Below are 57,671 nucleotides of genomic sequence, written 5' to 3' on the forward strand. Positions count from 1 at the left end.
AAGTGGTGTTTAATTATATTAAATATTTAAAGAATCAAGATAAATACAGTCGTTGGGCTAATATTGACCCGAATATGAAAAAGGACTATCGGGGCATTGATGCGCAAGTGGGGTTTGTATCTGCATGGCACAGTGAACACCCAGACGTAGGAACTGGGGAACAAGAAATTGTTGGTATAACACCGATGCAACGGATTGACTATGAACTCCGGTTTTTAGCGCCATTTGAAGCAACAGAACCCGCGTACATGCTTACTAAACGTATTGGTGAAACCACTGAGGTTAAGTGGGGGTTTCAAGGGCATATGAATTACCCAATGAATTTGACGTTTTTGTTTATCGATTTTGAAAAGCAGATAGGTGATGATTTGCAAGCAGGGCTTGACCAGTTAAAAATGATCCTTGAACAGTGAGTAACTCTAATACGAAGTGACGGGTATAAGACGTCTATAAAATCTGACTATTATCAAAATTAGCCATACGGCGTAGGTGTTTTTTAGTTCAAGGGCAGCAGTGGGAAAGCTTTTGGCTCTCCCATATATCGTTGTTATAGAGTTTGCTTGTTAAATGTAGAGTTCGTTTTACAATCACCTATTTCGCTAAATCGATGTTGATGGCCCTGTGTTTCCGGCGTGATGTCATAAATAGGACCAGACTCAACGCGGTAATTGTTTCCTTTGAAGCTAAACGTATCTCCCTGAGTGTAAATGGTCGGGTATCCTTGCCATGATGAGTTGCACGCATCACATTTTGGCAGTACTTGAGCTATGGCATTTAATAGTTGATGCTCTGAATCTCTGCTGTCTTGATGTAACTCCCAAATAAATACACCAGGGTAGTTATTGTCTTTTACATATTGCGATTTCTTTTGAATGAGTTTTGGGGTTTCCCAGTACCAATGAATATTATCGTCAATAGCATGACCTGAATTAAAATCAAGACCTAAATTTCTGACTAAATTTTCGACAATGTAATCTGTGGTAACGATGTTTACTTGATCACTTTGTCCATTCACAAAACCTTTGTGGTAAAAGGGGAGACCGAGTAGAGTTTTCTCTCTCGAGTATTTTTGCGCCATGCTATTGATGCCTGGAATATTCGACTCCAAACCCATTTTCGTATATAGCCACGCACTGTGGTGATCAATAAACGACCCTGGCCATTGTCCCGTAAAGTTGTATGCCATAAAGCGAATGTAGTCAGCATAAATATCTAAGTCAGTGTGATAATTTGGTCCACTCCAAAACCCTGCCTCCACATCGGTGCCTAAGCCGATTTCGCTGGGTAATAGTTCATGCAACCGTTTTAACAGATAGAGATGATTACTGCTTTCAATTGGGTTTGGCTGTTCATAGGTAGAGAAATGTTCCCAATCGATATCTATGCCGTCTAACTGATGCCGTATTGCATAGTGTGTGATATTTTCCGCCAGTGTATCTAGATCCGATTTAGTCAGGTTTAAAAAGTTTACGCCCGCGCCCCCAATAGATAAGATAACACCAACATTGTTACTGCGACCAAAATGCAAAGCATCATTAATGTGGGAGTCTACTAAGCTGGTATCCAGCCCACCGCCTTCAGTTGGGAAAGCAAATGCTAATATAATATGCGTTAAGGCATCGCTATTGAGCTCTTCTATTGCCAACGCACCACCGAGTGGGTATTGCCAAGTAGCATAGTAGCCTTCTACTCGCGGACATTGAGCTGCGTGACTGTTAAATACTGCGCCTAGGCAAAATGCCAACAAAGTTCTTTGTATCATTGTATATTTCCTTTACATGTATATGTTATTCCGCTGTTAGCGTGGCTGTTTTTTGAGCTAGTTGCAATAGGATTGAATACCGACGTTGGTCTAAGGTTTATAGTTAAATTACCTCGTATTACGAAATGGCTTTGAGTGTATATTGCGAGTTAAACTTTTGTTTAGATAGGAGTCAGTTGTTGGCCGATGAGCGACTAAGTACTTGGATGTGCAAGGTCTGTTCTTTTATGCTCATTTTTTAAATTAATAATGCCAAATTTTCAACATTATTCGCAGTACATCTCTATGTTAATCGCTTATATTTTATTTAAAACAACTTATTTCCATTTAAAATCAATGCACTGAAAGTTGTTGTGAAATTTTATTATGATATTTTTTATTTCATGTATCATAAGTGAGGTTTTAAAAAGATGTTTATTTATTATGAACTTATATTAAATTATTTCAGTGTGGACGCTATTAATTTACTCTGATGTATTTTTACTCTTTGTAAGAGATAAATGTTAAGTTAAACACTTAAAATACAATAAATTAACAATTATGGAGTGATAGGCTTTAGTTTAAAAGAGTCTGTGGTATTACACCAATGAAAAAACTAAAGGAATGAAAATGAGTAAGCATATTAAGCTCTTTGGAATAGGGTTATTATTTTCTGGTCATAGTGTGTTGGTAACAGCTCATGAGCTACCGCAGATTGATGTAAATGCAGATGTTGAATGGCATAATATTGTAACTTTGACAAAAGATTTAGTGGATAAAAAAGAAAAGCACAATCAGGCGCACAGTGGCGTGTATATAAACTCATATGGACTCTCTCGATTTTGTACGGATAGTAGCCTAAAACACACCCTTTCTGATGCGTCAGGGTTTATTACGGCAAGCCCTAGTTGGGCAATTAAAAATTCATTGGATTTAAACACACAGGTTAGAAAAAGTGATTGGACAAGTCGCTCGCATTACTCAAGTGCAAACTCTCCGAGTGGTTATGATGGGCTTGAGTCGGCGTATTATGCCTTTATGTCCAATCATTCAGGTACTTATAATAATAATTGGCTGGCACCACTTAGTGTTGAAGAAAATGGTTCTTGTCATATTTTTTCTAGTCAAATGTCACCAGGTACTGTTAATTTAAGGCATTTATTTATAAGTGGGTGCTGTAGTGTAATTAAAGGTGAATGCTCTTCAAATAAGAAGAAAGCGAACATACTAAATAATAAGTTTACTTCTGCGGTTGAACAGTCGAGTCCAGTATCCTCATCTGTGTTACAAACACCAGATAAAACATGGGCTAGCAGAGCTAAGGGGGTGAATTGTATTTATGGCGTTAATGGTTACCAAAATGATTGGGGGCATTACGGTAGTTCATTCTGGAATAAGTGGAATCGTGTCGGAGTTCAAAACAAAGATGCGTGGTTTGATGCAATTGATGCCGGAGATAAAAGTGCATTGGGTGGCATGATATGTTTTGGTCCAGATGCACGTGAAAAGCTCTATAGTACAGAACTTTCATTAATAAAAAGCACCGGCTCACACTGGTCATACATTGTTCAAGAATTCTCTAAGCGTGCTGCACCGATTAAGAAGTCAAATCAGTACTATACACTCTATCCCTACATATCTTTAGAAAATAAGTTTGACGTAACGGGTTTGTTGACGTCTAGTATTGTGCCAGCCCAAGCAAAAATTTTCTCGATGCCTCAGGAGAGAGCGGTAAGCCTTGCAATATCTCTCATAGATAAGCAGCTCACATCTAAAAAAGGAATAGGTTGGCAAGTATACCAAATTAAAGATGAGCGTTATTCTGAGGCATTTGGTGCCAATGATAGGTTGGTTGCAAAGCGGATTGCATTTAGTAAAAAAGTGGGCGATGCATGGATAGTAACACCTGATGTTATGCCTGCTGTAAAGTTAAATGCGAACGATATGGCAGTGTCACATGCTGGGTTGGCATTCGATATAAATATTCCTGAAAATACTAGTTGGGAGATTTCAAGTAAGTATAAGCAAAGCCTGTTAGCTCAGGCAGAAACTAAAATGGTAGAAAAAATTAAAACGGAAAACACGACAAAAAATTGGCAAAATTATGAAATCGAAGTGGTATCTAGTGAGTTTGGGTATGACATAAGGTTACAAGATAGCAAAGGTCGGATCCCACTTCGGATATTTGGACGCGTGTTGTTGAAAGAAAAGTCATCAATGGTTACTCCAAAGCTTCAATTAATATCTGTTGGCTTAAAATAGCTGAAACTATGAATTATGACAGATATCGCCTTCTACAGAGCCAAAGGAGGTAAGTAATCATTTTGATTGTTAAAGCTTCACCCTCGCAATTTAGGGTGGAGCTTTGCTGTTTAAAGAACTAAATCGTCACCCTCTGATTGGGTTCTTTGAAAACCCCACATGTGATATATAATTGTTAAACTTACTTATTAAAATTTGAAGTCGTAATTTATGATACTCACCATGCTATGTATAGAGTGTACTTTCACTCGAAAAGTACCCCATAATACCGAAGATTTATTTATAGGTGTTTTGGGTGTTCTATGAAAGAATCGATGCAGTCGGTGGGAGCTTTAGCTTGTAAAATTGGTGAATCATTTAAGACGATTGGTTGATTACAAGAAGTATAATTAAGCGAATGGCAATGATTTGGCTAAATGGCGGTGTTCATGCGTTTAATGGATCATCAGTCATATGGAGAGTTACTCATATTGACTGTAATGCTTGTAGTTGTAAGTCCAATAAAGAGCGGGAAAGGGGCAACAAAAAACCGCTATTAAGCGGTCTTTTTGAGATAATAGAGGGTTGTTTAAAAGTTAAACAACGCCACGCGGTAAACGACAATCATGGTCTTTACGAGCAAGTTCTACAATCCAAAGCTCTTCAGCGGTGTAACCTTCTTCATTCTCTTTTATCACGATGAAAGGGGCTTTCTTAGTTGTCGCTGGAGCAACGGCTTTCTTTGTTTTAGCTTTTTTAGCAGGCGCAGCTTTGCTAGGGGTCGCTGAACCTGAAGATAGTTCTTCAGTGAGTGCTGCAACGTCAGCAAGGCGCATGTTTTTGCCACCATCAATGCTATACCAGCCTGGCTTGGTTTCTATTTCTGGCTTTTTACCATGGGCAGCTTCATAAGCTACTTCAAAAGCGCTTAATACTTCAGTTTTATCTAGTTTACTCATCGTAGATCCTAGTCGTTTTATACGCGGATATGCGGGATTAAGATTTAAAGAGTAGTTATACCCATATTTGGGCAATTTTTCAATTTTTTACGATTTTTGCTTCCAATTAGCTCGATTTGACGCCAAAATTTGCGATTATTTTCTACAAAATAGTGGGTACGTCATGAAGCGTTCAGAATTCACACAAATCTTAACTGAGTTACTTAAACCGAGTGCAATTAAAGATTTTGCACCAAATGGATTACAAGTAGAAGGCTCAAACGTAGTTAATAAGGTAGTGACAGGGGTAACCGCCAGTCAAGCGCTGATTGATGAGGCAATTTCACTCGGTGCGGATACGATTTTGGTTCATCATGGCTATTTTTGGAAAGGAGAACAGCAAACAATTACAGGTATGAAAAAACGTCGTATTGCCAGTTTGTTAGCGCATGACATTAATTTATTTGGTTATCATTTACCGCTCGATATTCATCCTGAACTTGGCAATAATGCGCAACTTGCAAACTTGTTGGATATGGAGGCGGAAGGTGGCTTAGAAAGTGGGCCAAATAGTGTTGCTGTTAGAGGACGGTTACAAACGCCTATAATGGCTGATGAGTTTGCGCAGAAAATAGCAAAGCTGCTAAAGCGGGAGCCGCTAGTTTGTGCGCCTAGAGCAAAGAAAATAGAAACCATAGCTTGGTGCACAGGTGGTGGTCAAGGTTATATTGATTTGGCTGCTGAACAAGGAATAGACGCGTATTTAACCGGTGAAGCATCAGAGCAAACGATACACAGTGCTAGAGAACAAAATATAGATTTCTTTGCTGCGGGCCATCATGCAACAGAGCGTTATGGCATTAAAGCACTTGGTGAGTATTTAGGTAGGCAGTATGGCTTGGATGTGACGTTTGTTGATATAGATAACCCCGTTTGATGGGGTTATATCAACAAAAAGGGGCTATAGAGCTTCAGGGTCGAGCGCTCTAATGAGTGAAATCCAAAGCTTACCTAACCATTCATGACAATGTGTGGTGACTGCATGTAACACGCTAGCTTGGGCGATAAATTGTCTTGATGAAGTGTGCTTAGAAAATGAGTAGAATTGTGTTGGGGCTGTTATAACTGAAACACCTTGCGCTTGGAATAAATCAATGGCTCTGGCCATATGGCTTGCCGAAGTCACTAATGCGACTTGCCTATCAACTAAATGGGGAGCTAAGAGTCTGGCCTCATCTTTGGTATCTAAAGCTTTTGGGCTCTGCTTAATACGGTTCGCTTTAACCCCCAAAGAAATAGCAGCTTTTGACATTAATGTGGTGTTTGAATGTACCCCAGAAACAATTAACTCTGCCCGCGGATAGTGCTTTGCGAGTCTGAGTCCTTCAACTAACCTTGCGAGTGCGCATCCGTTAAGTTGTGTATTACTTGGCAATTGAGAATTTGGGTAAGCCCCACAGCCCAAAACCACAATTTTATCTAAATGCGCATATTGAGATAGCTTAAATGGTTTTAGCGCTTTTTCCTGGGGCGTAATGATTAAAGCTGCGATATGAGGTGTGCTGATAGACCATAGGGACAATATCAGAACCCAACAGGTTAAATATGATTTAATGTGAGTTTTATTTATAAAGAATAAGCAAAAAGCAATGAGTAGGAGTGTAAATGGCAGAGGCATTAACAAGCTGCCAATAATATTTTTTAATTCGAACATATGAGAACCCAACCTTGGATGTTGGGTTATAGTGTATTAGAGTGGCGTTGATATGAACAGGTTAGCGAACATTGTTAAGCTTGCAGGTGTTTAAAAAATGACGATAAACAGGGTTATCTTTCATATTTTTCTTCATTGCTAAGAACATCGGCCTATTTAAGCCCAACGCACCTAATGGGATTGATTTAATTAACCCCTGACTTTCATAAGGTGTTACTAACCAATCAGGTAATGCCGCCACGCCCATCCCGGCACTAACTAGTTGGAATATTAATAAGCCTTGATCGACTGTTTTTAAAGTTCCATCAAACCGTGCATTTTGTATAAAGTGCTTGAAAATATCTTGGCGTTCTTTTGGAATGGGGTATGAGATGATAGTTTCATCTTTTAAGTCAAGCGCAGTAACATAGGCTTTTTTCGCCAGCTCATGATCCGGTGCAACTATTAATTTCAACTTGAAGTCAAACAGGTGTGCATACTCTAGTTTATCTGGCTCGCGAATGTCAGATGTCAGTACTAGGTCCAATTCGTCATCCATAAGGTCTGGAATGGCATCGTAACTAAAGCCTCGTTCGTAATCGACTTTAATATCAGGCCAAAAATTGTTGAACTCTTTAATAGTAGGTAATAGCCAATGAAAACAAGCATGACATTCAACACTAAGTCGTAGCTGAGAAATAGGTTGGTTCAAGCTTTCTTTTAGCCGACATTTGGTGGCCTCGACTCTTGGCAGAATTTCGCCAGCTAATTCTAAAAGCAGCATGCCCTGAGGCGTAAATCGCACGGGTTGTGTTTTCCGTTCGAATAATTGGCAATCAAGCTTGTTTTCGAGATCTTTAATTTGATGTGACAAAGCAGATTGCGTTAAAAATAATTCACGCGCAGTGTTAACTAATGAGCCTGTTTCTTTCAGAGTAGATATGGTTTTTAGGTGTTTTATGTCTATCATCTTCAATAAATCTCATTTATATAGTGAGTGAAACTCAAATTATGACCAAGCAGCATGGTTAACATCGCCATAATAGAGGTTGGCCGTCTATAAAACCAGCGTGCAGTGATTAATTTATAACAAAATCACTATAGCACCAATTTTGACAGCGTTGTCATTTTTATTTTAACTTTTTTGCAAAAAATTCAAATTAATTTTGTTCATGTTGTATTTGGTGGGGCATGAGTTGCAATCAATTCAATCACCACATGCTGGTTTTGATCATTAATAGATAAAAAGAGGTGAATTGTATGGTATCGGTTTAAAAATACGATGGGAGTAGGAAGCGTGATAGGTAGCACGCAGAGCCGAGTTTGGTTAATAACATGATTAATGAAGAGCTAGCCTCTATAGTTACAGAGGCTTTTTGACTAAGAAAGCGATGCGCCGCTCTCATAGGATAACGTATATATTTTTTATATAGACAGCGCTACTTCCGTATGTTTTATCAATAGTGCCATTGCTTTTTGTGCTGGTAAAGGTTTTGAAACGAGATACCCCTGTCCTAATTGACAGCCTTTTCGTTTTAATAACGCCCATTGTTTTGGGTTTTCTATTCCCTCCGCGACAACATTTAACTTAAGCGATTCAGCGAGAGACAAAATAGCATCAACCAGAGGGTTTTCTTTGTTCGTCAGTTTATCTATGAAGCTTTTGTCAATTTTTAACGTATGGATAGGTAATTGGTGTAAGTACCCTAATGCAGAATAACCAGTGCCAAAGTCATCAAGATATAACTTAACGCCTAAAGGCGCTAACCCGTGAATTATTCGTGTCGCAAGTGTCAGGTTTTCGATCAGGCCCGACTCTGTGATCTCAAGACATAGAGTACCGTTAGGTAGTTGATACTTAATGTACAATGAACGCATAAAATCGACAAAATCTAAACTCGCAAAGTGGCGAGATGAGACGTTAACGGTGATTCTAATCGTAGGGTTTCCGGCACGTCGCCATTGTTGTAATTGTGCAGCAGCAACGTGCAGCAAGTGCAAATCTAAGTCGATGATTTGACCTGTATGTTCCGCTATGGGAATAAAATCGTCAGGGGAAACTAATCCGGCTTTTGGGTGGTGCCAACGAACCAGTGCTTCAAAACTAACGATATGAGGCTGATTGAGCGTAAATATAGGCTGAAAATAGAGTTCAAATTCATCATTTTTAATCCCATGCTGCAAGTCATTTTCGATATCAGCTTGACGTTTTAGCTTTTTACGCATTGCATTATTAAAATAACGAACGCGACCTCTACCAGAAGATTTAGCTTCATACATGGCGGCATCAGCTTGTTGTAGTAACCCAATGGCGCTGTCGGTTGCTTCATTGGTAAATGCAACTCCAATACTGCCAGATGCCTGTAAAATGTGACCATCAATGTGCAACGGTTTTGCAATGGCGCTGTTTATTCGCTCTAATGCAGTCTCAACTTGTTGCTTATCTTGTACATTTTCCATAAAGATGGCGAACTCATCTCCCCCTAAACGTGCAAACGTGTCTGTACGCCTAATGCTTGATTGGATAGCGTTAACGATAGCAATTAAAAAATGATCGCCAACGTCGTGACCTAATGCATCATTAATACTTTTAAATCGATCTAGGTCTAAATACAGTAGGCAGTGCAAATTTGGCTCAGAAGCTCTTTCATGAGATAAAATGGCATGTTTGATCCTTTCTAGCAGGAGATAGCGGTTTGCTAGCCCTGTGAGCTCATCATGCAAGGCTCTATGCTCTAAAGCTTGTCGAGATAATTGCCTATCAATAGCCATACTAACTTGACGGCTTATATAGGTTAGAATCGATAAGTGGTGACGATTAAAGGCTTTATTGTTTCGGTAGCTTTGTATTACTATGACACCTTGATACTGGGTATTAACCGTAAATGGCACGCCTAACCATGAACGTGGAGAGCGTCCCACCATTTTAAAGTCCCCAGAAGCAATATGCTGCTCAAACTCTTGATGGTTACACAATAATGGGCGGGCGCTATTTATAATGAAATAGGAGGCTGTATCCTTTAATTGAGCTTTTGATACTTTCTGAGATGCATTGCATTTAACTTCACTTTCAATTAAATAGCTAATTTCCAATACATCAATTTGCTTATCGTATAAAGCAATAAAAAAGTTCTCGGCCGGTAACTGGCTATTAATTATTAAATACAAATCATCATAAAATGCATCTAAATCCTCAGATTGATACGCAATATTCGCTATTTTAAGTAGTGATTTTTCTAGTTGCTGTGCCTGATTTAGCTGCTCTACAGTTTGTGTTAAATGATTAAGTGTTCTAACTTGATTTATTTTTGCACTGAGTAAGTGAGCGACAGTAGATAGGATTTGTAAATGTCCGTCAGTGAAATAGTTTTGTTCAGGGTGCTCACAGTCGATCACGCCAAGCAGTTGCTCTTCATAAATCAATGGCACACATAGCTCAGATAAAGCAGGCCTTGAGTCTGCGATATATTTGGGTTCATTAGATACATCAGCAGAAACAAATGCTTTTCTTGTTCTTGCAACGTAACCCGTGATCCCTTGTGCTATTGGAATACGTGTTTGGGTTATTTGATAGTTAGTATTTTGATGCGACAGTCCCATACTGGCAACTTCTTCTAAATATTCACTATGTTCGTCTGATAGATAAATAACGCAGTCGACAAACCCCAGTCGGCTAACTACTTGAGAAGTTACATAATCAAATAGCTCATCTAACTGTGTGATCTGCAGTAATGAAGATGAGAATTGATTTATGATGCTGAGCTGTTCGGTTTTTGATTCTAGTTTTTTGTGTGAAAGCATGCTCATAACTCATATTTGAGAGTGCGCATAATTTATCGTACTTAAGAGTGAAACAACATGTTTTTAAGTGAAAAAGTTATTTAGCCTGTAAAACTATGCAAACAGTCATCCTTCTTTAAATATAAAGCGGATGTGAAATACTTTACTAACGGCCCTTAACTGCCTATGATCGGGCAAATTCAGCAGTGGAAAAGAGCAATGACTAGCACAGTAACTACCCTCACTATTACTCGCCCAGATGATTGGCATGTACATTTACGCGATGGCGTACAGTTAAAAGATACGGTACGAGATATTAGTCGCTATATGGGGCGCGCTATTATAATGCCAAATTTGGTGCCTCCAGCAACATGCACAGAAACCGCACTCTCTTATCGAGATCGTATTTTAGCTGCTGAACCTCAAGGTGATTTTCAGCCTTTAATGGTGCTATACCTTACAGATAAAACAACACCGCAAGAGATAAAAAAAGCAAAAGCAAGTGGCCATATTGTGGCGGCTAAATTATACCCTGCAGGTGCAACGACTAATTCGGATTCAGGTGTTACAGACATTGAGAATATCTACCCAGTGCTGGAAGCAATGGAAGAAGTTGGTATGCTTTTATTAGTACATGGTGAAGTAACAGACTCATCAATTGATATTTTTGACCGTGAAAAGATCTTTATTGAAACTAAATTGTCTAAAATCGTCGATACGTTTCCAAATTTAAAAGTGGTGTTAGAGCATATTACAACTCAAGATGCTGTAGAGTTTGTTAAAGGAGCTTCGGATAATGTCGCAGCCACAATAACGGCGCACCACTTATTATATAATCGCAATCATATGCTTGCTGGTGGGATCAGACCGCATTATTATTGTTTACCAATATTAAAGCGTAACACGCACCAACAAGCGTTAATTGAAGCAGCAACAAGTGGTAGTCAAAAATTCTTTTTAGGTACAGACTCGGCACCGCATGCGAAAGATAAAAAAGAAGCGGCGTGTGGGTGTGCTGGTGCTTATACGGCTCATGCTGCTTTAGAGCTTTATGCTGAAGCGTTTGAAGCTGTTGATGCACTTGATAAATTGGAAGGCTTCGCAAGTCATTTTGGCCCGGACTTTTATGACTTACCGAGAAACACCGACACTATTACTTTAACAAGATCGCCTTGGAAAGTACCAGAAAGTTACCCGTTAGGCGGAGCTGATGTGGTTCCTATCAAAGCTGGTGATATGATTGATTGGTTAATTACTGAATAGTCATTAGTTTTTAATAGCATCGTACCCAAAAAGTGCGCTTTTTTTTTATCCTAAGTCGTTTTATTTTAGAATAAATGGGACTTGGTTTGTACAGAAAGCCAGTTTATATGTTAGGCTAGCTATGCTTTGAGTTTTTGCAATTCAATGGATGTAAAAGTTGCGGTAAAGAATAATGTACTTGTAGTTACCGGTTAGGTACTTACACTTGGTAACATTAGTATGATCTGCTGTATTTATTATTCCGATGTGTTGATAAGCAAACTCAGGGAGGAAGCCATATTGGCAAGTGTTAATTTTGATTTGATCTACAGGAATAATAGGTATGTCTACTTCTAAAACAGGTAAAGTAAAGTTTTTCAATGAATCTAAAGGTTTTGGTTTTATTGAACAAGAGAATGGTCCTGACGTGTTTGTACACTTCAGCGCTATTTCTGGTGACGGTTTCCGTACTCTGACTGATGGCCAAGCGGTATCTTTTGATGTTAAGCAAGGTAAAAAAGGTCCAGAAGCTGAAAATGTAGTTGCTGTATAAGCCTGCTTTAAATTGGAGTAACAGCCTTGTTACTCCTTTATCATTTTATTCTTTCCTAACTACTCTTATTATTATATCAAATCACTTATAATTATTTGCTTTATTATTTTTATATGTAAAAATAATAAAGAGATCAGTTAATTTTATTTCTGATTAATATATTACCGTTTGTAGGTAAATTTATATCCTTATCAATACAAGAGAACTGCCAATGCGTGAAATTAAATCTTTTATTAAGTCTGCGAGTTTTAACGAGCTAGAGAAAGCTGCTGAATTAATCAACGAAGCAATAGATAGCCAGCGTGAACAACAGCAAGTAAAAGACGAAGTATTAGCACTTATCAAGGAAAAAGGGTTAACCCTTGAAGATTTAGTCGGTGGCGTTCAATCGGACAAGCGCGCAAAAGTAAAAGCTAAATATCGTATAGAAAAAGATGGTCAAGTTTTTGAATGGACAGGCCGAGGGAAAACACCAAAAGCTTTTGCTGACGTTAACTTAGACGACTATACGATCTAATTTAGCTTAGTTATATTATTTTCTACGCTCGCTTAGCATAAGCGAGCGTTTATTTTTGTGGCATCTAAGCTGCTAGGAGGTACCATTTACACGCTTAGGCCTTACCAACAAGACGCTGTTAATAATACTATATCCCACTTTAAGAAATGTAATGATGCTGCAGTAATTGTTTTGCCTACGGGTGCGGGTAAGAGTTTAGTGATTGCGGAACTTGCACGATTAGCAAAACATAAAATTCTCGTTTTAGCCCATGTTAAAGAGCTGGTACAACAAAATGCTGAGAAATATATGAGCTTTGATCTGCAAGCGAGTATATTCTCTGCTGGACTAAAAAAGAAGTCACTTGAAAAGCAAGTTACATTTGCGAGTATTCAGTCGATTGCAAAAAACTTAGACTTATTACAAGATTTTTATTCATTGATAATTATTGATGAATGTCATCGCGTAAGTGAAAGTGATGACAGCCAATATCAACAGGTGATCCAGCAAATTAAACGCTTTAATACGGATTTAAAAGTGCTGGGGTTAACAGCAACACCATATCGCTTAGGTATAGGTTGGATATACTATCAGCATTATCACGGATTTATACGTGGTGCAAAGGACTCACCTTTTAAACGGTGTATATATGAACTACCGTTACGCTACATGATTCAAAATGGGTATTTAACACCGCCTAATGAAATTGATCCAGCATCAACAAACTATGATTTTTCAGCTTTAAATACAAATGCATTTGGTGGTTATGCTGAGTCAGATATGAATAAATTACTATCAGCTCAAACGCGTGCCACAAAAAGTATAATCGGTCATATAATTGAAAGTAGTCAAAACCGCCAAGGGGTGATGATATTCGCTGCAACGGTTATGCATGCGAAAGAAATTACAGGTTATTTACCAGAAAATAATACGAAGTTAATTATTGGTGATACAAAGAACACAGCCCGTGATGAGATAATAAAAGAATTTAAAAATAAGAAAATTAAATATCTAATCAATGTTTCTGTATTAACTACGGGTTTTGATGCGCCACATGTCGACTTAATTGCTATTTTAAGGCCAACGGAATCCGTTAGTTTATACCAGCAGATAATAGGGCGAGGGCTTAGGCTTGCAGATAATAAGCAAGATTGTATTGTATTGGATTATGCTGGAAATGATTTTAACCTTTATCACCCAGAAGTCGGCTCAAAGAGACCAAATCCAGACAGTGAGCCTGTTCAAGTTCTGTGTCCTAGTTGTGGCTTTGCGAATGTTTTTTGGGGAAAAGTGGATGACGGTGGCAAGCTGATTGAGCATTATGGGCGTCGCTGTCAGGGGCTATTGGATGATGGACAGTCACAGCAACAATGTGATTTCCGCTTTAGGTTTAAGGAGTGTGATAGCTGTGGCGCGGAGAATGATATAGCTGCGCGTCAATGTAACCAGTGTGATGCTGTAATGGCTGATCCTGATGATAAATTACGCGCTGCACTCAATTTAAAAAACGCGATGGTGCTGCGTTGTTCTGGTTTATCTGTTATTCAACTTAAAGAGCAATTGATAAAAGTCAGTTATTATGACGAGGATGGTGCTTGTTGTGATGAAGTTTATGATTTTTCTAATAAAAAAAGTCGTTATGTATTCCATCGATATTATAGTCGACGTGTTAAAGGATGTTATTCTCAGGTTAATTGGAGCTATGCAGAAGAGGTTGTGGCTGCAGGTAAAGAGTTATTAGCCCCAGACTTTGTTATTGCAAAACAGCATAAAAAATATGGCTGGCAAGTCAGTGAAAAAATCTTTGATTATGAAGGGAGCTATAGAAAAGCCGATAAATCATAGCGCATCAAATGTTATGTTGGCTGCATCCTTGCATCCAGCTATGTTTATTCTGGTGCCATAATACCCCAACCGTCACCATAACCTTCGTGGGCATTGGCGATACTTTCGATATATTGCTCTGTTTGACCTAATAATTCATGAACTGGCACCATTTTTACTGATGTCACAACTTCCCAAATACCAGTATCTGGACATTGTTGTAACTGCGTTGTGGGGCTGAGCTCATCATTGGCAATAACTTGAGCAAATTTATCAGCTTGAAGTTTTTGCTCAAATAAGATGAAAAAATCGACGTTATGAAATTGTGTTAAATCTATACCGGCTTCAGCGATTTCACTGAGCAGCTGGCCATTATCATCGTCCGGAAATTGCATGTTTTTATCCACTTTAACTAATTATCTATATTGTCGGTGATCCGTTATAAAATAAAAAGAGGGATCTGTAAATTTTCACAGAGACAATGCGATATTGTTCATAGGGGGTTGATCTATCGTATGATAGTATTACTTTTTGGTCATAACGATGGAACTACATTAAGTGTTAAAGCAGTTACTTGTTTGTTTTTTGGTGATTAATGCTTTGTGGGGGAATGCGACTAATGCGCAAAGTGGCACACAACTGCAGACTCTGAATATTAAAGGGGTTGACCAAGCTGTAGAAGAAAATGTTACGGGTTTTTTACAGCCTTTTCTAGCGCGGCCATTTGGAGTTGCAGATTATACGCTTGCGCGAAAAGAAGTTGAAACAGCGTTACAGGCGTTAGGTTACTACTTTAGTGAAATTAAGTTGCAATTGATTGATGAAAAGCAAACCTTGTTGGTGACAATAAACCTTAAAAAACGGTTGTACTGGCATGATATAGAGATAAGCATAATTGGGGACGATGCTGAGCGAGACCCTGTTATTCAAAAGCTAGTCTCAACGGTTCCTTTGAAAAATGGCGCTGCTGTAAGGCACGATGAATACCAGCAAACCAAAGCGCAGCTAGAAAGCACATTGTTACAACGTGGCTATTTTGATTTTAAATGGGCTCAAAGCCGATTGCAAATAGATAAAGCGCGTAGACAAGCGAACGTGATTTTACATATCAATACAGGGATTCGATATCGCTTTGGTGATATTAAGGTGAGCGGTGCACCTAAAGCGGAACAATATATTCGTAATTTATCACCTTTTAAGCGCAATTCAGAATATCGTACTCACTTGTTGTCAGATTTCAACTTATCACTGAATGCAACACCGTACTTTTCGTCGGTCAAAGTTTATCCTTTATTAAAAAGTCGTCACAACGGATTAGTACCGATACGTATTGATGTGCACGAAAAACCGGGAAATAGCTTTGAAGTAGGTGGAGGTTATAGTACTGACTTAGGCGCGAGAGCAAGGTTTAAGTGGTCTAAGCCTTGGATCAGTGAAGATGGTCATTTCGTAGAGAGTAACTTATCATTATCTCAGCAATTACAAGATATTACAGCTAGTTATACTATTCCAGTGGACAACCCAAATGATGACATTTGGCGGGTTTTAGGTGGTTATCAGCGTCAAGATGAAATTAACGATAAAGTAGAAACGACTATTTGGAATATTCAGCTTCAGCGTCAATGGTTAACTGAACATGGGTGGGTGCGCACTGCTTTTATCAAGCGAGAGCATGAAACGACTAAACAACAAAACACCGAGCTGCTCGAAACTGAAATGCTTATTCCAGGGGTGAGTTATGCTAAGAAACAATCTCAGGGTGGAGCGTTACCATACTGGGGTAATGAGCAATTATTTTCTATTGAGGTTGCCAGCGATTCAGTCATTTCATCTACTTCATTACTTAAGTTAAATTGGAACAATGCGTGGCTACGAAATTATGATACAAAGCATCTATTTTATGGTCGCATTGATGTGGGTGGAATTTTGGTTGATGACATCAAAGCAGTTCCGTTTAATATGCGATATTTTGCAGGTGGAGACCAGAGTGTACGTGGCTTTGCATATCAAAGTATCGGCCCAAGAGAAGATGACGGTACCCTGATTGGTGGCAAGTATAGGGTAACCACGACAGCAGAATACAATTATCAGTTTTTGCCTAATTGGCGCACCGCAATATTTGTAGATGCTGGTGCTGTCGCAAATGGCCCTTTAAAAAAATGGTCTGTTGGTGCCGGTTTTGGTCTGCGGTATCTAACACCCGTAGGGCCGATCAGATTAGACCATGCTTGGGGATTGAGTAAAGATAGTAAAAGCACCCGCTTGAGTATAGTAATAGGCCCAGAAATTTAATGTTGAATAAATTTAAAAAATACCGTTTTTCGTATACGTGCGCAGTACTCATCGTAATTGTCGTCAGTATTTTCTTTACTGTACCAGGTAACCACTTGTTATTGGCGAGTGTAAGCAAATTAGTGCCGGGGCTTGAAGTGAGTGTTGTCAATAGACGCATATTCTCTGGTGGTGATATTAATATAGATTATCAAACACAGCAGTTTGATTTTGAAGGCAAGAATGTAAACATAGAATTGTCATGGTTTAGTTGCGCAACGGTCTGTGTGTCTGTTGTAGCACAACAACTGGATATGACGTTACATAACCAGAAACTGAGTGGCACTGAAAATAAATCGACGCGGGAGTCCATAAACGTTGAAGCGAGGGAGCAAATTTCGGCACCTGTTGATATCGTATTAGAATTGCTTTCAATTAAAAAATTATCAGTCACAACGCCAGAAGCAAAGGTGCTGTTAACAGATACCCATCTTGTCGCGGATTGGATTAATAATACCCTGAAAGTACATGTTTTGCATTTGAATAATGTTTCGGCAATATTACCTGAGCAGTCAGCGCCAAGAGATGAGACGAAAATGACGGCTTTGCCTGTGTTTAAAGTATTTGAACTATTTATACCAATGGCGGTTAAGATCACACAACTTAACATCGATAATGTGGTGATAGAGAAAAGCAGTCAGCAACATGTTCTTTCTGATATTGCGTTATCGGCCAAATTGCACGGCACAGCAGTACTGTTACGTGATATGACCTTGGCTTATCAGCAGTTCGTTTTACGCTCAAATATCAACTTGGATACAGAAGAACAGTGGAACATTAGTAGCTTTACCACGTTAACATCCCCACATGGTTTGTTGTCTCTTCAAACTGACGGGAGTTTGAACGACTTGAATATAGGGGTGACAACTCAAGGAGGAGTCGCCAGTAAAGTAAATAGCCAAGTTGACATGACGACATTAAATTGGCCATTTAAAATTAATGGGGTGATTGAGCAACAAAGCGATTTCATAACACCGTTAGAATTAGTTGGAGATGTGTCTGCTGGCCGTATTTATTTAGCTGGCACTGGGAATGCACAGCAATATGTTATCGACTTAAATGGTAAAGCCAGTGCATCTCTACTGGGGAGCATTGAAAGTAAGGTCCAGCTAACAGGGTCTATGGGTCATATCGATATCTCAGAAGCTCAATTGCAGATAGAGCAGGCGCAAGCTAATGTGAGCGCAAAAGTTCAATGGCACAATGAGCTGATGATTGATATCCGGGGGAGCCTTAAGGCGTTGCCGTTAGGGGTGTTTATTGATGATATAAATACACAGTTGAGCGGTGAGTTTAAAACCCAAATTATGCAAAAAAATAACGCTTGGGAGCTGTTTGTACAGCAGCTATCTCTCACAGGTATCGTTCAGGAAAAAGCGCTTAAAGCGGATATTAAGTTAAAAATTAATGAGCATGGTTATGGTTCTATTGATGAACTTTCTTTACGTTATGGAAAAAGTGTATTCAATTTACAAGGGACATTGGCAGAACAGGTTGAATTAGATGGGCTGTTTAATCTTGACCATACACGCGATAAGCTCTTGCCAGTAGACGCTGTAATGCACGGCACATTACGAGTGCTAGGTACACATAAAAGCCCACATATTTTTTTGAACAGTGATGCTACGCGGATAAGTCATCAGCAATTTGAATTGAATAATGCCAATATATTCGGTGAAATCAACTTGGCTCAACAATGGCAAGGTGCGATAAAGGTGAGTGTGGCAGAGCTTGTTACCGAGCAAGAAAAATTTGATAATATTGCGCTAACTGTTGATGGAAATAGGCAAAAGCATACGCTAACAGTGCACTCTCAAGGGTCTATTCAGACCGATATCGAGCTCAATGGCTCATTGAAAAATGCGCGTTGGGAAGCTGAACTTGCTACCGCCGAGTTAAACTATCAAGGGCTCCCTATTATGTTGGCGGAGCCGACGGGTATTGTTTTATCGACAGAAGCGAGCTTCGTCATGCCACACTGTTGGGTTATTAAGCAAAGCAAAGTATGCATGCAGGCTAAACAAGAAGGTCATGGTAATAGAAGTGGGCGAGCAGCTTTGTCATTTTCGCAATTTCAATTAGCAGATCTTAATTCACTGGTCGGTGAATGGGCTTTAACTGGACAGGCAAACGGCATGCTTGAGGTGAACTGGCAAGCTGATGAATTACACCGAGCAGATGGCAAGTTAGCAGTTAAAAATATGCAGCTAATAACACCTAGCGGAGAGTATCATACTCAGCTTCCTATTGAATTGCTGCATGCATCTTTGCATAGTGACAAGCACCAGGTCGCGCTAGATTGGCACATTGATTCTTCATTGTTTGGCCAACTACTTGGCGATATTACGATGGCGACGACGGACCGAAGTTCGACTCGTGCAAAATTAAAAATTAAAGAATTACAGCTTACACCATTCACGCCATTACTGAGTCAAATAATGATGCAACCGGTTTCACTCTCAGGGGCTATGACGGGAAATGTCACGTTGTTAGGTAGTTTAGATAACCCAAAAATGGGAGGAGAAATACGGTTATCGGAATTTGAAATGGCCAGTCCAATGAGTCCCGTCGCATTGCATCAATCTAGTTTAGTCATTTCTTTAGCAGAGCATCAAGCTAATTTAGCAGGGCAACTAAATGCAGTGCATGGTGGTCACTTAGATATTTCAGGAAATCTAGAATGGTACGAAGCATTTGCCGCAGATATTAGTGCAACAGGTAAAGAATTTTTAATTTCACCTCAACCGGGTATTGAGGTGAGCTTATCCCCATTGCTGAATGTTAATTTTGCGAATCGCAAAGCACATGTGAAAGGTGAGCTCGTTTTACCTTATGGTCGAGTTGAGGTTGCACAACTACCAAAAGGCGTGATCAAAACATCCGAAGACCAATATATTGTGGGGGATCAACGTGAACAAGAAAATTTGGTTCCATTCGATTACGATTTAGATGTTACAGTGAAAGTACTTGATGATTTTCGAGTTGTCGCACTTGGCCTTGATAGCTATATTTCCGGTGAGATTATGCTGACAAAAGAACCTGCTAGCCCCTTGTTAGCAACTGGGGAAATGGAATTGCAAGAAGGCAAATACCGAGCATTTGGACAGGACCTACTCATTGAAACAGGACAAATCGGATTTAATGGTGCACTGGATAAACCTTATTTAAATATTAGCGCTATTCGTAACCCTGAAGTGACGGCAGATAGGGTAAAAGCGGGTGTAGAGCTCACAGGGAATATTAACAACCCCACATTAACAATTTTTTCTGAGCCATCGATGGATCAAGCAAAAGCGTTAGAGTACTTATTAAATGGAGAGCCGTTAGGGTCTGGCGAGAGCAGTAATAGTGCCATGTTGACGCAGTTTTTATTGTCGAAAAGTATAGATCGAAGTGAAGGTTTTGTGGCAAAAACAGGTAAGAAGCTCGGGTTTGAAGATGTTAGCCTAACAGCAAAAGGCAGTGGGGATGATACTCAGGTTGAAGTTTCTGGGTATATCGCTCCCAATGTGCAAGTGAGTTATCGCGTTGGTGTTTTTGACTCTTTAAGTGAAATAGCGGTGCGTTATCGTGTGTTTTCTAAAATGTATATTGAGGCAACGAGTGGTTTATACGATAGTATAGACTTGCTGTATAAATTTGATAGAGGTGAGTAATGCGGTTTGTATTAGTAGTAATGGCATTATTTTTATCTATTGGCCTTGCGCATGCGAAGACCACAGTGCGAATTACAGTCGGGGCTGATCCATATATCCAAGCATTATTGAAACTGGCCTTATCTTATGATGAGGAGGGTGTGCAATTAGAGTTTGTGAATGATATTCCCACCCAAAAACGGGCAATAAGGTTACTTGGTAAAGACAATGGTATTGATGTATTTTGGTCTGTGACCTCTTCAAAGAGGGAAAAACTCGCTCGAGCGATTCGAATACCCTTAGTGAAAGGGGTGTTGGGTTACCGATTAGGCTTGATCCGAAAGTCAGATGTAGCACGGATGAAAAAACTAAACACCATTGGCGATTTTTATGGACTCCATTTTGGGTTGCGGGATGATTGGCCAGATTTGGATATTTTTAGGAAAAATAATTTAAAAGTAGTCTCATATCCAAGAGAGGGAAATGCGTATGAAATGCTGCGCTCTGGACGATTTGATGTTTTGCCAATGGATGTATTGAACGGTGTGTATTTAGACACAGAATCAGGAATTCAGATTGACCCCTATCATATTTATTATTATCCATCAGCCGTATACTTTTTTGTTGCTAAAACAGATACTGAATTGCATCAAAAACTGAAGATGGGTTTGCAAGCAGCACAAGCTGATGGGCAATTTGATATTTTGTTCAATCGTTATTTTGCCGAGCAGCTTCAAGATGCTAATTTTTCTTCTCGCAAACAGATCGATCTTATTAATCCATTGCTCCCACCAAGTGCGCCTTTAAGTAACCCCATCTATTGGTATAAAAATAATAAAGGAAGTTAAGTGATATGTTGTCTATAAAAAAGGACTGTATTGCGTTCATTACTCTCTCTATGAGTATGATTGCGACTATGAGTAACGCATCGACTATTGTACAGCGTGCGCCTCATGAGATTGTCGAGAATGCACCTTCTGACGCATGGCGTACTGTAGAGAGTGAGAATATCATCAAGTTTGAACTGGCAACAGGTGCTGTGTATATTGAACTCAATACTCAGCTTGCACCTGTGCATGTACTGAATATGAAAAAACTGGTTCGAGAGCAGTTTTATGACGGCTTGAACATCTACCGCTTTGTGGAAGGGTTTGTCGCACAAGGAGGAGATCAAAAAGGCACAAAGCGATTGAAGTTTGCCGAAAAGTCATTGCCTGCGGAGTTTTATTTAACAAGCCAAGCTAGATTACCCATTACTTCACTAAGAATGATAGATGGTTATGCACCAGTTACTGGCTTTTTAAATGGCTTTGCAGTAGCTCAGTCCGCTGACGGAAAACACACTTGGCAAACGCACTGCACAGGCGTTTTTGCTATGGCTCGTGATAATGATGTGGATAGTGGCGGTACAGAGTTTTATATAACTTTGGCTCCGACACGTTATTTAGATCGTAATATTTCGGTATTCGGTCGGGTGCTTGATGGCATGGAGCATGTTTATCGATTAATGCGAAATCCCGCAGTGGGGCAGGCATTTAATTTAATTACTAAAGCGAGAGTATTAAGCGATATTCAAAGTGAAGACACCTCAAAATTCAGAGTGTTTAATACTGAGCATATTGAATTTAACGCATTGATTGAAGCTAGAAAAAGCCGCCCTGAAACATGGTTTATTGAGCGGCCAAATTATGCCGATGTGTGCTCTATCAGTGTACCAATTGAAAAAATTACTGGCGGTTAGTTCTAATATTATACGGCGTTTCGTTTTGTTCACTGGAGCGGAAAGGGTTGATATCTAACCCACCGCGACGAGTATAACGCGCATAAACAGCAAGCTTTTCAAAGTTAAATGTACGCTGGAGTTCACAATAAATGCGCTCTACACATTGCTCGTGAAACTCGTTGTGGCTCCTAAAAGAGATTAGATAGCGTAATAATGATTCATGACATAAAGCTACGCCCGTGTATTCAATAATAATGGAGGCCCAGTCAGGTTGCGAGGTAATTAAGCAGTTCGATTTTAATAAATGACTATGTAATGTTTCTGAAATGATGTCATTTGATGCGCGTTTAAGTAAACCAGAAAGAGGGCTATAATGTGTGACCTCGATGTCTAAGCTGTCAATACACAGTCCGGGCATTGGTGTAAAAGGTATGCAAGCGTGCTCATCGGCGGTATATAGCATAACCTGTACGTCAGAGTTTGTGACGATTGATAAGTCTTTTTCTAATGTTTCAGATACCGTTTTATGATCTACAAATTTAGATTGATTAAAGCTATTTAAATATAGCTTAAAAGATTTAGATTCAACAATGTGACTGCTTTGGCAGGGAAATGTAAACGTTGCGACGGCAACTTGTGGCTTCCCTTTTTCATTGAGCCATGAGAGTTCATATCCAGTCCAAGTATCTTCACCGAAAAATGGTAGAGCGGCTTCGTCAACTGAGATTTGATCTCTATTTAACTTGCGTGCAATAGGGTGGAGCAAACTTGGGTCATATTGCTGTGCATAATTTGTTGTTTTACCTAATACAGAGGCTTTTAGTTCTGGGGCATTGGCGTAATCTGTCATGTTTCACCATTTGTGGTTACAATGAGGCTCATTATAACCTATCGAATAATAGTTGGCAGTAAGGTGATAAAGCAGATTTTAACGCAAGTACATAAAGATTACGCGCAGGCATATCAAAGCAAACATGAGACGTTACCCTGTATGTATTATGATAAAACATGGCCTAGTGAGTGTGAAGTGGGTGAACCAATGGCTGATGGGCAAATCCAGTGGCAGGCAAAGCCTGTGGCAGAGGAACATAATTTAAATGCCTTAGCGCTAGCATTAGAGTGCCAGTTCCCAGAGCAATTAAATATATTTTACAGCCAATTTTATGCGGGTAATGTGGTAGCGCAATTTGAAGGTCATCAAATTGAATTGCTGCAGGCGTGGAATCATGAGGACTTTCAAAGGCTGCAACAAAATATTACCGGTCATATGTTGATGAAGCGAAAGCTCAAGCAAACCGATACTATATTTATTGGCTTAACAGAACAGGATGATTTGCTAATTACAGTAAAATTGAATACAGGAGAAGTATGCCTTGAGTATGTCGGCAAAGAGCCCCATCATGTGCTAGCAGCCTCGCTAGAAGAGCTTCTGCAAGGCTTATCCTATTAATTTTACTGGAAATCCCAAGAGATATTAGATACGAGTTGGCACTGTTCACATCTGAAATCAAAGATGCCAAACCAAGGTTCAGGCAGTGCCCATTCGTTATCGCAAGAGGGGCATTTTCGGTTTTGTTCCGTTTCGAGACTTTCACCGCCGACACGATATAAATAGTAATAGACGTTCTTTTGCGTTAAATGACGAATTCGTTTTGACAAGTCCATGCCTCGACGGAATAAATCACTGTCTGGACTCGATATTTCAGTTAAAGCGGGAAATTCACAGCGCGTCGCGCCATTAATTTGAATTTGATCACATGCCTGCCAATCTTCTTGCCATTTAATCAGTGCTTTATAATCGCCATTGGCAATCGCTGGGATCTTGTATAGCGGAACAGGGAGAAAATCGTCACCACAGTATAATGGGCTACATGTATGAACATAAGTGGTATAGAGAATATAACTAGAAGGAGATTGGCATATATCAGCGCCATTAGCGTGAATATCTTGGCCAATAATTTTGACTTTTGGAGCAAGTAACCCCGCTTGCTGCAACTGCTCAATGGCATGTTTAACAAAAGGGCTGTGGTGCAAAGGGTGCAGTGAATCTTCTAATGGACACATAACACGCGTAATGAAATAACCATCTTTTAGGACTGTAGGGAATTCGTCCCCAATAATTTGTCCATTAAAGCGCAAGGCATTTACTAAGCGGTTAATCGCTTGTTCTGCATTATCTAAAGTGGTGTCTTGGTAACAATCAAATGTTAAATCAGCAACAAACATAATTAGTTCTTTTCTAAAAGGGACAGGAGTAAATCAAGCTTTTTTTCAATACGGTCAAGTTGATTATCATTTGACTGAACTGTGTCATTTTGCTTTGTGTGAGTTACTTCATTAATGCATTTAGGGTTATTTTTATATGCTGCAATTCCAGCAATGATGAGTGGCATAGCGACAGGCTCAGATAACCTTGCTTTTGTTAGCGCTACTGTGGGGGTTTTACCTTCATTGAGTAAAGATGTAATCGCATGAAGTACAGCACTATGCATGATTGTCTCCCGAATAAAAGGGAATGATACCACAATTTATCTATTCTCAGCACAATTGTACAAAGCGTCAACTCAGCTGTTATTACTCATTTAATTGTTTAAGGCGGTGTACTTAAGGTTGCAGACCGTTTGTGTTGATTTCGTCTGCTAACCTAAAAAAATTAAGAGGTGGTCCCTAGCAATGTATCATGAATCGCGTCAATATTTGCCTAAAAAATACTCTGAAACTATATTGGGTATAGCGTTACCTTTCAGTTACCTCAACCAGATAAAAATAAAGAAGGTATGATATGCAAGTTCTACAACAAGACCAATTAGCGGTAAAATACCTAACACCAGAAGATACGCGCGTTGCCGCAAGTCTATTGTACCAAGCTTACCATGATGACTCTATATTAAGAACGATGCTAGAGTCGAAGAAAGAGCTGGATTATGAAGCTAAATTAAGGGCGTTGATCAGAGAAGAGTTGGCCAGCTTTGGTCAAGGACGTCAACCAATGATTGGCTTATTTGAGGCTGACCGCTTGGTTGCAGTTGCGTGTATTTTCGAAGCGAAAAGTGATCTTCAAGCATCTCGTTATTGGCATTGGAGACTAAAGTTAATGATGAGTGCAGGGTACTTACAAACTCAACAGCTGATTGAAAAAGAAGATACTATTCGCGCTTCACTTGACGAGTATGGTCATTATTACTTTTTAGCATTTATTGCTGTTGACCCGCATATACAAGGTCAAGGGTTAGGACATTATTTGCTCTCAGGCTTAGATGACTTAGTACTGAGCAATGAAGCATCTTCAGGTATGGCAGTTTTTGTGACCAATGTAGAACAAAAAGCATTCTTTTTAGGTCATGGGTATCAGCAAATAAAAACGTTAGAGTTTAACAAGGTAAGTGGTGAGCTTATGTTTAAAGCAAAAACGACGGACATAATGGAAGGTGGCTTGTAGGACTTTTCTCACATGGATGTAGGTAAAAGTGTTTTGTAACAGGGTTATTAACAATGATTATCATTCTACATTATTGTTTTAAATAGAGTTGTTGATTATTTCAAAAAAAAGTATGCAAAATTATTACTTTTTTGGCCTTTTCGTTTGGTGATGTAAGCGTAAACTTAGTCATGTCAGGAAGGCGAAGTGGCAGCAGCTACTTAAAGGATTGTAAGAATAAGGATATTTGGTTTTGATTTGCAAGGAGCAAAGGGAACAAGGATTGAAGGTTTAGGAACTCATAGGATGTGAGATTATAGCGGAGCTATAAAAAGGAAGGACTAACACAGGATGTGTTAATGGAGCGCTAGAAGGATTAGGTGTAGAGGATGCCAAGGTGGCGGTGCGTATGGGATATACGCAATAAGGATAGGTAGGAGTGCGCAAGGAGCGCAAGGAACACCCGATGGATTAGCGGGAAGAGGACAGCCAAGATGGCAAAGGGAGCACAGGAAGTGTTTTAGGATGAAGACAAGGATGATGATCGGGTTTTCAGGATGTATACCCGTTCAGGGGATGATGAATAGGATGGCTTCACGCAAGGTATCGGATACCTAGCATGGATGTGCTCAGATTAGGGCGCACACTGGTTGCGCCTTAGTTTTTTGTAACCTTTAGTATCTAACCAGCCCTTCCTTTAAACATGTTGATACTGAGTTTTACCAATCAATCTGGTAATCGCTTGAGAGTTAGTTGTTACATGATTTTTTGTTTATCAAAATAATACGAATACACAGTAATTTATTTTTTTAAATTAAAATGTTGCTGAGTTTCATCTATGTGAAGAAAGGGGGTCTTGCAGACAGATTGTCTATGTGAGTTGTAAGGCAAGTAATAAATCTTTCTTAGACTGTTCGGGCGTCTTATTTGCAGTATCAATGATGATGCGTTGACTGTGCCATTCTTCATATTCTCGTTGACATACAGTGTCCCAAGTCGGAAGTTTAAGGTGAGGGATGTCACTTTGTCTAGATTCGACGCGTTGACGATGCTGTTTTAAATCGGAGCAAATTACTTCAATATCACGATGAGGAACATGACATGTTTGAGCTACTTGCCACCAGGCGACTCTGGAAGCGTAAATAGGGTTAGTTGAATCAGCTATCACGGTTTGACCGATGTTTAAATTATCTTTAGCTAATTGAAAAGCAATGTGATAGCCATGATCATAGAGGTTTTCAATCTTGGTGTTGCGCATCGTTTGCTCGATTGAATCAATTCGAAAGTAGGTTGCATTAAGATATTGAGCTAAAAACTGTGATAAGGTTGACTTTCCTGTACCTGGTAAACCTGAAAAAATATAAAGCAAAACGACTCCTATAATATTTGTACATACCTTGGTTTTGCTATGCGCAGTAAGCCTGCCACTCATTATGTTCAAGCCAAAATATTTTACCAAATCCAGATATAAATCGAACACGAATAACATCAACTTGCCAGATATGGAAATCAGCTAAGTTCATATATTGACTGGCCGACGGGTATTTTTCGATAAATTGCTGTATGAGTATTGCGCTTTCACATCTAGGTAATTTGGTTGCGTCACCTATGAGGGTTAACCTAGAATTCTCCGGATCATCTTGGCTTTTTTGATCAAAAACAGTTAACGACAATGCACTGTTATGCGAAAGGTTTTTTGCATGTTGGGCAATATCGCTAATAAACAGATAAGCCTGATTAGCGTCGCTGTTTATGAATTGTACTGTTGAGCCAAACGGATAGCCCTTCATGGTATGAGAATGTGTTGAAAGCACACCCATTGTACTGACACGTAATAGTGATTTTGCTTCCTTTAATACTTGTTCACGCATCTGGTTTCCTAATTAGTTAAAATAAAGGGTTAAATTACCACAAAAAGTTGTATGAATGCTGAGTGTGTGCCACTTTTTGTGTATGCGGGAAAGCTATTTTTGATATTTATGAGACGTACAGTGGCGTGATAAATAAAGTAATTATTCTAATGTTAAATCATTTGTGGGATATTAGTCCCTAGTAGGGCTTAAATTTTTACAAAGGGTGTTGCTTAAAGCACAATTAAACCATGTTTAAACAGTTATCGATAAAACAGAAGATTATTTCGGGCTTTTCAGGCCTTGGGCTATTACTGGTAGTGGCGAGTGCGCTTGCATACGTGGCTTTAAGGCAAATATCGGCTGCGAATATCGAAGTTAAATTGGTGGCGGTTCCAATCTTACATATCGCGGATGAATTGCGGTTGCAGCAAGTAATGCTCAGTAAACTTATTACACAAGCTTTTTCACAAAACGACGTAGCGGCGTTAAATCGTTCTAAGAAAACATTTGTAACGTATATGGATACATATCAAGCAAAAAAGCATGAATTGCAAACTCTCACACAGGGCCGGACAGAGTTTAGTCAACCTATTCAAGCTGCAATTGAACAAATTTCATTACTAGAACAACACGGAAATGCTTTATTTAAGGCAAAGTTAACTGTAATAGCACAACTCACCGAGTATCATAGTCAGTTTTCTCAATTGCAACAAAGTTATGAGCAAGCCAGTAGCGCTATGCTTGATTTAGAGTTGATTGAAACTGATAACGTTAAGTTGCGAGATGAGGTTGTAGGCACCGGTATTCGGATTGATGATATGTTATTTACACTGAGCAATAATGCCCAAGGTATTTTGGCATTATCACTTGTCAACCTTGCTCAGCATCAGGATGATATGCGTTTTCTATTGGGTAATATGGAAGATAATTTTCGATTTTTGCAGCGACAAGCAACCGGATTAAATACGCAAACACAGTTTAGTGAATTTATTCAAGCTCAACAGCATTTTACCGTGTTACTTGATGGCCCTCAAAGTATCTATCAAACGCTTCAATCAAAGTTATCGTCGCAAGATAATGTGTTAAATGTTTACGCTGATGCTGAAAAGTCTATGGGGTTGGCACAACAATCGTTAAAGCAATTACAAATGGCGGCAAAATCCCAGTTTACTTTTTATGAGAACATAGCGCAGGAAAAGATAGAGCAAGCGCAAAGGGTGACCTTGTTGTTAGCTGGGGTATTTGTAAGTTTGGCTGTGTTTATTGCCATATACACGACAAAGGCGATGCTAGGGCCTTTGGCTGCTGTGAATAAAATGCTGGGGTATTTAGCCGATGGAGACTTCTCTAGAGAAGTTAAAAAACGGCAAGATGATGAATTTGGAGCACTAATAGATAATATAAACACCGTTAAAAATAACTTAAAAGGTTTACTGGAGGCTATTAAGTCAGAAGTTCATGAACTTGAAGTTTTGTCTGAATCTTCTCAAGTTAGGAGTAATTTGATTGCCGGTAATGCGATGACACAAATGCAGCGGATGGACAATGCTGCTGAGTTAAGCAGCTCTATTTCAAACAGTGCGCAATTGGTCAGCGATGAATCAAATTCAAGCTTAACGGGTATTCGAACGGCAAATGAACAAGGCACGCGAGTAAGTCTCATAGCGAACAATAACAAGCAGCATATGACTGCTTTAAGTGAAAAAATGCGTGATGCTGTAACTGTGATGGAACGCTTATCTGAGCATAGCCAAAATATAGGGAGTATTTTAGATACCATCGTATCGATTGCAGAGCAGACTAATTTATTGGCATTAAATGCGGCAATTGAAGCAGCCCGTGCTGGCGAGCAAGGCCGTGGGTTTGCAGTCGTTGCAGATGAGGTTCGCACGTTAGCATCTCGAACGCAATCATCAACGACAGAGATCAACCAGATGATTGATACTTTGCAGCAAGATACAGAAACAGCATTGCAAGTGATTATACAAGGGCGCAAAGAAGTTGGGGTCAGTGTAGAGCAAAGTGAGGCTTTATCGGCTGCAAGCGTTGAGATTGAGTTAGCATTAATAGAAGTCGTGGATATGAGCACTCGCGTAACGGATGCGGCGTTAAATCAAGCAACGGATTGCCAGAAGATAGAAGTTGTGATGAGTGAAGCGCAGGGTACGGCAAAAGAAAACGCAGATGAGATGCAGCATATGGCTAAAAATAGTGAATCATTAAGTCAATTTGCTAGTTCTATCATTAAGTTAATTGAGCGCTTTAAGTTGTCGCAGTGACTTGCTTTATAATACCCTCACATTCATCAGCTTCCATGAAAAATGGTACGGGGTAATCAGGGTGAGCTTCTGCAAGCGCACTTCTTGTGAGTTTTTCAATGTCGAGTATATTTATTTCGGTAAAACAACTTTGGATCTGGCAATACGCCAATAATTGTTTTATTTTTGTTAACGTGTCTTCTGCTTGACGTTCAATCGGGTAGTCAATTGATGTTAGTTGACAGTACCTCGCTATTTGGGCCAATTGTCGTTGTACGCGAGGGCCATACCACTCAAGTACAGGAACGAGTAATACAGCATTAGCCAAACCATGTGGTGTGTTATAGCATGCGCTCAGTTGATGGGAAATAGCATGAACATAGCCAACAGACGTTCTAGTAAATGCTTGGCCCGCATAAAATGAAGCTTCAAGAAGAGATGCTCGAGCATCAATATTGTTAGGGCTGGTATATGCTTTTGGTAAGTTTTCAAATATGAGTGCACAGGCTGCCAATGCACGTTGCTCGCTGAACGACATACAGTTTATGCTTAACAATGCTTCAATTGCGTGTGTTAATGCGTCCATAGCTGTTGTAGCCGTTATGTGAGGAGGCAAACTAATCGTCAGTTCTGGCAGCATAACCGCATGATGGGGAACAAGTGCAAAATCGGTGGCTGCATACTTGGTACGAGTGAGTGGGTCATTAACGACCGCCGCAACGGTTGTTTCTGAACCGGTACCGGCCGTTGTTGGAATTGCAATATTGGGCGGTAGGCGCTTCAATACTTTAAATAATCCTTTGAATTTTTTAACATGCGTTGTTGGCCTTGCCACTTTAGCACCTATTAACTTGGCACAATCAATCACGGATCCCCCACCAACGCTAATGATTGCTTGGCATCTGTTATGTCGATATAGCGTAAAACCTGTTTCAACATTATCAATCGTTGGGTTTGGTAAAACTTGGTTATATATAATTACATTAAGATGTTGATTATGGAGGGCTGTGATAATCGTTTTGGTTATGTCAAGTTGGTGTAATGTTTGATCCGTTACAAGTAATACATTACTACTTTTTTTAAGTTTGAGTGCGCTTATCGCGGTAGTGAGGCCGTCTCTATTACGATGCAGCAATGGGTTAGGTATGCCGATAAATATGACAATACACTTTAAAATGAAATGATAAGCTCGGTATATCGCAAGCATAATTCTTTAGCCCAAAAAATAACAGCCCTAACTGTAGCATAAAGTACGCTGAGTGCTAGGCAGGTAAGATTTTCGAAGGTAATGAGATATATTAGAAAGTTATCATGGGCATGGGGAGAAGAAACAAAAAAGCCGCTATGAAAGCGACTTTTTATCGAAGTGAATATTATTAGCTAAAGCTAACAGAACGACGTTCTTTATTTTCACTGTCACGGCGAGGGGCGCGTTTATCAGCACTTGGGCGCTTACGGTCACCACCACGGTCATTACGACGCTCAGAACCACCTTGGTCAGCACTGTGTGTGCTCTTAGTCAACTTCATAGGACGTTTACAAATAACAACGTTATTGAAGTGGTTCAATACATCACTTGGCATGTTTTGAGGTAACTGCACGGTGCTGTGCTCGTTAAATAAACGGATATCACCAATAAACTTGCTAGAGATATCTGCTTCGTTCGCAATGGCACCAACAATGTTCTTAACCTGAACACCATGATCACGACCTACTTCGATACGGTACGTATCCATAGGACCTTGACTGCTATTACGAGGACCACGTTCTGAGCGCTCACGACCTTGACCATTACGTTCACGGCCTTGACCATTGCGTTCACGACCTTGACGGTCATTACGTTCGCCACGACGGTTGTCACGACGGTCATCACGATCACGACGCTCACGCTGTTGAATTTTAATATCTTCAACTTTCAGAGGTGTTTGTTGTTGTGCCAAGCAAAGCATTGCACCAGCAAGGTCTTCTTGAGAAAGTTCAAGCTTTTCTGCAAGTCCTGCGGCAACTTCATTGAAGAAGGTAATATCTTTATGTTCAAGCGCATTCGTTAGTTTAGTTTGAAGTGCAGCGATGCGCTTTTCTTCAACGACTTGTGCACTTGGCAATTCAACTTCTGCAATTTCTGATTTGGTGTGTTTCATAATATTACGTAGTAAGTAACGCTCATTATGTTTCACAAATAAGATGGCTTTACCTGTACGACCAGCACGACCAGTACGGCCAATACGGTGAACATAAGCTTCACTGTCTTGTGGAATATCGTAGTTGATAACTAAGCTTAAGCGATCTACATCCAGACCACGAGCAGCAACGTCAGTTGCGATAACGATGTCTAGTAAGCCACTCTTAAGGCGCTCAACAGTGCGCTCACGCGCTTGTTGGTTCATGTCACCATTAAGTGGTGCAGCAGAAAAACCTTGTTGCTCAAGTAGCTCAGCAAGTTGAACTGTATCGTTACGAGTACGAACGAACACAATTGCACCTTCATACTGTTCAGCTTCTAAAAAGCGAACAATCGCTTTGTTTTTGTGTACGCTTGCACGCCAAAAAACCTGCTCTACAGATGATACTGTCGAGTTGCGAGCTGAGATATGAACTTGCTCAGCATTATCTAAGTACTTAGAACAGATAGATTGTATTTGCTTAGGCATTGTTGCTGAGAACAAACAAGTTTGTTTATTTTCAGGTGTCTTTTCCATGATGTTTTCTACATCATCGATAAAGCCCATGCGTAACATTTCATCAGCTTCATCTAATACTAACGCTTTAAGATCAGATAAATTGATTGTTTTACGGTTAATATGGTCAATTAATCGACCTGGCGTAGCAACGATAATCTGTGCACCACGACGTAGAGCACTTAGTTGAATACCATAGCTTTGGCCACCATAAAGTGCTAATACTTCGACACCTTTGGTAAATTTAGCATATTGTTCAAACGCCTCTGCCACCTGAATGGCAAGTTCGCGTGTTGGTGTTAACACCAATATTTGTGGCTGCTTCGTAGCCGGGTCAATATTATTTAATAGTGGTAATGCAAATGCTGCAGTTTTACCTGTACCCGTCTGCGCTAGTCCCAGTACGTCCTTTCTTTCTAGCAATAACGGTATACATTGAGCTTGGATCTCAGATGGTGTCTTATATCCTTGCTCTTCGACTGCTTTTAAAATTGCAGGAGAAAGATCTAAAGATTTAAACGTAACTGGTTCTGACATTAATGCGCCTCAACGATTTTAAAGAGGCGCGCATTGTATAGGAAAAGACTAGCAAATGCTTGTATAAATTAGAACTAATTTATATGTGCTTGATGTTGTATGTTTTTTAATCAGCCCTGTTTGAGGTATTTAACATCAGGTTTACGAACTCCTTAATTTTGCTTGAAGTGTGGTAAGTTCGTAATTTTTAATTATACAGGCCTAATTCTGCTTTAGCATAGGCTTCAAAATCGGTAAACCCACCAATATGGGTTTGACCAATGAAAATTTGAGGTACGGTAGGGCAAGGTTTCCCTGCTGACTTTTCTAAATCCGCTTTGCTGACGTTTTCTTTAATAATATCGACGTAGCGATAGGTAAAGTCGTCACGTTCATTTTTTAAGCGCTCTGCTACTTCTTTAGCTCGGACACAAAATGGGCAGCCATCACGGCCAAAAATCACTGTAAACATAGCTTCATACTCTCTTATGTAAATTCTTGTTGACTTGGATACAGTGTAAGGTTTTTTCATAAATGTGAAAGGCAGTTTTATCGATAGGCGCAATCGATTTTATGAATTTGCCGTAATAGTAAATGTGTCAGGGTTTTGAGGTTAAAACCCTGACACGATAGTCGTGCTAGATGCCTAAATTAAAATGTGACGCTAAAGCCAATAGAAGGACGTATTTCAAAGTCATCTTCCTCTTCTTCAATATAAAGGTCGTTTACCGACTTAACTCGGTCATAATCTAGGTCGATACTGCTGACATTTTTTTGCCCATACGCATTCATCAATTCAAGTATTAATTTACCATCTAGGCCGAATACTTCTGTTTTACGCTCAAAACGAATATCTAGGCGATGATATAGGTCATGCCGCTCGGAGAATGCATCACCGTAGACAGGTAGAAAGCGGTTATCAAAGTCAGGGTTTTCACGGACACCGACAATCGGCGTATAAGCTTGGCCACTGCGTGCTGTAAAGTTGAATCCACCTTGCCATAATTCATTGATTTCATACTGTAACACAGCATTAAATACCACTGGTGTATCTGCGTAATAGTCTTTGGTAATATGGTGGCGTGTATCGGTCCGCTCGCTTTTTGCATAGCTAAGAGAAATCCAACCATACCAATTGTCTGTTTTGTTCTTGTTAATTAGTAAGTCTAACCCATATGCTTGACCTTCAACTTGGTTACTATAAAGAAGGTGTGCATCTTGCGCGTGTACGTCAATGGCCAACGGTAAGTTGGTCATTGTTTTATAATACCCTTCTAAAGACCATGACCATTCGTTGTCTAGTTGTTGACTAAATCCTAAAGTTGCATGGTTAGCGGTTTGAGATTTAAGATTAGGATTACCAACATCTGGGGCGATATGATCAATATCTTGCATTCGGTTATATCGGCCCAATTTGGCAGATATGGTGCTTTGATCACTTACGTAATAATTTATCGCCAGCCGAGGAGATACAAAACTTTCATCGGTGTACTTATTGTGTTGCCATTGACCACCTAATTCAGTTTGCCATTTGTCTCCTATTTGCCAGACGTGTGTCAATCCGATAAAACCGGAGTCGACCCCAAACTTCTGCTTACCAGTAATACGTTCACCTTTTTTTATGTCACAATCAGGGTCAAGTTCTGTGCAGAGGTATTGAAAAGAGTCATAGCTGTATGTTGTTTCATTATCAAAATAAGCCATATCAGTAATTAGCCGATGTTGTTTGTTAATGCGGTAGTTTAATTGGGCTTTGTAAGTAAATTGTTTTTCAGACTCTTGCTCAAAAAAACCGTTACTTAAGCTAGCACGTTTACCATACTCCAGTCGGCCTGAGTGATCTAAGGCGCCAACCGCAACTCTTAAATGAAAACGTTTGTTGTAATGATCCCAGAGTAAATTTTGACTATTGAACTCTCGGATATATACGGCATCACCTTGGAATTCGGGGGTCTTTTGTGCTAATTGAGCTCGCTCATTAAAGCCTGCCGCGGCAGAATCTTCAGCGCCTGTGAAATTGAAAGTAAGTGTATTATTGTTATTGATATCCCATAGCCATTTTCCCTGATAGTCATGGTCATCCGGTGCCTCATTAATGGTTACCCCTGAAGGTTTTCCATCATCATCTTCAAGCTCCTCGCCCTTGGAAAAAAATAAGGGTAATGTACTTTTTCGAGCAGAGAAGTAAAAGGCGGTATTGTCGGTTGCTTGGCCTTCGACAAAAATACCAGCATTAAACATGGTGAAGTCAAGAGTTGTTGTAATGGGTTGGTACTTTGGATTACGTAAAGTCACATCGAACACGGCACCGGTGGCATTACTATAACCTGTACCATACCCAGCAGAGTAGAGTTGGAAATCTTGAATTATGTGGCGGTTGAAAATGGAACTGCCAAAATCGTGAAAAATATATCCGGCAGGCATAAAATCGACTTCAAATATATTATCACTTGGGGATGAACCGCGTACCGCAGGTTCACTCATAGAGCCTCCAGCAGCAACTACTCCAGGTAAAGAGAATACGGCACGTAACGGGTCACCCATTGCACCAGGCATAGTGACTAGTTTTTCAGTGTTTTCGGTTATTTCACTGGTAACACTACTGCGTTTATAAAATACTTCGATATGCTCCATAGAAGTTTGGTCGGCTTCGGCCGCGTAACTTGGGAGTGTCATACATATGACGATGGGGGAAAGCGCAAGTGAGAGCTTAGCATTCGTTACTTTGAACATTATTTTGGTCCCTGTGCAAAAAGTGAATCAACAATGAATATCAGCAGCAGTGTAACCAAATGGAGTGTATAAGTGTTTTAGGTTTGGGTAAGAAACTGTAGAGTGTTGCTACAGTTTCTTACAGTCTGATTTTAATACCGAGTTCACTCGAGTAACCGACAGAGCGCTCTACCACTTTGAGGTTTTCATCAATTACATAATAAGTTGGGTAAGCCTTTACTTTGAAGTTTTGTGCGGTAGTACTATCGCCCAATAAGATAGGCATTGATAAACTTAACGCTTCAGAGAATTGGTGAACACTCTGTATATCTGGATAATCAAGTGCTATTGCAATGGCATTGAGCTCGTTATTTTTATAGAGCTTATCTAGGTTTGGCATACTGTATTTACAGATGCTGCACCAAGGTGCGAAAAAATACACAACAGTTTGTTTTCCTTTAATAGATGTTAAGTCAATCCGTTGTTGCGGATCATCGAGCTTGGGTAAAGAGAAGAAAGGCGCGCTCGTTTTTCCATTTTCTTTTAACATACCAAGTTCTTGATATGTCGATACTGCGGTGAACGTAAAAACTAATAAACCTAATTGTATTATATATTTGAGCATAGTTATGTGAGTAGTTGAGTTAGGGGCAGCTTAATATACAGAGACCACTTAACACTACTTATTTATTCATTCAAAAAACCGAAAAATGTAACAGAACATTGCGAAGTTGGGGCAGACACTCAATATGGGCGCAGTGACTATGTGATTGAGCAGAAGTGAAATATATAACCTCTGCTCACCCCATAGTACTGTCATTACTCCCCTAAATAACGTTTTGCTTTTTGGGGTTTAAGTTTTTCTAAGTCGACTAAGACTAATCCGTCGATACAGTTATTAAAATCTGGGTCAATACTAAAACTTAAAAAGTTAGCACCTTCATAGTCACAAATTTCAGTATATTGCTTGAATAGCGTGGGAACTTGAGCCCCCATATTGGCGAGAATATGTTTGAGCTCTGCAAAATCTTCTTTGATGTCTGAACCATGAAATAAACTTTTATAATGCGTCATTTGTGCATTTGATAAGGTGTATTCATTGTTCGGCTGGGCATGATTTGCTAGGCGCGAAAAGTAATGTTGATAATGGTAAACCAACATAGCTTTTGCTTCATCAGGTAAAGAGTTTGATAAACTGACAGCACCAAAAAGGTAACGATGCTCTGGGTAGCGTTTTACAAAAGCACCGATGCCATACCAAAGGTAATCAAGGCTTTTCCTACCCCAATACTTTGGTTGCACAAAACTTCGGCCTAACTCTAAGCCTCGTTCAAAGTATGGTTGCATTTTTTCAGTATAACTAAACAGGCTGTCGGTATATAAACCTTGTTGACCGTGCTCTTCGATTATGTGTTTAGCACTGGCAAGGCGATAGGCACCAACTAACTCTAGTTGCTCGGTATCCCACAGGACTAAATGCTGATAATGCATATCATATCGGTCTATATCGCGTCTTTTCCCACTGCCTTCACCCACTGCACGAAATGCAATCTCCCGAAGTCGACCGAGTTCTCTAAAAATAACGGAGCTTCCTTGGTAATTGTATAAGTAGATTTGCATTCCATCTTGGGTTTGACCCAACAACTCACAGGTTTCTATGGCTTTTTTTAACTCTTTTTTACACTCAGGGACCGCGATCGGGGTCTGCGTCTTCAGCGGTACTGATTTTTTGCTATTGAGTCGATAAAGCTGTTTTCGAATGAGACTGACAATTTCTTTATCTTTTAAATTCTCAATTAAGTAAGATTCAGGCGGGATACTCGCGCCAATTTCAAACTCTAATGATTTTTGGCGTTGCTTAAACATTTCTTTAACTAAAAGCAAACTTGCTAGAGGCTTGTAAATAAGGGAAGTGCCGTAAAACAGCGGACTATTCTTGGCTTTTATAAAAATTGGCAAGATTGGGCAGTTCGCTTTTTTAGCTATGCGCAAAAAGCCTGAATTCCATTTGCAATCTTTTATACCGGTGGCACTTAATCTAGACACTTCACCTGCTGGGAATATCAGTAATGCACCCTCTTGATTTAGGTGTTGCTGAATATTGGCAAGTTCAGTACGACGGCTGGTTCCAGATAAGTTATCGACGGGTAGCAGTAACGAATGCATAGGTGTAACCGACATAAGCATTCGATTGGCAACGACTTTTAGGTCTGGTCGCACTTTGGCTATAACACGGATCAGCGCTAATGCATCTAAGGAGCCAATAGGGTGGTTTGCGACAATGACAATGCTACCTTCACTTGGAATATGTTCTATCTGTTTTGGCTTATATCGGGCGTCAAAATCGAGTTCATCTAGAACTTGTTCTACAAACTCAATTCCCTGCAAGTGCGGGTATGCATCAGCAAAAGCAATGAATTCTTGTTCGTGGAGTAAATAGCCTAACCCTTTTTTTACTAAGCCTTTCACTTTTGGGGAGTTTTCAAGTTGTGGTAAATTTGCTTCGATGACTTTATCGACACTGATCATTGTGAACTCTCGTTGTGTACACTGTAAGCACAGAGTAAAAACATCTTGTTACAACCTTGTTGCAATGTTCTGGCAGTTATATGACAGTTGTCATATCTGACACACTATGAATAAAAGGGGGGTTTGATTACAATAAAATTTTGTTAATAGAGAGAGGGTGACATGTCAGTACTTGTGTGTGTTGAAGGTCGAGACAATACGAAATTAATGCAAAATCTACGAACTTCTTTACCAGGTGTCGAAATACATGAATGGCCCAATTGTTCAAATTTAGACAAGGTACAGTTTGTAATAGCTTGGAAAGCCCCAGAATCAATCTGGGATCGACTGCCAAATTTACAAGTGGTGCAGTCTTATGGTGCAGGCGTAGATGGCATCGCATTGCAGCGAATTCCAGAGCACGTAGAGGTAACACGTATTGTTGATACTGATCTGGCTGATGATATGGCTGAGTATATTCTGGGTCATGTAATGGCGCACAAGTTACGAATACGTGAGTATGCACATAAGCAATATCAAACGGTTTGGAAACCTAAGCGTGCTTTCAAGCATAATCATATTGGCATTTTAGGGTTAGGGGAGTTGGGGCAAGTTGCAGCTAGGAAACTTAAAGCGAATGATTTCTCAGTGAGCGCATGGTCTAGAACGAAAAAAAATATTAGTGGTATCAACTGTTTTGCAGGTATCGATGAACTCCAGACATTTTTATTTGAACTCGATTATTTGGTGTGCTTATTACCATTGACCGGTGAAACGACGGGTATTTTAAATCGAAAAGTGTTTGAGCAACTACCAAACCATTGCATATTGATAAATGTTGCGCGGGGAGAGCATCTTATTGAAGAAGATTTACTCTGGGCATTAGATAACCAAAAACTAGCTGGAGCAACACTTGACGTGTTTAATCATGAGCCGCTCGAAAGTGGACATGCTTTTTGGCAACATCCATTAATTACATTAACGCCTCATTGCGCTGCAGTGACGAGTATGAGTTCTGTGTGTGAGCAGATAGTTTACAATATTACTGCTTGTATCAATAAAAATGCATTAATGAATACGGTAGACAAGCATTTAGGCTATTGATGCCGTTACAATAAAATTAATTTGCTGTATAAAAAAACAGCTTGAGAGAATTGATTACATTCAGTAATGTGGTGTGATCAAATATAATAATAATAAGGTGTAGATGATGAAGAGTAATCATAGTGGGGTGAAATTATCATTAGTTGTATTATCGGTTGTGCTGCTAGGTGTTTCTGCTTTATTTACTCAAGCTACATGACGGAATAAATAGGCATTGAGCGTTAAGTGGTAATGACTTAACGCTTTGCATAGATTTCTTTGGTTTGTGTTTTTTGTTCGTCATTTTTTTTCAGTAATACGTATGTTGAACCGCTTCCACCATGACAACGCAGTGCAGAATGAAAGCACAATACTTGCGGCACTTCTTGTAACCACTTATTAATGTAGCTCTTTAAGATTGCTGGGGTTGGTTTGCTTTTTAGCCCAATACCATGGCGTAGCAATAACACTCTAATATTATTGTTATGGCAATCGAGGATAAATTCAAAAAGCGTCTTTCTTGCTTCATAGAAGCGTTTGCCATGTAAGTCAATTGTGGCATCGATCTGGTATTTCCCTAAGCGCAGCTTTTTAAATACGCCTTCTTGTACACCTTGTCGTTTGAATGTCATTAAATCGTATGGGTCAAGTAAATCCACATACTCTGTAGAGAGGAAGTTAACATCAAGCGCTGATTCTTGCTCAGCAGCTTTACGCTTCTCTAACTGAGAAATTGTCGGCTGGGCTTTTATTTTGCTTAACTCAGCCTGATTGTCATGAGCTAAAGGTGTTACATCTCCCATTGATGCTAAAAATAGCTCTTCATCTGTCATAGCCATACAAAACCCTTGAGTAGGTGAGTATGGCTAGGATTCTAACGTAGTTCAGATGACTTGACTACTGACTTAGATTTAGTTGTCCGAATGTATACACTTTAAATAGATAAAACGTATTAATTAATATGAGGCTTAAATTAGAAACAACACTGGTATTTACCAAGTCCAGGCTAAACGAAAGAAACAACAGGCTACACGCTGCCACTGCGGCAACACGTAATAAAGTTAAATGATTGATAAAAAAGGCGCCAAAGCCTAATAATAGCAAGATGGTGTTTAAGAGCCAGTTGAACTCGTTGGGCATGGTCTGTTTGGTTTTCCATAGTTGATTAAAGGAGCGCCATTATGGTGATCCTTTAATCATGCATCAAGCGATTATTTTTATATATTTCAGATTAGTTTTTTTAATCTAAAATAAGTTTAAGAAGTGCGGGAATAACCCCTTTTTGTTCTATGACTTGGTATCTTTGACAAGTTGATGGGTTATTTTTATCAACGCATAAGTAAAGAATGTTTTGATGTAATGCAGATCGGGGGTGAAGTTTTGAGTCTAAAAGGACAGGATCATACCCAGGCAAACCTGACCAGTAGATACTTTGTGCTACTAACCCTAACTTTTCGTAAGTTATCAGTTGAGGTTTAGGAAAAAGAATAATGAGTAACGTCACAAGCGATAAACCGACCCATATTTTTTTCTTACTCTTAACGTTGGAAGAGGGGACGTCTGAAGCGATAGACGTTTGTGCTGAAGGCGTTGGTGCTTTGTTTTTCTTTGCAGGTTTACGGGTTGACTGTTTACGCTGCGTTTGCCCGAGTAAAGATTGTTTTTTTGCTTGCTTTGACATACCTGTGTATGGCCTTTTGGTTGCAGGACTCTATAATAGATCTATTATGTTTATAATAGCTTATTTTAGTTTGGCAGCCTACGGGAAAGGATAATGGAACAGCAAATCTCAATTTTAATAGTCGATGATGTAGGAACAGTTCGTAGTTTTTTGCACCAAACACTCATGCATTTAGGTATTGACCACGTTAGGGAGGCGTCTACCGCAACCCAGTGTATCAAGGCCTGTGAAGAACAGCACTTTGATATTGTATTTTTGGATATTGAATTGCCTGATGGTGATGGAAAGGAAATTATTGCCCAGCTAAATCAAATTAATGCTGATATTAATGTCGTTATGGTATCTGCGCATTCAACCGTAGATAATGTTAAAGATGCGATTGAGCGAGGGGCGAAGGGGTTTGTGGTTAAACCATTCTCGCCAAAGAAAATAGCGGCAATGTTGAAGAAGTTTTATCCAGAACTTGAGTTAACTTAAATACCGAGTACAAAAAAACCGACTTTCGTCGGTTTTTTTAATTCACAATAAAATCAAAGATTATAGAGCTTTGATTTTTGCATTTAAACGGCTCTTATGACGAGCTGCTTTATTTTTGTGAATTAGACCTTTAGCTGCGTAACGGTCTAGAATTGGTGTAGCGGCAGCGAAAGCTTCAGTTGCAGCTTCTTTATTACCAGCTTCAATAGCAACTAGTACTTTTTTGAAGTAAGTACGCATCATTGAACGACGGCTTGCGTTGTGTTGACGACGTTTTTCGCTAGTGATAGCGCGTTTTTTTGCAGACTTGATGTTAGCCAAGGTGTGCTCCTAACAATCTTAAAATAAGCTTAATTTAATGGCCGAGGAATATGCCTGTTTTATTGGCAAAAGTCAACATATATTGACCACCACGACCTTTGTCTCTTCGTAATTGTAACCTGTAGTGACGAAAACCTTGGCTTTTAGCGTTTGGCGATCAACTTTAACAGGCACATGAACCACAAAAATACGGTGTGAGTTTCTCGCATCCAGTGATTAATGCCCGTAGTGTATCAAATCTTGATTCTTACACCTAGTGTTAGATATAGAAATTTTTCTAATTCAGGCAAAGCTCAAGTTGATGATATCAACATAAGCAAGAGATTATGGCATAATTTACGTGTTTTTAATTTTTGGAGTTAAATGTGGCGAAGGGGTTATTTAAATCAGGCATGATAGTAAGCGCCATGACGATGATTTCAAGGGTTATGGGCTTAATTCGAGATGCTGTAGTTGCTAATTTGCTTGGAGCTGGATTAGCTGCTGATGTATTCTTATTTGCTAACAGGATCCCTAACTTTTTACGTCGGCTATTTGCGGAAGGGGCGTTTGCACAAGCGTTTGTCCCAGTGCTATCTGAAATTAAAGAGCAGCATGGTGATGATAAAGTAAGAGTATTTGTTGGCCAAGCAGCGGGAACATTAGGCACAATTTTACTGTGTGTTACGTTAGTTGGGGTCATTGGCTCTCCAATAATTACGGCGTTGTTTGGAACTGGTTGGTTTATCGAGTGGTGGCATGATGGAGAAAATGCTGAAAAGTTTGAACTTGCCAGTACATTGTTAAAGTTCACTTTCCCCTACTTATTTTTTGTAAGTTTAGTTGCATTAAGTGGTGCGATACTTAACGTATACAATCGCTTTGCTGCAGCGGCATTTACACCTGTACTTCTTAACATTGCAATTATTGGCTGTGCGATTTTATTCCATGATATGTTTGAAAATGGTGCGTATGCGTTAGCAATTGGCGTATTTGTAGGTGGTTTGGCTCAGCTACTCTTTCAAATCCCATTTTTGTTTCGATTAGGAATGTTGCAAAAGCCGACTTTTGCATGGCATTCACCTGAAGTAACAAAAGTACGAAAACTAATGCTGCCAGCAATGTTTGGTGTCTCTATTAGCCAAATTAACTTGCTATTAGATACGATAATAGCGTCGCTTTTGGTTACAGGGTCCATTGCATGGCTGTATTACTCAGACCGTTTAATTGAGTTTCCATTAGGCTTATTTGGTATTGGGATCGCCACGGTGATTTTACCAGCCTTATCAAAGTTACATGCTAATGACGCGGTGGACGATTTTCAAGTTACCTTAGACTGGGGAGTGCGTTTTGTGCTCTTCTTAGGTTTCCCAGCAATGGCAGGGCTAATGGTGATTAGCCCCCTAATTATTACTGTTCTGTTTGATCATGGTGCATTTTCTGACACAGAGATCGATCATGTTAAGGCTGTGAGCTTTGGCGTTGTGGCTTACTCGGTAGGGCTTGTGAGCTTTATGTTGATCAAAGTACTCGCGCCCGGATTTTATGCACGCCAAGACACCAAAACACCAGTAAAAATAGGTATTATCACGCTGGTATTAAATATGCTATTTAATATTGCTCTGGCTCCTTTTATTGGCTATTTGGGGCTGGCATTGGCAACATCACTTTCAGCCAGTTGTAATGCTTACCTTTTATATCGAAAGTTGAAACTACAGGGGGTATTTGTGATGTCGAACTTTACACTCTGGTTTGCGGCCAAATGTATCGTATCAGCGAGTATAATGGCCGGGTGCGTATGGTATGTAAGTAGTAAATACTTATGGCATACATGGTTACTGTCTGAACAAGTCATGCTACTGGTTGGATTGCTGGTGTTGGCGATGTTTGTTTATTTCCTTCTGATGTTTGTATTTGGTGTCAGGCTAAGAACGATAAAAGATGTGCGAGCTTAATCATGCAGAAGTTCGCATTTTTAGGCAATTTGGGTATAATCGGGCACTTTGAAGATTCACGCAATTAAGGCTATGACGTAATGCAGCTGATCAGAGGCATCCATAACATTCGACCCCATCACTTTGGTTGTGTGTTAACGATAGGTAACTTTGATGGTGTGCACTTGGGACATGTCGAGGTTTTAAAAGGCCTTGTACAAGACGCTAAGCGCTACAATTTGCCAAGTACAGTTATGTTATTTGAGCGTCAGCCGCAAGAGTTTTTTGCCAAAGATAAAGCGCCGGCAAGGCTAACTCGATTAAGAGATAAGTTGGCTTTGTTAGCTAAGCTCGATATTGATCGCGTGATTTGTGTGAGTTTCACTCAACAGTTTGCTCAGCAAAGTGCAGAATATTTTGTTCAGCACATATTAGTTGAAAAGCTTGGAGTGAAGGCTTTAACGGTAGGTGATGACTTTAAATTTGGTCATGCACGTCGAGGAGACTTTAATATGCTTAAAGAGATTGGTGAATCCGTCTCTATGCATGTAAAAAGCACGGCCAGTTTACGCCGCGATGATTGTCGGGTAAGTAGTACTCTGATAAGAGCTGCGCTAGCAAAAGGCGACTTAGATACTGCACATCAAATGCTAGGCCACACATATACCATTGCAGGCCGAGTAATTCATGGCTGGAAAAAAGGCAGAGAACTTGGTTTTCGCACTGCGAATATAGCGTTAAAGCGACAAGTGATCCCCGTGCAAGGGGTTTTTGCTGTTCGGGTCAATTTAAATGGCAAGCAGTATAAAGGTGTTGCTAACGTTGGTACAAAGCCAACGCTAAATGGCACGAAGGCCTTGTTAGAGGTACACCTGTTTGATTTTAATCAAGATGTTTACGGACATTTTATGCAAGTGGAGCTGGTTAAAAAGCTCCGCAATGAACAAAAATTCGATACATTGCCGCAGTTAACAGCGCAAATAGCAACAGATGTTGCTGACGCTAAGCAATGTTTTAATTTTAAGTAGCCGATACGGAAACTAGGATAAATGAGCGACTACAAACACACTCTGAATTTACCGGAAACTGAGTTTCCAATGCGTGGTAACTTAGCGCAACGCGAACCAAAAATGTTGAAAACTTGGTACGAACAAGACTTATACGGTCAGATCCGTAGCGCGAAAAAAGGTAAGAAGCCATTTATTTTGCATGATGGCCCTCCGTACGCGAATGGTGATATTCACTTAGGTCACTCGGTAAATAAGATCCTTAAAGATATTATTATTAAGTCGAAAACACTATCTGATTTTGATGCGCCGTATGTACCTGGATGGGACTGTCATGGTCTGCCAATCGAGCTACAGGTAGAGAAAAAAGTGGGCAAGCCTGGTAAGAAAGTAACGGCTGCCGAGTTTCGTGAGAAATGCCGTGCTTATGCGCAAAAGCAAGTTGAAGGTCAAAAAGCTGACTTTAAACGCTTAGGTGTGTTTGGTGACTGGGACAAACCTTATTTGACGATGAACTTTGACTTTGAAGCAAACGCAATTCGTGTGTTAGGTCGTATCATTAAAAGTGGTCATTTGCATAAAGGTGCAAAGCCTGTGCATTGGTGTACTGACTGTGGTTCGGCATTGGCTGAAGCAGAAGTTGAATACCAAGATAAACAATCTCCGGCGATTGACGTAAAGTTTGACTTTGTAGACCAAGCTGCGGTAGTAGCTGCGTTTGATTTAGCCGAAGGTCATGAAGGTGAAGGCAGTGTAGGCACCGTGATCTGGACTACGACGCCATGGACATTACCGGCAAACCGTGCGGTTGCTGTACATGAGGCATTGGAATATGCACTTGTTCAAGTGGAAGATGAAGGTAAAGTTCAACGTCTAATCTTAGGATCTGAGCTAGTCAAAGATGCAATGGACCGTTTTGGCTTTAACCATTTTCACGTATTAGGGTATGTTAAAGGTCAAGCCCTTGAGAACCTTCGAGTTGCGCATCCATTTTATGATTTTGATGTACCGGTGATTGTTGCTGAACATGTTACTACTGACTCTGGTACTGGGGTTGTGCATACAGCGCCAGGCCATGGTCAAGAGGATTTCAGCGCCGGTTTGGCTTATGGGTTAGAAGTTGCAAACCCAGTTGGCGCAAACGGTGTTTATTTCCCTGACACGCCGTTATTTGGCGGTCAACATGTGTTTAAGGCTAATGCGAGTGTGATTGAAGTGCTGAGTGAAAAAGGCGCATTAATGCATCACCATGCGTTGCAGCATAGCTATCCACATTGCTGGCGCCATAAAACGCCAATTATTTTTCGAGCAACACCGCAGTGGTTTGTGAGTATGGATCAGGCTAACTTACGCCAAGACTCTTTAAACGAAATCGCCAAGACACAATGGCTACCTGAGTGGGGCGAAAACCGTATTGCAAACATGGTTGAAGGACGTCCTGACTGGTGTATCTCTCGTCAACGTACGTGGGGTGTGCCAATTGCCTTGTTTGTGGATAAAGACACAGGCGCTTTGCACTCAAATACTGAAGAATTTATTGAGCAAGTTGCTGTTTTAGTTGAAGGCAAAGGTATTCAAGCGTGGTATGACTTAGATCCGGTAACGCTGTTAGGTGACGACGCTGAGCAATATATGAAAGTGCAAGACACTTTAGATGTGTGGTTTGATTCTGGCGTATCACATGCATGTGTAGTGGATGCACGAGAAGAGCTTACAGGCCCAGCTGATCTATATCTTGAAGGTTCAGATCAGCACAGAGGCTGGTTCATGTCGTCAATGATGACCTCGGTTGCTATTAATGGTCATGCACCATATAAACAAGTCCTGACTCATGGTTTCACTGTTGATGAAAACGGCCGTAAGATGTCAAAGTCTTTAGGTAATGTTATTTCTCCACAGAATATTATGAACAAGCTTGGCGCAGATATTTTACGCCTATGGGTGGCATCAACGGATTACACCGCAGAAATGACGGTATCAGATGAAATATTTAAACGCTCAGCTGATCGTTATCGCCGTATTCGTAACACGAGTCGCTATTTATTGTCGAATTTAAGCGGGTTCAACCCTGAGACAGATTTAGTGGCAATTGATGATATGGTTGAACTAGACCGTTGGATTGTATCTAGAGCTGCACAATTGCAAATCGAAATTTTGGAAGCCTATGATAACTATCAAATGTTGGTAGTGACTCAGAAGCTAATGAATTTCTGTACAGGTGAGCTTGGCTCATTCTACTTAGATGTCATTAAAGACCGTCAGTACACAGCAAAGAGTGATAGCCATGCACGTCGTTCATGTCAGTCAGCGCTTTATCATATTGCCGAAGCAATGACGCGTTGGATGGCGCCAATCATGAGCTTTACGGCACAAGAAATTTGGCAGGCATTACCAGGTAAGCGCAGCCAGTTTGTATTTACCGATGTATGGTATGAAGGTCTTAATGATGCCTCTGAAGGACAGTTAAGCAATGAATATTGGCAAGGTGTACTTGCTGTGCGTGATGAAGTGAACCGTGTGTTAGAGAGTGCACGTAAAGAAGAAGTTATTGGCGCGACGTTGCAGGCCGAAGTGACACTTTACACTGATGGAGATTTAGCGAGTGGGCTACAAAAGCTAGGCGATGAGCTACGTTTTGTATTACTTACGTCGAAAGTGACTATTGCACCTGCGAGTAACAAACCGGAAGATGCAATTGCCTCTGAAATCGATGGCTTGTTTATCACTGTTGCTGCAACCGACGCTCAAAAGTGTGAGCGTTGTTGGCACTATTGCGATGATGTGGGTAGTCACGAGACACATACTGATATGTGTGGTCGTTGTATTACTAACGTTGAAGGTGACGGCGAACAGCGTCAGTTTGCATAGGAGTATAATGTGACCGACTCAACTCAAAAAAGTGGTTTAGTTTGGTTATGGCTAAGTCTACTGCTCTTTGCAGTAGACTATGTTACCAAAGCTGCAGTAATGGATAGTATGAAACTTTATGAGTCAATCGAGTTGCTGCCATTTTTTAATTTTACCTACATGCACAACTACGGTGCTGCGTTTAGTTTTTTAAGTGAAGCGGGTGGGTGGCAACGTTGGTTTTTAAGTTTTATTGCAGTGGCAATTAGTGCGTTGTTGCTGTTTTGGCTACGCAAATTACCGGCAAATAACTGGGTTTTGTGTGGTGCTTACTCATTAGTTTTGGCTGGTGCGATAGGAAATTTGGTCGATAGACTTGTCCATGGTTACGTGATTGACTTTTTACATTTTTACTACCAAAACTGGCATTATCCGGCGTTTAATATTGCTGATATGGCAATTGTAGGTGGTGCTGGTCTATTATTATTTGATGCCTTTAAAGGTGACTCTTCTCAGGAGAAAAAAGCATGAGTGAACAAGTGATAGGGTCTCAGTCTGAGGTGCTTTTTCATTTTTCGATAAAGCTTGAGGATGGCTCTGCTGCTGATTCGACTAAAGTGCATAATAAGCCTGCAAAGTTATTTATGGGCGATGGCAGCTTAACTGAAAATTTTGAAAAATGTTTATTGGGTTTGGTTGTTGGTGACAGTAAGTCATTTGATTTAGAGCCTGACGATGCGTTTGGTCAACCAAACCCGGATAATATTTATTATGTTGACCGTAGTAAATTCGGAGTTGATACACCCGCAGAGGTTGGCAGTATCATTGCATTTACTCAACCAGATGGTACCGATTTGCCTGGGCTTGTACGTGAAGTGGCTGGCGAGTCAGTCACTGTTGACTTTAATCACCCACTGGCAGGTCAAAAGGTGACGTTTGAAGTTGATATTCTTGAGGTAAGCAACTAATGGATATCTTACTAGCCAACCCAAGAGGTTTTTGTGCAGGTGTAGACCGTGCAATAAGCATCGTGGAGCGTGCACTAGATATTTTTGAAAGCCCGATATATGTCCGCCATGAGGTTGTTCACAATAAATATGTTGTGAATGGCCTGAAAGCGCGTGGTGCTGTATTTGTGGAAGAGTTACACCAGGTACCAGACGATAGCATTGTTATTTTTAGTGCACATGGTGTGTCTCAGCAAGTGCGTCAAGAAGCAAAACGACGTGAGCTTAAGGTATTTGACGCAACGTGCCCGTTAGTGACTAAAGTTCATATGGAAGTAACACGAGCGAGTCGTAAGGGCACAGAGTGTATCTTGATAGGCCACCACGGTCACCCAGAAGTCGAGGGCACTATGGGGCAGTATGCCAATGATGATGGTGGTATTTACCTTGTAGAGACACCAGAAGATGTGAACGCATTAGAGATAAAAGACCCGAGCAATGTATTTTATTGTAGTCAGACTACTTTGTCAGTGGATGACACCGCGGATGTGATTGATGCACTCAGGTGTAAATTTCCTAATATACATGGCCCGCGTAAAGATGATATTTGTTACGCAACTCAAAATCGTCAAGATGCAGTACGAGACTTAGCTGATAAAGTTGACGTGTTACTGGTTGTTGGTGCAAAAAATAGCTCGAACTCAAATCGCTTACGTGAACTTGCAGATAAAATGGGCACGACGTCATACTTGATTGATGATGCGAGCAGTATGAGTGAAAGTTGGTTTGACAACATTAGCAGCGTAGGAGTCACTGCGGGGGCATCAGCACCTGAAGTGTTAGTTCAGCAGGTTATTACACGTTTGAAAGAACTTGGGGGGGAAACTGTCATTGAGAACCCAGGTGAAGAAGAAAATGTTGTATTTGCTGTGCCGATTGAATTGCGTTAACTAAGCATGCAGCCATGTTTAAATCACCTGATTTAACCAATGGATTGCTCCCTGCTATAGTCACTGAACGGGGTGTACTGGCTATGCTAGTCGCCTCGCAGACTCTGGCATTATTACTGGCCTTTTCTCCTATGAGTTATGAATCTATTTGGGTTCGGCTGGGCATAATAAGTTTATTTGTTCACTGCGTAAGTGCCATTGGCTTTACTGTACTTTCGTTGCTACAGCATTACTTAAATAGATATTCAGGTATTTTCGAATACAGCGTTATTGTCATCGTATTCCAAGTAATCACTTTCCTATTAAGCTTAGGTGTTGCCGTCTTTGAGGTGACATCTGCAGAGTTTCTTGATTGGCCTTTTATCGCTAAGAATAGCGCAATTTGTCTATTTGTTACTTTTTTATTTTTGCATTTCATGGCTATTTTTCGCGATAAAATTACCACGTATGCTACTTTATCTAGATTAGAACTTGATGCTTTACATGCTAGGATCAGACCGCATTTCTTTTACAATAGTTTAAATACGATTGCAGAACTTACACAACAAGACTCAGACTCCGCTGAGCAAGCAGTATTAACGCTCGCAAATTTATCGCAATGGGCTATGCATCCTAATAAACTAGTTCCGCTTACTGAAGAACTTGCATTATCAAAGAAGTATATTGAACTTGAGCGGTGGCGTTTTAGAAATAAAATGTCAGTCCATTGGTCTCTTCCATCTACTATACCCGATATTTTGGTGCCAGTTTTAACAGTTCAACCCTTAGTTGAAAATGCAATAAATTATGGTGTTGAAGGACTTATCGCCGGCGGTGAAATAAGCATTTCAGTTGAAGCATTCGACCATGCCGTAAAAATTACCATCAGTAATACGATAGGTACTGATGTTTCCAAACATAAAGGGCAAGGTATGGCACAACGCAATATAAAAGAACGCCTTGATTTGCATTACGGTCCAGAGGCAAAACTCGAAATAAAACAAGCAAATAAGCGTTATTTTGCCTCTCTAACTCTTCCTCTACAGGTGAAGCTGTGAAGTATTTAATTGCAGATGATGAACCACTAGCGCGACAAAGAGCCAAAAGGTTAATGGGTAATCTTTCTGGCTTTGATTGCTGTGGTATGGCGGAGCATGGAGCGCAAGTGTTAGAGCTTGTGAGTCAAGAAAACCCGGATGTACTATTGCTTGATATTGATATGCCAGGGTTGAGTGGTTTAGAAGTGGCTCAGCGCTTAAGTCATTCGAATCACAATATTAAGATTGTTTTTGTAACGGCTCATCCTGAATTTGCATTAGATGCGTTTCACGTGTTTGCATCAGGCTTTCTGGTAAAGCCTGTACAGTTTGAACAGTTAGAAGCTGTTATGTCTCGATTTTATTCTCCGAAAATCCAATATCAACTGGCAGGACAAACCCGTTCGGTGGATGTTGCTCACATAATGGTTGCCAAAGCGGAAGATAAGTACACCCATATTTGGTTTGAAGGAGGAGAGGCAGTTATTGATGAAAGTCTTAAAAGCTTACTAGCGACTTATCCTCAAGCGTTTATTCAGATACATCGAAATACATTAGTACGGCGCAATGCAATTGAATCCCTGAGGTCATCATCATCTGGGTTGTTACTAAAATTAAAAGGATTTTCTGAGCTTTTACCTGTAAGCCGACGCGCAGCAAAAGACCTTAAAGGCCTCATCTAACGGTTGTTAACCTATCATGTTCCGTTGCGGTTTTTAGTATCAGCCAAGATTAAATACACTTCCTCCGTCGTTTTATAGTCGCCTGCTTCATAGGTAATCCGTTCATCTGAGATTTTGACCGTTCAGAGAATTGGTTATTGAGTTACGTTTAGAATATTTTATTCTTAATATAGCAAAGATTTTCACCTGAGGTTTTTTTAATGGCCCCCTCTTACAGCCGTCAAAATGGTTTTACGCTATTGGAAGTACTCATTGCATTTATGGTACTGAGTTTTGGGTTATTGGGCGCGGTAGCGCTGCAAGCAAAAGCCAAACAAGCGAGTTTCGATTCTATGCAGCGAGCGGCAGCCGTCGCGTTAGCAAATGATATTATGCAGAGGATCAGAGTCAATGATTCAGCGCAATTGGCTAGCAATTATAAATTAATATTTACAAGTCAGACCGCATTAAATGCGCAACGACGCTGCTTTGGGGCGCAATGCACAAGTGCCGCAATTGCTGCGCTAGATTTAGAGCAATGGAAATTAGCGATTAGGGCGAGAGAAAATACCGGTACTTTAGATGACACAACGGTGTGTATAAATCCGAAGTCAGATGCCAGTACACAAGGTAGGGGGTTTAACGTCGAAGTTGTTGTGTCATGGCGCGGCAGGCAAAAAATGAAAGCAACAGATGAAATTAAAGCAGTAAGCTGCGGCACTAATGATGACCAACGGCGATTAGTTGTATTAAACAGTTTTGTTTTTGCGAGGGGGCTGTAATGAAAAAGAATGGATTTTCTCTGCTTGAGTTAATGATATCTATGTTCATTGGCATATTGATTTTAGGGGGGGTTATTGCCACTTATGTAAGTATGAAGGTGACGACCCGGGATACGATGGCAATTGGTGAAATGCAAGAAACAGGTCGGTTAGCGCTATCTATTTTGCAACGCGATATTGAACAAATCGGGTTTTGGGGGACCTTTTATGATGAGGGGTTTACTGAGGAAAATGTTGAAAGTGTTGCAAACCCAAATAATGATTGTTTTGGCGGGCTAAATAATGGCAGTTTCCCGGATGAAACCCCTACAAATTTTAGACCTGTGTATGCAGAGGTTTCAGATGGCTCTAATGTGTTAGATTGTATTGGAGACAGCGTTAAAAATACCGATGTGATTCAACTGAAGTTATTAGAAGGAAACCCAGTTACTATTGATGAGGGAAAGGCCCAAGATATTAACCGTAATCGATTTTATTTTATTGCAGATCAAGAGCGAGCAGAATTTGTTTCTGGTGCAAGCCCTATAAACGTACCGACGGTAAATTCAACAGTATGGCCTTATAGCCATCATGTTTATTACCTAACCACTGAGGAAATAACCATAAATAATATTAAGCGAGATATTCCTATTTTGAAACGTCTACGCTTAACTGCTAGCGGAATGTTCCAAGAGCCAGTCATGGAAGGTATCGAAGATTTTAGATTGGTTTTTGGGTTGGACACCAATGGTGACTATCGCGTTGACACGTATCGCAGTACACCAGATATGAGTACATCAAATTGGGAAAATGATGATGGTATTTTAACCGTGCAAATTTATCTGCTTGTAAGAGCGCTAGAGCCGGATCCTGGCTTGAAGTTAAATAGTCGCACCTACACATTAGGCTTTGACGCAGACCGCAGAACGCATACTTTTTCAGATAATTATCGACGCACTGTTTTTTCTACCACCATCAGACTTAATGGGACTATGGCATGGCGAATATAAAGAATCAAAGTGGCATTGTATTGGTAACCGCGATGATCATGATTGTTGCAGTGACTGCAGTGGCTGTGACCTTAATGAGTAGCAGTAGTATTGATTTAAAGATAACCAATGCAGCACAAGAGCGTGAGCAAGCGGAGAATTTACTGGTGGGAGAAGTGCAAAGGGTGATTTTAAATGAAGGTAACCGTGCCGTATTGAATCGCTTTTTGATGTCTAAGAAACAGCTTGAGGATGGTCGGATTAGTATATTTAGTGGTGAGCATAATACAGATAATTTGATACGAGGCTTAAACAATGGCCCGAAAGAACTGGATTGCCCCCGGTCATTTAAATATACCAAAGACATTGTTTGTAATTTAACTGAGCTAAGCACATCCGTAGAATACGGTACTCGAGCGAAACATCGGCTGACCGTTGTGGTGGGTGTTGGCCAGCAAATGATCAGTGCTCGGGCGGGAATGTAACATGAAAAATATGATGCTAATTTTATTGCTAGGCTGCGTGGCAACATTTCAATCAATAGCCGAAGATATAGAGCTTTACGTAAAACATAATATAGAGGTAGATGAAAAGCCTCGGGTGATGATTATTTTTGATACCTCGGGCAGTATGGCGTTCTCGAGTCAAACAGGTCGCAGTTGTGGCTATGACTATTATCGAGGTCGCTATAATTTATGCTCAGATAGCCGTCTAGGTGTGGCTAAAAGTGCCATTACTGAGTTAGTGAACAACAATACAGATATAGAGTTTGGTTTGATGCGCTTTAATGGCAGTAGTGGTGGATATGTTTTAGCACGCATAGGTGCTAATCAGTCAACTATAAAATCGCAAATTGGCAGTTTGGTTGCCAATGGTGCAACGCCTTTAAGTGAAACGTTATGGGAAGCATATTTATACCTGACAGGTGGCACGCGTTTTTATGCTTCAAATATCAGGGGAAGAGACACCAGTATTGAAACTGGTAATTCATACATCTCGCCATTCCATCAAAATGCAAGTGACCCTGAGCGCTGTGATAATTCGGTCAACCTTATTCTAATGACGGATGGCGACCCATCAAATGATAGTCAGCAAAATGGTAATATTAATAATTTACATGTTAATACATTTGGCACAAGTACACCTGTTTACAACAATAATTATATGCCAGCATTAGCAAAGTCTATTCATGGTGATAGTTCGACTCCGGTTGATTTGTATTCGAGCTCGGGTACTAAAACCCATACTGGGCGAGTTTATACTATCGGCTTTGGTAATGGCATGAGTAGCTCAGGGAAAAACATTCTTGAGAAAACAGCAGAGCTCGGTGGTGGGCAATATTTACAAGCCAATACCTCATCTCAGTTATCAGCGGCATTCGAGTCGGTAACGAACAGCATTCGTCAAGAGGCCGACAGTTTTGCTTTACCTATCGCGGCCAATACAGGTAATCAAACAAAAAGCAGCGACTCTTTGTATTACACGATGTTTTTACCAGAAACTCATACACGATGGAAAGGCAACCTGAAAAAGCTCAAAGTACAGGACAATAAATTGTTAGTTGATATGGCTGGAAAAGCTGCAATCGATATTGATGGGAAAATAGATAAAAATGCCACAACATTCTGGTCTGAACCTGGTTCAAAAGATGGCAATGCGGTTGATAAGGGGGGTGTAAATTACCAATTGAGCCAACAAAACACCCGTAAAATTTACTCTGACTTTGGTGATGCAGCATTACATGACTTTACATATGCTGAAGCACTTCGCCAGTATGGCAATGATATTGATATATATGCAGATAAAATGAATGCATCTTCAACGGAGTTGCCTAGTATTATGCAGTGGGCAAGAGGTATAGACGTTGATGATGAAGATAAAGATCGTAATGATGTTGAACGTCGGGAAACGATTTTTGGCGACCCGCTGCATTCTAAAGTGGTGTCTATCACTTATAGTACAGGAGGAAACCCAGACACACGGTTAATAATTGGCACGAACGCCGGCTTTTTACATATGTTTAAAGATGAAGGCAATACGATGACCGAAAGCTGGGCCTTCATTCCGGAAAGTTTACTACCCGTACTTAAAGCACAAAAAAATAGCCAAGAAGACACCAAGTTATATGGCGTTGATGGATACTCGACAATTTATCACGATGATCGAGATGGCGATAATATCGTATCATCTGGTGATAAAGTTTGGTTGTTTTTTGGTATGCGCCGTGGTGGTAATCAATATTATGCTTTAGATATTACTAACCCTGATTCACCTAAAATGATGTGGGGAGGGCCTATTACAGGAGGGAGCGGTGACTTTGCAAAGCTCGGTCAAACGTGGGCTAAGCCCTTAGTAACTCACATAGAAAATCAAGGTGATGATCCTGTGGTTATATTTACCGCAGGGTATGATACCAATAAAGACAATGTTTCCAAAAGTAATGACTCCATTGGGGAGGGAGTTTTTATTGTTAAGGCTGAAACTGGGGAGCTAGTTTGGGCGTTAACACGTGATAATGGTTTTAAAGGTCGTCATAGTATCGTAGGTGGAGTGGCCGCGTTGGACTCGAACTACGATGGTTTTGACGACCGGTTGTATATGGCCGATACCGGAGGTGGGGTATGGCGAATTGATATGCCCGGTGCTGATCCAACGGACTCAGATAAGCCGTGGACACACTTTAGGTTGGCTCTGCTTGCAGGAAACGCTGTATCAAATGATAGGCGTTTTTACCATGCCCCCATAGTGGCAAGAACTTATTTTAGTAAGGTATCAGTTACGGAAACCAGCAATGGTGATTTAAAAACACGAAAAGACACACCTTACGAAGCCATACTAGTTGGATCAGGTAACCGTACTCGTCCTTCGTCGACCGGCACGGTTGATTTCTTATTCATGATAAGAGATGAAAACTCGGTGACTAAGTCATTTGAGGGAGATGATATTCCTGAAACGATTAAAGTAAAAGACTTATTGAACGTTACAAACGACCCTTTTTCTAAGCGATTAAGTAATTATGAAAGGTTTACTGATTTAGAAGGGACGCTAGGCACATTTCATGGCTGGAAGTACCGCTTGAGCGCATCTGAAAAGTCATTGTCAGAAGCATCTGTCGCGGGAGGGGTTGCTTACTTTACATCATTTACTCCACCTACTACAGCCACAAAGTGTGAAGTAGAAGCGGGGGCTGGCAAACTTTATGCGTTTCACCTTCATTACGGTACTAAGGTCTATAATAGTTTGAGTTTTGATACGCAAACCGATGTACCTGAGGCGCCCCAACCTTATTTCACCTGTGAAAAGCCCGCAGGAGCCCCTCCTAGCTCAAATTACTGTCGAGCGGTGGTGAGAATGATAGGACCGGCTATTGCTTCAAGTGACGATAGTGAAAGCTATGGACCTACATCGGGTGTGCCATTTATTACGCCAGAAGTGAAAGGGGATGGTGTGCCGGTTACAATAGATGGAAAAGTGGTGTTAACAGCGGCGCCTTTAAATTTTGGTTTGCAAACACAGCAATTATATATTTATAAAAGGGAAGAACATGATGAGAAATAATGCAAAATGGCAACACGGTTTTACCTTGATAGAAGTAATGATGGTTATCGCAATAATTGGTATTTTGGTGGCGATTGGTATCCCAAACTATGAACGTTATGCAAAAAGAGCAGCACGTGCCGATGCTATGGTGATCTTATTGGATGCGGCAAATAAGCAAGAGCAATTTTTTGTAGATAACCGGCAGTATACAACAGACTTAGAGGACATCGGGGTCTCGGCAACAAGCGAGAACGGTTATTTTTCGATTGCCGCTACGGTGAATAATAGTACATTCGTTATCACTGCGACCGCCCAAGGAGGTCCTGTGAGCTCAGATACCATGTGTACAACGTTAACAATTAATGAACTAGGGTTGAAAGGGTATACAGGCTTGGCAAAAAACGCAGATGAGTGCTGGGAGCGGTAAACCAGTCACTTACACTTATTGGTCGCTCTTAATCTAGAGCGACCTGCTAAGCTTAGCGTTAGTTCAAGTCCAACGGGTTTACCTGATTTATTTTCAGTGCAATATACAAAAGTGCCATTAGTAAACCCTTTTATACTGCCGTTCGGTTTAAAAATAATGGCTCGTCGCGGGTATGTCAGGGTGTGTGCCAAAGTGATGCCATCAATAATAATCAGTCGTTTATCATTTGGACCAAATGTCCGTAATACTTGATTGTCTATAAAAACAGTCAGCGGCTCATGCCAGCGATTAGGGTGACACTTATTTTTAATGAGTGGGCATATCGTGATATTTTTGTCTAAGATCATGGCCTGACTTCTTGCTAGTGTTAGTGTTTTTTTCACCAGACGCAAGTGCTGCTCGGGTAGGTGGCTCGATAATATCTCTGAGTAACTGGCTAAAGAAAGTAGGAATAAAATACTCATAATAGCCACTGCTATCAGAGTTTCTATTAACGTAAACGCACCATTTTTTTGTATAGTTGAGGTATCCATCCGTGGATCTCCATATCGCTTATTTAGTAACTTTAGTCAAAAACGAGAATTCGTCAATTCAACCCATGTTTACGATATGTATCGTTACTCTTTTATTTTGTTATGGACAGCTTTGTGTGACATCGCCTTTATAAAAAGCATTACCCGATACAGCCAATGTGAGTTCTTTGCTCTTTTCGTCACCACCTGATGGGCAATAAATAAATCTACCAGTGGAAGATGTTACTCTGCCACTACTATCAAAGCGAATTCTGAGTGAGCCATTAAATGTTAATTTATCACCGTTAGGTAATAAATCCATAGCACGTAATAAAGTATCATTGTTGTCAAAAGCACCGCTATTATCGGCGTCAATAAACACGATGACATTGTTATTC

General features: G+C 40.2%; 52 protein-coding genes (2 of these 52 running past the window's edge). 29 read left to right on the forward strand and 23 right to left on the reverse strand.

Going from position 1 to position 57,671, the window contains the following annotated elements:
- Window positions 1-413, forward strand: the 3' portion of a protein-coding gene (locus J8M01_RS09600) for an SRPBCC family protein (protein ID WP_318782595.1). Its footprint begins 121 nt before the window's first position; only the last 413 of its 534 coding nucleotides appear in the window; its start codon lies off the left edge, out of view; its stop codon occupies window positions 411-413.
- 134 nt (window positions 414-547) lie between these two features.
- On the opposite strand, the gene J8M01_RS09605 is transcribed toward J8M01_RS09600, so the two are convergent.
- A complete protein-coding gene (locus J8M01_RS09605; RefSeq protein WP_211057834.1) occupies window positions 548-1,762 on the reverse strand; it encodes a glycoside hydrolase family 18 protein in 1,215 nt (404 codons plus the stop codon).
- Between the two features lie 609 nt (window positions 1,763-2,371).
- On the opposite strand from J8M01_RS09605, the gene J8M01_RS09610 reads away from it, so the two are divergent.
- Entirely contained in the window at window positions 2,372-4,003 is a 1,632-nt protein-coding gene (locus tag J8M01_RS09610) for a hypothetical protein (protein WP_211057835.1), read from the forward strand.
- A 575-nt stretch (window positions 4,004-4,578) separates the two neighbouring features.
- On the opposite strand, the gene J8M01_RS09615 is transcribed toward J8M01_RS09610, so the two are convergent.
- Window positions 4,579-4,941, reverse strand: coding sequence for a hypothetical protein (locus J8M01_RS09615; protein ID WP_192506692.1), 363 nt, complete (start codon window positions 4,939-4,941; stop codon window positions 4,579-4,581).
- A gap of 163 nt (window positions 4,942-5,104) precedes the next feature.
- On the opposite strand from J8M01_RS09615, the gene J8M01_RS09620 reads away from it, so the two are divergent.
- Window positions 5,105-5,857 (forward strand): Nif3-like dinuclear metal center hexameric protein, encoded by a 753-nt coding sequence (locus J8M01_RS09620; RefSeq protein WP_211057836.1) that lies wholly within the window; start codon window positions 5,105-5,107, stop codon window positions 5,855-5,857.
- Between the two features lie 24 nt (window positions 5,858-5,881).
- Here J8M01_RS09620 and J8M01_RS09625 read toward each other — a convergent pair whose 3' ends face one another.
- From J8M01_RS09625 to J8M01_RS09635, 3 genes are all read right to left on the reverse strand, one after another.
- Complete coding sequence (locus tag J8M01_RS09625) at window positions 5,882-6,634, reverse strand: ElyC/SanA/YdcF family protein (RefSeq protein ID WP_210996078.1); 753 nt, start codon at window positions 6,632-6,634, stop codon at window positions 5,882-5,884.
- A gap of 61 nt (window positions 6,635-6,695) precedes the next feature.
- Window positions 6,696-7,583, reverse strand: a complete 888-nt coding sequence (locus J8M01_RS09630) for a LysR family transcriptional regulator (RefSeq protein WP_210996148.1) — start codon at window positions 7,581-7,583, stop codon at window positions 6,696-6,698.
- 455 nt (window positions 7,584-8,038) lie between these two features.
- Window positions 8,039-10,414, reverse strand: coding sequence for an EAL domain-containing protein (locus J8M01_RS09635; RefSeq protein ID WP_210996079.1), 2,376 nt, complete (start codon window positions 10,412-10,414; stop codon window positions 8,039-8,041).
- A 198-nt stretch (window positions 10,415-10,612) separates the two neighbouring features.
- Here J8M01_RS09635 and pyrC point away from each other — a divergent pair, with 198 nt between their 5' ends.
- The 4 genes from pyrC to J8M01_RS09655 all read left to right on the forward strand — a co-directional run bounded on the left by pyrC (window position 10,613) and on the right by J8M01_RS09655 (window position 14,529).
- Window positions 10,613-11,656, forward strand: a complete 1,044-nt coding sequence (gene pyrC, locus J8M01_RS09640) for a dihydroorotase (protein ID WP_192506697.1) — start codon at window positions 10,613-10,615, stop codon at window positions 11,654-11,656.
- A gap of 322 nt (window positions 11,657-11,978) precedes the next feature.
- Window positions 11,979-12,188 carry a cold-shock protein gene (locus J8M01_RS09645; protein ID WP_010362305.1) on the forward strand — a complete coding sequence of 70 codons (210 nt, stop codon included), beginning with the start codon at window positions 11,979-11,981 and terminating at the stop codon, window positions 12,186-12,188.
- A gap of 211 nt (window positions 12,189-12,399) precedes the next feature.
- Window positions 12,400-12,705: an H-NS histone family protein gene (locus J8M01_RS09650; protein ID WP_192506698.1), complete on the forward strand. Its 306-nt coding sequence runs from the start codon at window positions 12,400-12,402 to the stop codon at window positions 12,703-12,705.
- A 57-nt stretch (window positions 12,706-12,762) separates the two neighbouring features.
- Window positions 12,763-14,529 carry a DEAD/DEAH box helicase gene (locus J8M01_RS09655; RefSeq protein WP_348772736.1) on the forward strand — a complete coding sequence of 589 codons (1,767 nt, stop codon included), beginning with the start codon at window positions 12,763-12,765 and terminating at the stop codon, window positions 14,527-14,529.
- 44 nt (window positions 14,530-14,573) lie between these two features.
- Here the strand turns inward: J8M01_RS09655 and J8M01_RS09660 are convergent, their stop codons facing one another.
- The gene (locus J8M01_RS09660) at window positions 14,574-14,903 is read right to left on the reverse strand and encodes a ribonuclease E inhibitor RraB (protein WP_192506699.1); all 330 of its coding nucleotides are present in this window, start codon (window positions 14,901-14,903) and stop codon (window positions 14,574-14,576) included.
- A 163-nt stretch (window positions 14,904-15,066) separates the two neighbouring features.
- Between J8M01_RS09660 and J8M01_RS09665 the strand changes: the two genes are divergently transcribed.
- From J8M01_RS09665 to J8M01_RS09680, 4 genes are read left to right on the forward strand one after another with little or no spacing between them, the layout of a single operon-like run.
- On the forward strand, window positions 15,067-16,800 hold the full coding sequence (locus tag J8M01_RS09665) for an autotransporter assembly complex family protein (RefSeq protein WP_211057837.1): 1,734 nt from the start codon (window positions 15,067-15,069) through the stop codon (window positions 16,798-16,800).
- A complete protein-coding gene (locus J8M01_RS09670; protein ID WP_211057838.1) occupies window positions 16,800-20,495 on the forward strand; it encodes a translocation/assembly module TamB domain-containing protein in 3,696 nt (1,231 codons plus the stop codon). The genes J8M01_RS09665 and J8M01_RS09670 overlap by 1 nt, the downstream gene beginning before the upstream one ends.
- A complete protein-coding gene (locus J8M01_RS09675; RefSeq protein WP_211057839.1) occupies window positions 20,495-21,322 on the forward strand; it encodes a transporter substrate-binding domain-containing protein in 828 nt (275 codons plus the stop codon). Before J8M01_RS09670 ends, J8M01_RS09675 begins: the two co-directional genes overlap by 1 nt.
- 5 nt (window positions 21,323-21,327) lie before the next feature.
- A complete protein-coding gene (locus J8M01_RS09680; RefSeq protein ID WP_211057840.1) occupies window positions 21,328-22,215 on the forward strand; it encodes a peptidylprolyl isomerase in 888 nt (295 codons plus the stop codon).
- On the opposite strand, the gene queF is transcribed toward J8M01_RS09680, so the two are convergent.
- Window positions 22,202-23,047 carry an NADPH-dependent 7-cyano-7-deazaguanine reductase QueF gene (gene queF, locus J8M01_RS09685; RefSeq protein ID WP_192506704.1) on the reverse strand — a complete coding sequence of 282 codons (846 nt, stop codon included), beginning with the start codon at window positions 23,045-23,047 and terminating at the stop codon, window positions 22,202-22,204. The two genes, J8M01_RS09680 and queF, sit on opposite strands and share 14 nt — an antisense overlap.
- Before the next feature lie 63 nt (window positions 23,048-23,110).
- Here queF and syd point away from each other — a divergent pair, with 63 nt between their 5' ends.
- Entirely contained in the window at window positions 23,111-23,647 is a 537-nt protein-coding gene (gene syd, locus J8M01_RS09690; protein ID WP_348772737.1) for a SecY-interacting protein, read from the forward strand.
- A 2-nt stretch (window positions 23,648-23,649) separates the two neighbouring features.
- Here the strand turns inward: syd and J8M01_RS09695 are convergent, their stop codons facing one another.
- The gene (locus J8M01_RS09695) at window positions 23,650-24,423 is read right to left on the reverse strand and encodes a Zn-ribbon-containing protein (protein ID WP_211057842.1); all 774 of its coding nucleotides are present in this window, start codon (window positions 24,421-24,423) and stop codon (window positions 23,650-23,652) included.
- Window positions 24,424-24,425: 2 nt separating this feature from the next.
- Entirely contained in the window at window positions 24,426-24,689 is a 264-nt protein-coding gene (locus J8M01_RS09700; RefSeq protein ID WP_211057843.1) for a hypothetical protein, read from the reverse strand.
- A gap of 290 nt (window positions 24,690-24,979) precedes the next feature.
- Between J8M01_RS09700 and J8M01_RS09705 the strand changes: the two genes are divergently transcribed.
- Window positions 24,980-25,636, forward strand: a complete 657-nt coding sequence (locus J8M01_RS09705; protein WP_211057844.1) for a GNAT family N-acetyltransferase — start codon at window positions 24,980-24,982, stop codon at window positions 25,634-25,636.
- A gap of 850 nt (window positions 25,637-26,486) precedes the next feature.
- Here the strand turns inward: J8M01_RS09705 and J8M01_RS09710 are convergent.
- Entirely contained in the window at window positions 26,487-26,984 is a 498-nt protein-coding gene (locus J8M01_RS09710; protein ID WP_211057845.1) for an AAA family ATPase, read from the reverse strand.
- 37 nt (window positions 26,985-27,021) lie between these two features.
- A complete protein-coding gene (locus J8M01_RS09715; protein ID WP_211057846.1) occupies window positions 27,022-27,486 on the reverse strand; it encodes a pyridoxamine 5'-phosphate oxidase family protein in 465 nt (154 codons plus the stop codon).
- A 230-nt stretch (window positions 27,487-27,716) separates the two neighbouring features.
- On the opposite strand from J8M01_RS09715, the gene J8M01_RS09720 reads away from it, so the two are divergent.
- A complete protein-coding gene (locus J8M01_RS09720; RefSeq protein ID WP_211057847.1) occupies window positions 27,717-29,747 on the forward strand; it encodes a methyl-accepting chemotaxis protein in 2,031 nt (676 codons plus the stop codon).
- Here J8M01_RS09720 and J8M01_RS09725 read toward each other — a convergent pair.
- From J8M01_RS09725 to J8M01_RS09750, 6 genes are all read right to left on the reverse strand, one after another.
- Complete coding sequence (locus J8M01_RS09725) at window positions 29,731-30,933, reverse strand: iron-containing alcohol dehydrogenase (protein ID WP_211057848.1); 1,203 nt, start codon at window positions 30,931-30,933, stop codon at window positions 29,731-29,733. The genes J8M01_RS09720 and J8M01_RS09725 overlap by 17 nt on opposite strands.
- A gap of 169 nt (window positions 30,934-31,102) precedes the next feature.
- Window positions 31,103-32,941, reverse strand: coding sequence for a DEAD/DEAH box helicase (locus J8M01_RS09730; protein ID WP_211057849.1), 1,839 nt, complete (start codon window positions 32,939-32,941; stop codon window positions 31,103-31,105).
- Window positions 32,942-33,128: 187 nt separating this feature from the next.
- Window positions 33,129-33,392: a GrxA family glutaredoxin gene (locus J8M01_RS09735; RefSeq protein ID WP_192506714.1), complete on the reverse strand. Its 264-nt coding sequence runs from the start codon at window positions 33,390-33,392 to the stop codon at window positions 33,129-33,131.
- A 179-nt stretch (window positions 33,393-33,571) separates the two neighbouring features.
- Window positions 33,572-35,653, reverse strand: coding sequence for a TonB-dependent receptor (locus J8M01_RS09740; RefSeq protein WP_211057850.1), 2,082 nt, complete (start codon window positions 35,651-35,653; stop codon window positions 33,572-33,574).
- 118 nt (window positions 35,654-35,771) lie between these two features.
- The gene (locus J8M01_RS09745; protein ID WP_247671078.1) at window positions 35,772-36,182 is read right to left on the reverse strand and encodes a TlpA disulfide reductase family protein; all 411 of its coding nucleotides are present in this window, start codon (window positions 36,180-36,182) and stop codon (window positions 35,772-35,774) included.
- A 269-nt stretch (window positions 36,183-36,451) separates the two neighbouring features.
- Window positions 36,452-38,161, reverse strand: a complete 1,710-nt coding sequence (locus tag J8M01_RS09750) for a GNAT family N-acyltransferase (RefSeq protein ID WP_192506717.1) — start codon at window positions 38,159-38,161, stop codon at window positions 36,452-36,454.
- A 162-nt stretch (window positions 38,162-38,323) separates the two neighbouring features.
- Between J8M01_RS09750 and J8M01_RS09755 the strand changes: the two genes are divergently transcribed.
- Window positions 38,324-39,244: a glyoxylate/hydroxypyruvate reductase A gene (locus J8M01_RS09755; RefSeq protein ID WP_211057852.1), complete on the forward strand. Its 921-nt coding sequence runs from the start codon at window positions 38,324-38,326 to the stop codon at window positions 39,242-39,244.
- Between the two features lie 236 nt (window positions 39,245-39,480).
- Here the strand turns inward: J8M01_RS09755 and smrA are convergent, their stop codons facing one another.
- The 3 genes from smrA to J8M01_RS09765 all read right to left on the reverse strand — a co-directional run bounded on the left by smrA (window position 39,481) and on the right by J8M01_RS09765 (window position 40,904).
- Entirely contained in the window at window positions 39,481-40,062 is a 582-nt protein-coding gene (gene smrA, locus J8M01_RS09760; RefSeq protein WP_211057853.1) for a DNA endonuclease SmrA, read from the reverse strand.
- 58 nt (window positions 40,063-40,120) lie between these two features.
- Complete coding sequence (locus J8M01_RS23945) at window positions 40,121-40,363, reverse strand: hypothetical protein (RefSeq protein WP_225738292.1); 243 nt, start codon at window positions 40,361-40,363, stop codon at window positions 40,121-40,123.
- A gap of 100 nt (window positions 40,364-40,463) precedes the next feature.
- Entirely contained in the window at window positions 40,464-40,904 is a 441-nt protein-coding gene (locus tag J8M01_RS09765; RefSeq protein ID WP_211057854.1) for a hypothetical protein, read from the reverse strand.
- A gap of 93 nt (window positions 40,905-40,997) precedes the next feature.
- Between J8M01_RS09765 and J8M01_RS09770 the strand changes: the two genes are divergently transcribed.
- A complete protein-coding gene (locus J8M01_RS09770) occupies window positions 40,998-41,381 on the forward strand; it encodes a response regulator (protein WP_010362280.1) in 384 nt (127 codons plus the stop codon).
- A gap of 60 nt (window positions 41,382-41,441) precedes the next feature.
- On the opposite strand, the gene rpsT is transcribed toward J8M01_RS09770, so the two are convergent.
- The gene (rpsT, locus tag J8M01_RS09775) at window positions 41,442-41,702 is read right to left on the reverse strand and encodes a 30S ribosomal protein S20 (protein ID WP_010362279.1); all 261 of its coding nucleotides are present in this window, start codon (window positions 41,700-41,702) and stop codon (window positions 41,442-41,444) included.
- 365 nt (window positions 41,703-42,067) lie between these two features.
- Here rpsT and murJ point away from each other — a divergent pair, with 365 nt between their 5' ends.
- From murJ to J8M01_RS09840, 13 genes are all read left to right on the forward strand, one after another.
- A complete protein-coding gene (gene murJ / locus J8M01_RS09780) occupies window positions 42,068-43,636 on the forward strand; it encodes a murein biosynthesis integral membrane protein MurJ (protein ID WP_348772738.1) in 1,569 nt (522 codons plus the stop codon).
- Window positions 43,637-43,716: 80 nt separating this feature from the next.
- The gene (gene ribF / locus J8M01_RS09785; protein WP_192506721.1) at window positions 43,717-44,643 is read left to right on the forward strand and encodes a bifunctional riboflavin kinase/FAD synthetase; all 927 of its coding nucleotides are present in this window, start codon (window positions 43,717-43,719) and stop codon (window positions 44,641-44,643) included.
- A gap of 21 nt (window positions 44,644-44,664) precedes the next feature.
- A complete protein-coding gene (gene ileS / locus J8M01_RS09790; RefSeq protein WP_211057855.1) occupies window positions 44,665-47,490 on the forward strand; it encodes an isoleucine--tRNA ligase in 2,826 nt (941 codons plus the stop codon).
- A 9-nt stretch (window positions 47,491-47,499) separates the two neighbouring features.
- Window positions 47,500-48,000 carry a signal peptidase II gene (gene lspA, locus J8M01_RS09795; protein WP_192506723.1) on the forward strand — a complete coding sequence of 167 codons (501 nt, stop codon included), beginning with the start codon at window positions 47,500-47,502 and terminating at the stop codon, window positions 47,998-48,000.
- A complete protein-coding gene (gene fkpB, locus J8M01_RS09800; RefSeq protein WP_211057856.1) occupies window positions 47,997-48,437 on the forward strand; it encodes an FKBP-type peptidyl-prolyl cis-trans isomerase in 441 nt (146 codons plus the stop codon). The genes lspA and fkpB overlap by 4 nt, the downstream gene beginning before the upstream one ends.
- Window positions 48,437-49,366, forward strand: a complete 930-nt coding sequence (gene ispH, locus J8M01_RS09805; RefSeq protein ID WP_210996095.1) for a 4-hydroxy-3-methylbut-2-enyl diphosphate reductase — start codon at window positions 48,437-48,439, stop codon at window positions 49,364-49,366. The genes fkpB and ispH overlap by 1 nt, the downstream gene beginning before the upstream one ends.
- A gap of 14 nt (window positions 49,367-49,380) precedes the next feature.
- Window positions 49,381-50,403: a histidine kinase gene (locus J8M01_RS09810; RefSeq protein WP_211057857.1), complete on the forward strand. Its 1,023-nt coding sequence runs from the start codon at window positions 49,381-49,383 to the stop codon at window positions 50,401-50,403.
- Complete coding sequence (locus J8M01_RS24350; RefSeq protein WP_211057858.1) at window positions 50,400-51,065, forward strand: LytTR family DNA-binding domain-containing protein; 666 nt, start codon at window positions 50,400-50,402, stop codon at window positions 51,063-51,065. The genes J8M01_RS09810 and J8M01_RS24350 overlap by 4 nt, the downstream gene beginning before the upstream one ends.
- 200 nt (window positions 51,066-51,265) lie before the next feature.
- On the forward strand, window positions 51,266-51,826 hold the full coding sequence (pilV, locus tag J8M01_RS09820; RefSeq protein WP_211057859.1) for a type IV pilus modification protein PilV: 561 nt from the start codon (window positions 51,266-51,268) through the stop codon (window positions 51,824-51,826).
- Window positions 51,826-52,815: a PilW family protein gene (locus tag J8M01_RS09825; protein WP_211057860.1), complete on the forward strand. Its 990-nt coding sequence runs from the start codon at window positions 51,826-51,828 to the stop codon at window positions 52,813-52,815. The genes pilV and J8M01_RS09825 overlap by 1 nt, the downstream gene beginning before the upstream one ends.
- On the forward strand, window positions 52,803-53,279 hold the full coding sequence (locus J8M01_RS09830) for a pilus assembly protein PilX (RefSeq protein ID WP_211057861.1): 477 nt from the start codon (window positions 52,803-52,805) through the stop codon (window positions 53,277-53,279). The genes J8M01_RS09825 and J8M01_RS09830 overlap by 13 nt, the downstream gene beginning before the upstream one ends.
- Window position 53,280: 1 nt before the next feature.
- Entirely contained in the window at window positions 53,281-56,352 is a 3,072-nt protein-coding gene (locus tag J8M01_RS09835; RefSeq protein WP_211057862.1) for a PilC/PilY family type IV pilus protein, read from the forward strand.
- Window positions 56,339-56,761, forward strand: coding sequence for a type IV pilin protein (locus J8M01_RS09840; RefSeq protein ID WP_210996102.1), 423 nt, complete (start codon window positions 56,339-56,341; stop codon window positions 56,759-56,761). The genes J8M01_RS09835 and J8M01_RS09840 overlap by 14 nt, the downstream gene beginning before the upstream one ends.
- A 5-nt stretch (window positions 56,762-56,766) precedes the next feature.
- On the opposite strand, the gene J8M01_RS09845 is transcribed toward J8M01_RS09840, so the two are convergent.
- On the reverse strand, window positions 56,767-57,294 hold the full coding sequence (locus J8M01_RS09845; RefSeq protein WP_211057874.1) for a GspH/FimT family pseudopilin: 528 nt from the start codon (window positions 57,292-57,294) through the stop codon (window positions 56,767-56,769).
- Between the two features lie 100 nt (window positions 57,295-57,394).
- Window positions 57,395-57,671: the 3' portion of a GspH/FimT family pseudopilin gene (locus tag J8M01_RS09850; protein ID WP_211057863.1), read on the reverse strand. 260 nt of this gene lie beyond the right edge of the window; 277 of the gene's 537 nt are visible here — the last part of the coding sequence; its start codon lies off the right edge, out of view; the stop codon is at window positions 57,395-57,397.

It is taken from the genome of Pseudoalteromonas sp. MMG005 (assembly GCF_018101015.1).
Classification (GTDB): domain Bacteria; phylum Pseudomonadota; class Gammaproteobacteria; order Enterobacterales; family Alteromonadaceae; genus Pseudoalteromonas; species Pseudoalteromonas aurantia.

What these genes read in the sequence shown, in the direction of transcription:
- queF (WP_192506704.1), bottom strand. Translation starts at nt 23,047, where the DNA reads ATGACAGATTACGCCAATGCCCCAGAACTAAAAGCCTCTGTATTAGGT.
- J8M01_RS09740 (WP_211057850.1), bottom strand. Translation starts at nt 35,653, where the DNA reads ATGTTCAAAGTAACGAATGCTAAGCTCTCACTTGCGCTTTCCCCCATC.
- J8M01_RS09765 (WP_211057854.1), bottom strand. Translation starts at nt 40,904, where the DNA reads ATGTCAAAGCAAGCAAAAAAACAATCTTTACTCGGGCAAACGCAGCGT.
- J8M01_RS09770 (WP_010362280.1), top strand. Translation starts at nt 40,998, where the DNA reads ATGGAACAGCAAATCTCAATTTTAATAGTCGATGATGTAGGAACAGTT.
- J8M01_RS09745 (WP_247671078.1), bottom strand. Translation starts at nt 36,182, where the DNA reads ATGTTAAAAGAAAATGGAAAAACGAGCGCGCCTTTCTTCTCTTTACCC.
- J8M01_RS09830 (WP_211057861.1), top strand. Translation starts at nt 52,803, where the DNA reads ATGGCGAATATAAAGAATCAAAGTGGCATTGTATTGGTAACCGCGATG.
- pilV (WP_211057859.1), top strand. Translation starts at nt 51,266, where the DNA reads ATGGCCCCCTCTTACAGCCGTCAAAATGGTTTTACGCTATTGGAAGTA.
- J8M01_RS09650 (WP_192506698.1), top strand. Translation starts at nt 12,400, where the DNA reads ATGCGTGAAATTAAATCTTTTATTAAGTCTGCGAGTTTTAACGAGCTA.
- J8M01_RS09825 (WP_211057860.1), top strand. Translation starts at nt 51,826, where the DNA reads ATGAAAAAGAATGGATTTTCTCTGCTTGAGTTAATGATATCTATGTTC.
- J8M01_RS09845 (WP_211057874.1), bottom strand. Translation starts at nt 57,294, where the DNA reads ATGGATACCTCAACTATACAAAAAAATGGTGCGTTTACGTTAATAGAA.
- J8M01_RS09695 (WP_211057842.1), bottom strand. Translation starts at nt 24,423, where the DNA reads ATGTTTGTTGCTGATTTAACATTTGATTGTTACCAAGACACCACTTTA.
- smrA (WP_211057853.1), bottom strand. Translation starts at nt 40,062, where the DNA reads ATGGCTATGACAGATGAAGAGCTATTTTTAGCATCAATGGGAGATGTA.
- J8M01_RS09755 (WP_211057852.1), top strand. Translation starts at nt 38,324, where the DNA reads ATGTCAGTACTTGTGTGTGTTGAAGGTCGAGACAATACGAAATTAATG.
- ileS (WP_211057855.1), top strand. Translation starts at nt 44,665, where the DNA reads ATGAGCGACTACAAACACACTCTGAATTTACCGGAAACTGAGTTTCCA.
- J8M01_RS09615 (WP_192506692.1), bottom strand. Translation starts at nt 4,941, where the DNA reads ATGAGTAAACTAGATAAAACTGAAGTATTAAGCGCTTTTGAAGTAGCT.
- J8M01_RS09610 (WP_211057835.1), top strand. Translation starts at nt 2,372, where the DNA reads ATGAGTAAGCATATTAAGCTCTTTGGAATAGGGTTATTATTTTCTGGT.
- fkpB (WP_211057856.1), top strand. Translation starts at nt 47,997, where the DNA reads ATGAGTGAACAAGTGATAGGGTCTCAGTCTGAGGTGCTTTTTCATTTT.
- J8M01_RS09605 (WP_211057834.1), bottom strand. Translation starts at nt 1,762, where the DNA reads ATGATACAAAGAACTTTGTTGGCATTTTGCCTAGGCGCAGTATTTAAC.
- J8M01_RS09625 (WP_210996078.1), bottom strand. Translation starts at nt 6,634, where the DNA reads ATGTTCGAATTAAAAAATATTATTGGCAGCTTGTTAATGCCTCTGCCA.
- J8M01_RS09735 (WP_192506714.1), bottom strand. Translation starts at nt 33,392, where the DNA reads ATGTTTACAGTGATTTTTGGCCGTGATGGCTGCCCATTTTGTGTCCGA.
- J8M01_RS09730 (WP_211057849.1), bottom strand. Translation starts at nt 32,941, where the DNA reads ATGTCAGAACCAGTTACGTTTAAATCTTTAGATCTTTCTCCTGCAATT.
- J8M01_RS09635 (WP_210996079.1), bottom strand. Translation starts at nt 10,414, where the DNA reads ATGCTTTCACACAAAAAACTAGAATCAAAAACCGAACAGCTCAGCATC.
- J8M01_RS23945 (WP_225738292.1), bottom strand. Translation starts at nt 40,363, where the DNA reads ATGCCCAACGAGTTCAACTGGCTCTTAAACACCATCTTGCTATTATTA.
- J8M01_RS09705 (WP_211057844.1), top strand. Translation starts at nt 24,980, where the DNA reads ATGCAAGTTCTACAACAAGACCAATTAGCGGTAAAATACCTAACACCA.
- J8M01_RS09840 (WP_210996102.1), top strand. Translation starts at nt 56,339, where the DNA reads ATGATGAGAAATAATGCAAAATGGCAACACGGTTTTACCTTGATAGAA.
- J8M01_RS09725 (WP_211057848.1), bottom strand. Translation starts at nt 30,933, where the DNA reads ATGCTTGCGATATACCGAGCTTATCATTTCATTTTAAAGTGTATTGTC.
- J8M01_RS09630 (WP_210996148.1), bottom strand. Translation starts at nt 7,583, where the DNA reads ATGATAGACATAAAACACCTAAAAACCATATCTACTCTGAAAGAAACA.
- J8M01_RS09715 (WP_211057846.1), bottom strand. Translation starts at nt 27,486, where the DNA reads ATGCGTGAACAAGTATTAAAGGAAGCAAAATCACTATTACGTGTCAGT.
- J8M01_RS09720 (WP_211057847.1), top strand. Translation starts at nt 27,717, where the DNA reads ATGTTTAAACAGTTATCGATAAAACAGAAGATTATTTCGGGCTTTTCA.
- ispH (WP_210996095.1), top strand. Translation starts at nt 48,437, where the DNA reads ATGGATATCTTACTAGCCAACCCAAGAGGTTTTTGTGCAGGTGTAGAC.
- J8M01_RS09660 (WP_192506699.1), bottom strand. Translation starts at nt 14,903, where the DNA reads ATGCAATTTCCGGACGATGATAATGGCCAGCTGCTCAGTGAAATCGCT.
- J8M01_RS09835 (WP_211057862.1), top strand. Translation starts at nt 53,281, where the DNA reads ATGAAAAATATGATGCTAATTTTATTGCTAGGCTGCGTGGCAACATTT.
- J8M01_RS09675 (WP_211057839.1), top strand. Translation starts at nt 20,495, where the DNA reads ATGCGGTTTGTATTAGTAGTAATGGCATTATTTTTATCTATTGGCCTT.
- J8M01_RS09620 (WP_211057836.1), top strand. Translation starts at nt 5,105, where the DNA reads ATGAAGCGTTCAGAATTCACACAAATCTTAACTGAGTTACTTAAACCG.
- J8M01_RS09810 (WP_211057857.1), top strand. Translation starts at nt 49,381, where the DNA reads ATGTTTAAATCACCTGATTTAACCAATGGATTGCTCCCTGCTATAGTC.
- J8M01_RS09645 (WP_010362305.1), top strand. Translation starts at nt 11,979, where the DNA reads ATGTCTACTTCTAAAACAGGTAAAGTAAAGTTTTTCAATGAATCTAAA.
- ribF (WP_192506721.1), top strand. Translation starts at nt 43,717, where the DNA reads ATGCAGCTGATCAGAGGCATCCATAACATTCGACCCCATCACTTTGGT.
- J8M01_RS09680 (WP_211057840.1), top strand. Translation starts at nt 21,328, where the DNA reads ATGTTGTCTATAAAAAAGGACTGTATTGCGTTCATTACTCTCTCTATG.
- J8M01_RS09750 (WP_192506717.1), bottom strand. Translation starts at nt 38,161, where the DNA reads ATGATCAGTGTCGATAAAGTCATCGAAGCAAATTTACCACAACTTGAA.
- pyrC (WP_192506697.1), top strand. Translation starts at nt 10,613, where the DNA reads ATGACTAGCACAGTAACTACCCTCACTATTACTCGCCCAGATGATTGG.
- J8M01_RS09700 (WP_211057843.1), bottom strand. Translation starts at nt 24,689, where the DNA reads ATGCATAGTGCTGTACTTCATGCGATTACATCTTTACTCAATGAAGGT.
- J8M01_RS09670 (WP_211057838.1), top strand. Translation starts at nt 16,800, where the DNA reads ATGTTGAATAAATTTAAAAAATACCGTTTTTCGTATACGTGCGCAGTA.